Here is a 57671-nt window from a genome sequence, read left to right on the forward strand (position 1 = left end):
GCTGACATCGCCCAACCGGTTGGGCTCGTTGAGGTTGAGAATGATGTCCGCGGCTGCATAAAGCGCCGGCGCGTCCTCGCCGATCAGGATGGTCCGCCATGGCGTTTCGAAGGGCGCCTCCCGCCGCACCTTCCAAGGCTGCGAGGATGGAGCGAGGCGGGTGCGGAAGCGTTGGTGGTCGATGCGTTGCAGCCAGAAGGCCGAATAATCGATCAGCGACGCTTCGTGGAGCGCGATGTGAAGGCCGTCCGAGCGGCGGAAAGTGATCGGGGAATGGGCCGTGCCGACCTGATTGGCCGGGGTGTGATTGTAGAGATATTCGTAACGATTCCATTCACCTGCGGGGATCCACCATGCTTCCGCATCGCCGGCAATCGCGAACTCGGTAAGCTCTTCATCGATCATCACATCGGTGAGCTGAGGCTGATCGGGAAAGGCGAAGCGGAAGCCCAGACCGTCGTCGAACACCCTGATAGTCATGTCAATCGAGCGTTTGATCTTGCCCTGTTCGGTCAGCCGAACACGCATTTCATTGTGTTTATCGACGACCAACCGGCTTTCGCCCCAAGGCTGTTCCCAGGTTTCGTCCGCACTGGAGCGCACCGGATCGCCGAGCGTGATGCCGCTGCCCCACTTGCCCGCGCCGCGAAGCAGGAAACCCAGTTGCGAGGCATCGATGACCGGCGCCCCGTCCCGGTCGACGGAATAGGTCGGCGCGCCGTCCACTGTGGTCAGCGCAAAGCAGAGCCGCCCATTGGGCGAGCACTGCCGATGCGACACATCGTCCTGCGCGGCCAGGCCGCCTGCTGGAACGAACACGAGGAACAAAGCGCCCAAGGCCGCCCGTCCGCCACGATTGCGCAAATATGACCCGATCATCTCTACCTCCTGAAACGAGGGCTAGGCGTTCGCACGGCGCGGGGCCAGAAATTTCGTGCAACCGGTTACATTTTTGGTTATCCCATAGCGGATAAGGCCCGTCGGACAGGGCACACCTGGGAGGAATGTAGAGATGGCACTGGCCCCTGATGTTGCAGCGAGCACGGATCCTGCGGCGGTTGTCGAGGATGGCGAAGGGATCAAGGCGCCGGGTCTCAACTATTTCGTCTTCGGCCTGTTCTTCATCTTCGGCGGCATCACGTCCCTGAACGATGTGATCATCCCCAAGCTGAAGGAGCTGTTCACGCTCAACTACACGCAGGCCATGCTGGTGCAGTTCTGCTTCTTCGCCGCCTATCTCGTGATCGGTATCCCGGGTGCCAAGCTGGTCAAGAAGCTGGGCTACATGCGCGGCGCAGTGGCCGGCCTTTTGACCATGATGGTCGGCTGCCTGATGTTCATTCCCGCCAGCCAGAACGCCACCTACTGGGTGTTCCTGCTTGCCCTGTTCGTCCTCGCCAGCGGCGTGGTGATCGTCCAGGTCGTCGCCAATCCGCTGATCTCGCTGCTGGGGCCGCAAAGCACGGCCCACAGCCGCCTCACCTTTGCCCAGGCCTTCAACTCGCTGGGCACCTGGGTCTTCCCGCTGATCGGCTCGGTCGTCATTCTGGGCAGCCTTGCCAATATCACTGCGGATCAGCTTTCGGGCGCCGAGCTTACCGCCTATCGCCAGGCGGAAAGCGAAGCGATCTGGCAGGGCTATCTGGGTGTTGCCGCCCTCATCGCGCTGGTCGCGCTGGCCGTCTGGCTGTTCCGCAATCGCCTGCAGGGCGAAAAGCACGAGGCATCGAGCGGCTTTGCCGGGCTCGACCTGCTGAAGCGCAGCCGGTTCGGCTTCGGCGCGCTGTGCATCTTCCTGTATGTCGGCGCGGAAGTGTCGATCGGATCGATCATCATCAACTACCTTGCCGAAGACCGCGTGCTGGGCCAGCCGGAAAGCGTGATCGGCTGGATGATCAGCCTCTACTGGGGCGGTGCGATGGTGGGCCGGTTCATCGGCTCCTACTTCCTGCGCCTCTTCTCGCCCGGCAAGATCCTCGCCTTCAATGCGACCGGTTCGATCCTGCTGATCCTGATCAGCGCCAACAGCTCCGGTACGCTGGCCGCCTACAGCCTCCTTGCCGTGGGCCTGATGAACTCGATCATGTTCCCCACGATCTTCTCGCTCGCCTGCGAAAAGCTCGGCTCGCGCGCGGCGGACGGATCGGGCATCATCAATGTCGCGATCTTCGGCGGCGCGGTCGTCCCGCTGCTGTTCGGCGTTCTCGCCGATACCACCGGCAGCCTCCCCCTCGCCCTCACCCTCCCCGCCATCTGTTACGCCATCATCGCCAGCTTCGGCCTCTTCGCACGAAAACCCGCAATAGCGTGACAGGGAGGGAGCGGCGGTGCGGCGCCCCCTCCGGAAAAACAGGTAGCGCCCGCCTGCCTGGCCGTTAACCAAAGTGAGGCACAGCAGCCGGAATTCTACCGATGGATTTTCCGGAATATGGCCAGACCCAATCGCAATGACCTGATTGCCATCATCGCCGTCGCGTGCCTGTTCGCGATGCTGGCATATCTGGGCATGACGCTGATGCGCGCAAGCGAACGCATCGCGCTGCTGTGGATCCCGAACGCCGTGGTGGCAGCCCTGCTGATCCGCAGCCGGTCGGACAGCCGTGTCTATTTCATCCTGGCCTGCGCCGCGGCGGATCTGGCGGTGAACCGGATGATCGGGGACGGATGGAGCATTGCCATCGCCCTGTCGGTGGCGAATGCCGCGGAGATCGCCGTGATCGTATGGGCAGTGCAGACGTGCTGCGGCAAACATCCCGACGTCAACGATATCAGGACGCATGGCTGGTTGCTGGTATCCGCGCTGAGCGGCGCCGGCGTTTCGGCCACCATTGCCGCGCTGGCATTGTCCGGCGGCGATCCAGCGACGTTCTTCCAGCAATGGGAGAGATGGGTTCTGGCCGACGGGCTGAGCCTGCTGATCATTCTGCCGCTTGCCCTGATCGGGATCGACGCATGGCGTGAACGCCGTTTGCCGCCCAAGCATAGCCCGGCCGAATGGGCTTCGATGATTGCGATCGTCATCTGCGGCAGCATCGTCGTCTTCGCCCAGTCGCAATATCCGTTCCTGTTCCTGGCGTGTCCGCTGGTCCTTTATGCAGCTTTCCGGACCGGGATGAACGGTACGGCCATTGCCGTGCTGATCGTGACCGCAATCGCATCGATTGCCACGTCCCTGGATGCAGGGCCGATCACGCTGGTGCGCGGGTCCATCGAAGACAAGCTGTTCGCTTTCCAGATATTCCTCGCCAGCAATTTTGCGATCGGCCTGCCGGTCGCCGCCATGCTGGAAGGGCGCATCCGCGACCGGGACCTGATCCGCCAGAGCCGGGACGACAAGCAGGAAATCCTCGATCACATCCGCGAAATCATCTTCCGCACGGATGAGAACGGTCGGTGGACCTCGCTCAACCCCGCATGGGAAGCACTGACGGGCTATACCGTCGAGGAGTCGCTGGGCTGGCCCACCACGAAATTGCTGGTACCCGAGGATTTCGCAGCGGCAGGTCAGATCTATCCCGCCCTTGTGAGCGGAGAGCTTCGCGAGACGACCCTGACCCAGCGTTTCATCGATAAATGGGGCGCATGCAGACATATCGAGGTCAGCATCCGGCGGGCAACCGACGAGCGCGGACGATTTTCCGGGACGATCGGAAATATCCGCGATGTGACCGAGCAGATACGTCAGGAAAAGGCCCTGTCGGATAGCGAGAAGCGATTCCGCACCCTTGCCGAATCCGCCCCCATCGGGATTTTCCAGGCGAACGGTCAGGGGCAATTGACGTTCATCAATCCTTCCTGGGCGAACAAGGTCGGTAAAACCGTCGACGAAATGCTTGGGCGTGGATGGGTCGATGCGCTGGCATCGCTCGAGGCGATACAGGCCGACCCGCCGTTCAGGGGTTTCGAACCTGGCATGGTCCGGCGGCGTACGCTGGAATTTCGGGCGCCGGACGGGTCGAGCCTGTGGATGGATACCTATAATACGGCCGAGTTCGACGAGAATGGTGCCGTGACAGGTTATTACGGCGCGGCAGTCGATATCACCGAGCAGAAACAGGCGAGCGAAAAGCTGGAGGCCAGCGAAAGCCGCTTTCAGGCCCTGGCCAATCTGGCACCCGCAGGCATATTCCGCACGGATACCGAAGGCCGCTGCACCTATGTCAACGCGGCGTGGCTGCGTCTTTCCGGGCTGGGACCCGATGAATGGCAGGGCGACGGCTGGGCCCGTGCAGTACATCCCGAGGATCGCGACAGGGTGCATGCGGAATGGACCGGTGCGGTCGAAAGCCGGACGGAATGCCGTCTGGAGTTCCGCTGGCTTCATGGCGACGGGTCGATCGTGTGGGTCGACACCATCGGACGGCCCGAATTCGACCAGGCCGGACAGGTCACCGGCTTCATCGGCGTGAACATCGACGTGACCGAGCATCATGAAGCCATCGCCGCCCTGGCCCGGCGAGACGAGCAACTGACCCTGATCACCGAAAACATCACCGATGCGGTGGTGCGTCTCAACCTGAAGGGGACCTGCGTTTACGCCTCGCCATCGGCGAGGGATCTGTTCGAACTGCCGCTGAGTGCGCTGATCGGATCCAACCTGCTGACCGGATTCCATCCGGACGACGATGCGAGCGTTCATGACGCTTTCGCCGGATTGGCAGATGGCAGCAGGAAACGTGCACTGATCGCGTTTCGCGCGGCTTCGGTCGACGAGCCCGAGACCTATCGCTGGATGGAAGCCAATTGCGCGCCCGTGCACGATCATCGCAACGGGCGGCCGGTCGAAATCATCGCGTCCATCCGCGATGTATCGCATACCAAGAAGCTGGAAGCCGAACTTCGCGCAGCCAGGTTGGCAGCGGAAGATGCCGCCACGGCCAAATCCGCGTTCCTGGCGAACATGAGCCACGACATTCGCACGCCGATGAACGGCCTGCTTGGCTTCACCGAGCTGCTGAAAAAGACCGATCTGAGCGACCGGCAGACGGATTACGTGCGCCTGATCGACGAATCCGGACGCGGCATGATGCAGCTGCTCAACGACATCCTCGACATATCGAAGATCGAGGCCGGGCTGATGCGCGTGGCGCAGGAACCGGTGGACGTGCGCCACAAGCTGACCGGCGTGGTGCGGCTGATGGAAGCCGTAGCCCGGGAAAAGCAGGTCGCACTGGAACTGGATATTGCCGACGACCTTCCGAAATGGGTGGTCGGCGACCGCCTCCGCTTGCGGCAGATCGCGCTCAATCTGGTGGGCAATGCGATAAAGTTCACGGCGCACGGTACGGTCAGCGTACGCGTCGCGCCAAGTGCATGCGGTACCAGGTTCGAGCTGTCGGTCGCGGACACCGGCATCGGCATCGCGCCCGATCATCTGGAAACCATCTTCCATCAGTTCACGCAGGCCGATGGATCGACCGCCCGCAAATATGGCGGTTCCGGGCTTGGCCTGTCCATCACCAGCCAGCTTGCCGAACTGCTGGATGGCGAGGTGACGGTGGAAAGCGAAGTGGGCAAAGGCTCCACCTTCCGTGTGACAATGCCGTTGGTGCCATGTGCCGCGCCGCGACACGAAGAGGACGTGCCGGATGAATGCGAAGACCGTACAGATGCGGCGCATTCCCCCATTCGCCTGCTGATCGCCGAGGACAATTCGATCAATCAGGAGCTTATCGCGGCCATGGTGCGACAGGCCGGATACGATGCCACCATTGTCGAGGATGGCAGTATTGCCATCGAACGCGTGATCGCAGCGGCGCAGGACGAGAAGCCATACGACCTGGTTCTGATGGACGTGCAGATGCCGGGAACGGACGGGCTAACTGCAACCCGCGAGTTGCGTAATCGCGGTTATGGCCCGCAGGACCTGCCGATCATCGCGCTGACCGCCAATGCCTATCCCGACGATATCGCCCGGTGCCGGGCAGCCGGAATGCAGGCGCATATCGCAAAGCCGTTCTCGTATCGCGACCTCACCAGCAATGTGGAACGGTTTGCAGACAAGGCGGGGCGGATGGTAGCCGAGCCCGGCGTTTCGATCGATCCCGGCGTCTCGAACACGGCGCGGCTTCGCGATCGCTATATCAAGCGCAAGAACGACCTGCGCGAACTGATAAGCGCCATCGACGACAGCAATGTCGAAGAGCGCTGGCCCGAACTGGCGAGTGCCCTGCACCAGATTGCAGGCGTGGCCGCCTATTTCGGTGATGCGCATTTCGGCTCACTGGCGTCGCAAATCGAGCATGAACTGGGCGAGGCGAGCGAAGCGGAAAGCCGCCTGGTGCTCGTCTCGCGCAGCCTGTCGGTTCTGGACGAAGCGGCCTGAAGATGGGGGGGCAGGCCCGCCCTGCCCCGGAATATCCTGGAATGGGATCAGATGGCGCGGGCGCCAGCCGGCCTTTTTTCGAGTGCCTTGCGATCATGTGCTTCGGTCAACAGCACGTCGACCGTTGCGAGGAGTTTCTTCGGATCGAAGGGCTTGCGCATATATTCGTCGGCCCCGGCATACATGGCGAGGTCTTCATCGGATGCGCTGACGCGCGCGGTGAGCATCAGGGCCGGGATTTCCCAGAGATCATAGTCGATGCGCATCTGGCGAACGATCTGGACCCCGGTCATGCTGGGCAGGCTGCAATCGAGGATGACCATGTCCGGGCGCTTGGCCCGGATGACGTCGAGCGCAGCCGCCCCATCCTGAACCACACCCACGGCGTGTCCAGCCTGAATGAGAGTGTCCCGCACGATCTCGGCGACGATCTCGTCATCTTCAGCGACGATTATCCTGGGCATGCAGCATCTCCTTACTTGCGTAAGCGCTAGCAACAATATGGTATAGCAGATGCTTAGACGCCCTACGGGAATACACGTGCAAGCGCGGTAAAGCTGCGCTCAGCGGACCGGGGCCGGGCGCGAAACGCCTTGAAAACCGGCGCGCATTTTCTATACTCTACGGTATGGAAAAAGTCGCAAGCCGAGGACGTCCCAGAGAATTCGATACCGAGCTGGCCCTTGGCGCGGCGCTGCGCGTGTTCTGGGCCAAGGGGTACGAGGGCGCTTCGCTTTCCGATCTCACCGACGAAATGGGCATAACGCGGCCCAGCCTCTATGCCGCTTTCGGCAACAAGGAAGCGCTGTTTCGGCAGGCGCTCGACCTCTACGAACGCGACAAGCTCACCTATATCGGCGATGCGATCGAGGCGCCGACGGCGCGCGGCGTTGCCGAGCGCCTGTTGATGGGCTCGGTTGATGCTGCAACCACGGGCGATTGCAAGGGCTGCATGGGCGTGATCGCCTCGGTGGCCTGCCAGAGCGTGGAGCCTTCGATCAGGGACGATGTGAACGCACGGGCGGAATCCTCCCGGCGGGCGATCATCGCGCGCATGCAGCAGGCGATCGACGCCGGCGAATTCCGCGTGGCGACCGAAGCGGAGGCGATCACGCGCTATCTGCTGGCCATCATGCAAGGCATCTCGGTCCAGGCCCAATCGGGTGCGAGCCGCGAAGAGCTTTTGCAAGTTGCTGATTCTGCGTTACTTTCCTGGCCGTCTGCCTGACGGACATCCAAATCTGCGAAAATAATATCGGTCGGTACAGAAAAATACCTTGACCTGAACGCAGCATTACATACTTATCGGTACAGATTGTTGGTCGGGCCGACTCCCGTCGGTCACGCGTGATGATATGGGCACGCCCGATCCCGGAATAATTGCGAGTTCAATTTCGAAAGCCGCGCTTTCGAAAGCGATGTCGTGCGGCATAACAAGATCAGGGAACAGCGTATGTTCGATACCCCCTTCGACAGGTACCATGACGAAGCAGCGGCAGAGCGCCGCGAGCAGGAGCAGTTCGACGAGCGCGAACAGGACGGCGGCTACGATCCGGCCGAGGTGACGGCACGCCAGCCGAAATCGCGGTTGATGCGCGTGTGGATGGGCGTGCTGATCGTCCTTGCCGCGATCACCGCTTGGTGGGTCCTTGGCGGCGGCGCACCTGCGCCTGCAGCAGCCCCCCTGCCCGTGGTTACCGTCGCGACACCGCTGCAGAAGGAAATCACCGAATGGGACGAATTCGTCGGCCGCTTCGAAGCGAGCCGCCGCGTGGAGGTCCGCCCGCAGGTGTCGGGGCAGATAACCGCCATCCACTTTACCGACGGCCAGTTCGTCCGGCAGGGTGCGCCGCTGTTCACGATCGATGCGCGAACCTATCGCGCCTCGCTGGCGCAGGCGCAGGCACAGGTCGCTCAAGCCACCACGGCGCTTGCCCTCTCGCGCGACAATCTGGCCCGTGCGCAGCGGCTGGTCGAGGACGACGCGGTTGCCGCCAACGAAATCGACCGGCTGAAAGCGGAGGTGCGCAATAACGAGGCCGGCCTCGCCGCGGCACGTGCGCTGGTATCGGCCCGCGCACTGGACGTGGGATTCACCACGGTCCGCGCGCCGATATCCGGGCGGATTTCCGATCGCCGGGTCGATGCAGGCAATCTGGTGTCGGGCAGCGGCGGTTCGCAGGCCACCCTGCTGACGACCATCAACGCCGTCGATCCGGTCTATTTCGAATTCACCGGATCGGAAGCCTTGTTCCTGAAAGCCCAGCGCGAAGGGCTGGACAAGGGTACGCCCGTGGAAATCCGCCTGCAGGACGAAACCGAATATACCTGGCACGGCAAGCTAGATTTCACCGACAACGGGCTCGACGATGAATCGGGTACGATCCGCGCGCGCGCACTGGTCGACAATCCCGACGGATTCCTGACGCCCGGCCTGTTCGGCCAGATGCGGCTGGCCACTGGCGGCACGCACAAGGCGATGCTGGTTCCAGATACCGCCATCACGACCGACCAGACACGCAAGCTGGTTCTGGTGGTGCAAAACGATGGAAAGGTCGCCGCACGCTCAGTCGAGCTGGGTCCCCAGATCGGCAATCTGCGGGTGATCGAGAGCGGCCTGAAGCCGACCGAGAAGGTGGTGATCAAGGGCGTCCAGATGGCCATGCCCGGTCAGCAGGTGTCCGCGCAGCAGGGGACCATTGCCCCCGCCCGTGCCGAGACACGCATGGCCAAATCGCCACCGGCAAAATTCCGCGCTGCGGCTGCGACCTTCGCCGAATAACCGGCCCGGTTTCCGCCTGACCAATCCGCAATTCACACCCGAGGTGCGTCCATGCGACTGTCACGTTTCTTCATCGATCGACCGATCTTCGCCAGCGTGCTGGCCGTCCTGATCACGCTGGTCGGAGCCATTTCATATTTCTTCCTGCCGATCAGCCAATATCCGGACATCGTCCCGCCAACGGTGACGGTCACAGCCGTCTATCCCGGCGCATCGGCGGAAACGGTTGCCGATACGGTCGCCAATCCGATCGAGCAGGAAATCAACGGCGTCGATGGGATGCTGTACCAGTCCAGCGAATCCACGGGCGATGGACGCATGACGATTACCGTCACCTTCGCGCCCGGAACCGATCTGGATGATGCGCAGGTGCTGGTTCAGAACCGCGTCGCCATTGCCGAGGCCCGGCTACCCGAAGAAGTTCAGCGGCTCGGCATCGTGACCCGCAAGACGACGCCCGACTTCCTCATGGTGGTCAATCTGGTGTCGCCGGACGGGTCGCTCGATCGCGAATATATCTCGAACTACGCCCAGACGCGGATCAAGGATCAGCTCGCCCGGCTCGAAGGGGTCGGCGATGTGCAATTGTTCGGCCAGCGCGAACTGGCGATGCGCGTCTGGATTGACCCGGGCCGCGCCGCCGCCCGCGGACTGACCGGCAGCGACATCGTGCGCGCACTGCGGGCGCAGAACGTGCAGGTCGCAGCCGGCACGCTGGGGCAGCAGCCAAGCCCTGAAAGCGCCTTTCAGCTCAACGTTGAAACGCAAGGCCGCTTCACCGATCCATCGCAGTTCGGTCAGGTCGTCATCCGCACGGATGCGCAAGGACGCCAGATCCGCGTCAGCGATGTCGCCCGCGTCGAAATCGGCGCGACCGACTATGCCACGTCGGCCTATCTGAACGACATGGATTCGGTCATCTTGCCCGTATTCCAGAAGCCGGGTTCCAACGCTTTGGAGGCGGCCGAGGGGGTCAAGGAAACGATGACCCGCCTTTCGGAATCCTTCCCGCAGGGGATGGAATACCGCATTGTCTACAATCCCACCGAGTTCATATCGCAGAGCATCGACGCCGTCCTGCACACATTGCTGGAAGCGATCGTGCTGGTAGTCCTGGTGATTGTGGTGTTCCTGCAGAAGGCCCGCGCATCGATCATTCCGGTGCTGGCGATACCGATATCGCTGGTGGGGACTTTCGCCGTGCTCGCCATGCTGGGCTATTCGCTCAACAATCTGTCGCTTTTCGGACTGGTGCTCGCGATCGGAATTGTCGTCGACGATGCCATCGTCGTGGTCGAGAATGTCGAGCGCAATCTGGAACAGGGGTATTCCCCTCTCGAAGCGGCACGCCGATCCATGGACGAGGTCGGGACCGCCCTGATCGCCATCGTCCTGGTGCTGTGCGCCGTGTTCGTCCCCACCCTGTTCATGGGCGGATTGTCGGGCGAATTCTACAAGCAGTTCGCGGTTACGATTTCGGCTGCGACGGCCATTTCCCTGTTCGTGTCGCTGACCCTCTCGCCTGCCCTTTCGGCCCTGCTGTTGCGTCCACATGAAGATCTGCCCGCCGATGCACCGCGCTGGCGGCAGGGGCTGGACCGTGCCGGACAGCGGTTCAACAATGCATTCGAACGGTTCAGCGACTGGTACGCCCGGCTGACGGCACGTCTGGTCGCCATGCCCCGCAGGATGATGGCGGCCTATGCGCTGCTGATTGGCCTTACCGCCCTAACGCTCAGCGCAACGCCCACCGGCTTCATTCCGCAGCAGGATCAGGGCTATTTCGTGTCCGTCATCCAGCTCCCGCCTGGGTCGTCGACCACGCGAACAGATGCCGTGATGAAGCAGGTGGCCGAGCGCGTCCTGCCGATCGAAGGCATCAAGGGCACCGTCATGCTGTCGGGCTTCGACGGTACGACGCAAACACAGTCCGCAAGTTCGGCGGCGGCCTATTGGGTGCTCGACGAATTCGAGAACCGCAAGGGTAGCGGCAAATCGATCGACGAGCTTATCGCTGCAGCACAAGCCGCCACTGCCGGCATCAACGAAGCACGCCTGATGATCGTCAAACCGCCCGTAATCCAGGGGATCGGTTCGGCGGGGGGCTTTCGCATGATGCTGAAAGCGGATTCCGGCCAGGACTATCGCGACATGCAGCAGGTCGCCAATGAGGTCATTGCCAAGGCGAATGGTCAGGAAGGTCTGGCCGGTGTCTATACATTCTTCGACACGGGCACGCCCCGCGTGAAGACCGATATCGACCGCGACAAGGCCCAGATGCTGGGCGTGGCCCCGGCAGACATTTTCGATACGCTTTCGGTCTATCTCGGCAGCGCCTTCGTCAACGATTTCAACCTGCTGGGCCGCACCTACCGAGTGACCGCACAGGCGGAGGCGGACTATCGCGACGATGTGAGCGACATTGCCGGGCTCCATGCCCGCTCGGCCAATGGATCGATGGTTCCGCTCGGCTCGCTTGCGACGTTTACGGACACCACCGGGCCGTACCGCGTATCGCGCTACAACCTCGCCCCTGCCGTGGCCATCGATGGCGATACGGCGCCGGGCGGATCGACCGGTCATTCGCTGATGACCATGGAAAAGGTCGCGTCGACGACGGTTCCGCAAGGCTATTCGACCGAATGGACGGGCATTGCATATCAGCAGGCCACCACCGGCAATACGGCGGCCTATGTCTTCGGACTGGCGGTCCTGCTCGTCTTCCTGGTGCTGGCCGCACAGTACGAGAGCCTGATCATGCCACTGTCGATCATCCTGATCGTGCCGATGTGTCTGCTGGCGGCAATGGCCGGGGTGAACCTGATGGGCATGGACAACAATGTGCTCACGCAGATCGGCCTTGTCGTCCTGATCGCCCTGTCCGCGAAGAACGCCATCCTGATCGTTGAATTCGCTCGCCAGGGTGAGAAGCTGCACGGCCTTTCTCCCGCGGCTGCCGCAGTGGAAGCGGCGCGCACCCGCCTGCGGCCGATCCTGATGACCAGCTTCGCTTTCATCCTGGGATCCGTCCCGCTGGTAATCGCCACCGGAGCCGGGGCGGAACTGCGCCAGGCGCTGGGTACGGCGGTATGTTTCGGCATGCTCGGCGTCACCGGGTTCGGACTGATTTTCACTCCCACTTTCTATGTGGTCTGCCGCGTATTGGGCGACCGCGTGGCCGAGCTTCGCAGCCGCTGGAGCCGAAAGGCACCCGGCCTGACCGTGCAGCCAGCCGAATAGGACATTTCATCATGGCATATCGCACCTTCATCCTTTCCGCCGTTTCCGCGCTTGCCCTTTCGGGCTGCGCGGTGGGGCCGGATCGCGTCTCTCCCTCCCCCCCGTCCCCGAGCGCGACTTCCGGCCCCTTCCTTTCCGCCCAAACCGATATCGTGACCGCCAATCCGCTGCCGCAGGACTGGTGGCGGCTTTACGAAGACCCCGTGCTGGACGGACTGGTTGCAGATGCGCTGGGCGCGAATACCGACATCCGCCAGGCGGTAGCGCGGATGGACCGCGCCCGTGCTGCCCTGCGCGGTGCGCGATCGGACCGACTGCCGACCGTCGGTCTGACCGCGTCAGCCGCCTATTCCAGAACACCGGAATTCGAGACGCCCCCCGGAGCCGATCGGACGGGTACCGGCATTTCGCTAGGTGCTGATGTGTCTTATGAAGTCGATCTGTTCGGGCGGGTCAGCGGACAGATAAGCGCGTCTCGTAACGATCTGGCTGCGGCGCAAGCGGACGCCGATGCGGTGCGGGTCATGGTCGTAGCGGATACGACGCTGGCCTATGCCAATGCTGCCAGCGCTGCCGCGCGGATCGACGTGGCGCGATCGATCGTCGCCCTGCTCGACGACAGCCTTCGCCTGACGCGGCGACGCCACGAGGTGGGCATGGCAGACGGGCTGGCAGTCGCCCGTATCCAGAGCCTTCGCGACCAGCGGGCCGCCACCATCCCGGAAATCGAGGCGCAGCGCAGCGCCGCCCTGTTCGCGCTGGCGACGCTTACCGGACGCACGCCTGCGGAATTGCCCGCCATTTCGGGCGAGCGCTCGATTCCGCTCGAGATAGCTGCCCCCTTGCCCGTTGGCGACGGCACACAATTGCTGGCACGCAGGCCAGATGTCCGCGCGGCAGAGCAGCGGTTGCTTGCCGATACCGACAGGATCGGGGTTGCCCGCGCCGATCTCTATCCACGCATAACGCTGGGCGGTTCCGTCGGATCTTCAGCATCCAGCGTGAGCAATTTGTTTTCCGGCGGTCCGCTCGGCTTCATCCTGGGACCCTTGATCGATTGGGTCTTCCCCAACCGGGAACCGGTATTCGCGCGCATCGATGCCGCCAAAGCGGACGCGCGCGGATCGCTCGCAGCATTCGACGGGGCGATCCTCAATGCCTTGCAGGAAACCGAAACCGCCCTGTCCCGATATGCCGGGGCAATCGAGCGGCGGCGGTCTCTGGAGCAGGCGATGCAGGCAGCGACCAAGGCGGCACGCATTACCCGCGCCCAGAACCGCGAAGGCGTTATCGATTCGCTGGATTTGCTCGATGCGGAGCGCACGCTTGCCGAAACGCGGGCCGAACTGGCCGATCAGGACGCGCTCGTCTCGAGCCGCCAGATCGATCTGTTCCGCGCTCTGGGAGGTTCATGGTCGGCCGAGCGGGAGACGGCGTCGTGAACCTGAAGGCATTGCTGCGCCTGCATGCGGACGCTTTTCAGGCAGGCGCCGTGGGTTTCGGGGCGACCACCATCATCCTGCTGGTGACGTTGCTGTAGGTTTAGTGAGCGCCGGGCAAAGGTAATCACTGCTGCCCGGCGATCATTGCCTTGCCCCGATCTGAAAACTAGGTATGCTTGCAGGCGAACGCGCAAAAGTGCGTCGGTTGGGAGTATGTTTGCATGGCCTGGGATTTCGAGACCGATCCTGAATTCCAAGAAAAGCTCGACTGGATGGACGAATTCGTCCGCGAGAAGGTCGAACCGCTGGGCCTGCTGGGCATCCATCCCTATGACGTGAAGAACCCGCGCCGCAACAAGCTGGTCCGCCCTCTTCAGGAAGAGGTGAAGGCCAGGGGACTGTGGGCGTGTCACCTCGGCCCGGAGCTCGGCGGTCAGGGTTATGGTCAGGTCAAGCTGGGCCTGATGAACGAGATCCTCGGCGGTGCGAGTTTCGCCCCGATCGTGTTCGGCTGCCAGGCGCCCGATACCGGCAATGCAGAGATCATCGCCCATTACGGAACGCCCGAACAGAAAACACGGTATCTGCAGCCGCTGCTCGAAAACGAAATCGTTTCCGCATTCTCCATGACCGAACCGCAGGGCGGATCCGATCCGACCAATTTCATCACCAAGGCCGAACTCGACGGCAACCACTGGAAGATTAACGGCGAGAAATGGTTTTCGACCAACGGTCGCTGGGCGGAATTCCTGATCGTCATGGCGGTGACCGATCCCGATGCTCCGCGTCACGAGCGGATGAGCATGTTCATCGTGCCGGTCAATACGCCGGGGGTCGAAATCGTCCGCAACGTCGGCGTCTATGGCCAGGAAGACGGTTCGGAAAGCTATGTGCGCTACACCGACGTGCGTGTGCCGGCGGATCATCTTCTGGGTGAACAGGGCGGTGCTTTCGCCATTTCGCAGACACGCTTGGGCGGTGGGCGCGTGCACCACGCCATGCGCACCGTCGGCAATTGCCGCCGCCTGCTCGATGCGATGAGCCGGCGTGCTGTCAGTCGCAAGACGCGGACCGGCACGATCGCCGATTACCAGGCGGTCCAGATGCAGATTGCCGACAGCTATATCGAGCTTGAACAGTTCAAGCTGTTCGTCCTGAAAACCGCGTGGATGATCGACAAATATCAGGATTACCGCAAGGTCCGCAAAGACATAGCCGCGATCAAGGCGCTGATGCCCAAGGTCTATCACGACATCGCGCACCGCTGCATCCACATCCACGGATCGCTGGGCGTTTCGAATGAAATGCCGTTCGTCGGCAGCCTCATCGGTTCGATGGTCATGGGCATCGCCGATGGGCCGACGGAAGTGCACAAGGTCACCGTCGCCAAGCAACATTTGCGCAAATATCGCGACGTCGCCGATCCGATGTTCCCCGATTATTCGCTCATAGAGCGCCGGGCCAAGGCGCGGGAAATGTACGACCCGCTCGAAGAACTGGTGGAGGCGGCGGAGTAAGCCCGGTGCCGACGCCAGCGATGACGCGCGGACAGCGCCTGAGCTATGGTTTCGGGGCAGTGGCGAACGGCGTCAAGAACGCCGCCTTTTCCACCTATCTGCTGCTGTTCTACAATCAGGTGCTGGGGGTCCCGGCATCCATCGTTTCGACCGCGATCGCGCTGACGTTGCTGGTCGATGCCGTGGCCGATCCCTTCATCGGCCGCTGGTCGGACATGACCCGATCGCGGATCGGCCGCCGGCATCCGTTCATTCTCGGATCTGCGCTTCCGACGGCAGTATTCTTCATCCTGGCATGGTTTCCGCCCGCCGGGCTGACCGACATCCAGATGGGCGTGTGGGTATTTGCCATCGCGGCCCTGACGCGCACCTCGATCAGCGCGTTCGAAATCTCCTCCAGCGCCATGAACCCCGAACTGACCGACGATTACGCCGAGCGCACGAAACTGTTCGGCCTTCGCTACTGGTTCGGATATGTCGGGACCTTCGGCTTCACCGCCTTTTCCCTTGCCGTGTTCTTCGTTGCCACGCCCGAATACGCCCGTGGCCAGCTCAATCCCGAAGGCTATGTGAAGTTCGCATGGCTCGGCGGCGCGCTCATTTTTGCCGCCATTCTGGTGTGCGGCTTTGGAACGCTCAGCCGCGTGCCGCATCTGCGCCAGCGCGACGAACCCGGCGAAGGCGCCACGCCCACGTCCCATTTCAAGGAGATGTTCAGCGCGTTCAGCAATCGCGGCTTCCTCGCGATCTTCGCATTCGGCGTCTGCAAATACACTGCCATCGGGCTCTACGCCGCAACGACGCTGTATTTCGGCACCTATGTCTTCAAACTGGGTGCAGGACAGCTGGCCCTGCTGACGTTCGACAGTCTGGTTGCCGCAACGATCGCTGCGCCGTTCGCCCCGAAATTCTCGCGCTGGCTAGGCAAGCGCAACACATCGATGTTCATGGCTATAGGTGGCATTCTGCTCGGCCTTTCGCCGCTGCTGCTGACTTACCTGGACCTGTTCTTCCAGCCGGGCGATCCGATGCTGCTGCCCACGCTCTTCATCATCGGCGCAGTCTACGGTGCCATGATCGCGACCTCGCTGATCAACACCTCTTCCATGCTGGCGGATGTGGTGGAAGATCACGCCGTGCGCACCGGCCAGCATACCGCCGGCGTGTTCTTCGCCGCGTCCAGTTTCATGCAGCAATGTTCGACCGGGCTCGGCATCATGATGGCAGGGATCGTGCTCGAACTATCCGATTTCCCGACCGGGGTGAACGTCGACCAGGTGACGGTGGCGATGCAGAAGAGCCTGCTGATCCACTACATACCGGCCTCCGGCGGTTTGTGGATCATCGGCGCGCTGTTCCTGCTGCTCTATCCCATCACCGAGGCCAGCCATCGTGAGAACGTCGATCGCCTGAAGTCGCGCGAGGCGCAGGCCCGAGAGCAAGCCATCCGCGATGGCGCATTTGGCTCCCCCGCCAGGTAAGGAAAATAATGATCGCAGATCGCTCAGCCCCCAAACTCGGGCTATCGACCAAACTGTTCTATGGCTTCGGTTCGGTTGGCTACGGCGTCAAGGACGTCGCCTTCCGCTCGTTTCTTCTTCTGTACTACAATCAGGTCATCGGCATCCGGGCCGATCTGGTGTCCTTCGCAATCCTTGTCGCATTGTGCGTCGATGCGATTTCCGATCCGATCGTGGGGCAGTGGTCGGACACGGTCCGGACCAAATGGGGCCGACGCCACCCCTTCATGTTCCTGAGCGCGATCCCGGCCGCGGGCAGCCTGCTATTCCTGTTCTTCCCGCCCGAAGGGATGAGCGAGACGCAGACCTTCTGGTACATCCTCGTGGTCGGCTGCTGCGTCAGGACCTTCATAACCTTCTTCGAAATTCCGAGCAGCGCTCTCGCCCCCGAACTGACCAGCGATTACGACCAGCGCACTTCGATCGCCAGTTTCCGCTATTTCTTCGCCTATCTCGGCGGCGTCGGCATGGCGTTCCTGACCTTGCTGGTCTTCCTCGCGCCGACCGCGGAATATCCGGTCGGCCAGCTCAATCCCGAAGGCTATCGCCTTTTCGCGATTGTCGGTGCGGCCATCATGTTTGCCGCAATCCTCATCTCCAGCCTGGGAACGCTGCACCGGGTCAAATACTTCCGCATGCCGCCTGCGCGTGAGAAGATCGGCCCCATCCGCACTTTGGTGCAGATGAAGAGCACCTTCGCGCACAAGGGGTTTTTGGCGATCGTCGCCTTCGGGGTGCTCAAATACACCTCCGTCGGCATGACCTCTGCGCTGAATATCTATTTCGGCACCTACCTGTGGGGGCTCAATTCGGCCCAACTGGCCGTGCTGACCATAGATTCGCTCACCGGGGCATTCCTTGCCCTGTTCATCGCGCCATGGGCTTCGCGTAAAATCGGCAAGCGGAACGCGGCGTTCGGCCTCGCCATCATTGCCGTGATATTCGGCAGCGCGCCCTACGTCCTTCGTCTTACCGGCAATTTCTTCGACAATGGCGATCCCCTGCTGGTGCCCGCCCTCTTTGCATTTTCGACCGTGTTTCAGATGTGCGGCGTTTCGTCGGCAGTCCTGACCCACGCAATGGTCGGCGATGTCGTCGAAGAAAGCCAACTGGCGACCGGGCGCCGCAGCGAAGGCCTGTTCTACGCGGCGAACACGCTCATGCAGAAAAGCACGTCCGGGATCGGCGTGTTCGCTGCGGGCATGCTGGTTGCGTTCGTTGGCATCGTACCGGGAATGGAACCGGCCACCATCGATCCTGCCATTCCGCGACTTCTGGCCACCGTCTACGTGCCCACATTGATCGTGCTTTATATCGGCGGGGCCGGGTTCCTGTTCGCCTACCGCATCGACAGGACCACGCACGAAGCCAGCCTGGCCGAACTCGAGAAACGCGACCGCGCCGCTGCGAGCAATGCCGACGACATTCCGGATCCATCGTGAGGGTCGGGCAGATGGCTGGCACAGGCATTTCGCTCCAGGGTGAGTACTGACACTGGACCCGCTGGAAAATCCCGAAGGGCTGGAAGATCTGCGCACCGTGCAGCAGCGCGCGATGGCGGATCACGCGCGGTTCGTAGACGAAAACCTCAAGCGCAATTACCGCGCCAATTTCATTCATGGTGTTCTGGGGATGACCGGCTTCCGCCTGATCTATGCGCCCACCATCATTCCCGCCTATCTGCTGCTGCTCACGGGCAGCACGGCTGCAGTCGGCCTTGGCTCGGCGCTCCTGCAACTGGGCGCCACCATCAGCCCGATCGCCAGCGGCGCCCGGATAGAGCATCGCAGCCACATCCTGCCCTACGCCATCCGCGTCGGTTCCATGATGCGGCTGATGATCCTGGGGCTTGCGCTCACGGGATATTTCCTGACCGGCAATGTCCTGCTCTTCGCGACCTTTGCATGTTTCCTGATGCTGGGCTTTTTCACCGGTGCGCAGCGGGTCGCGTTCCAGATGCTTATGAGCAAGCTCATCCCGATACGGCAACGCGGGCGATTGCAGGGATACCGCAATTTTGCCGGCGGCCTGATCGCCGCCGTTCTCGCCTGGGCGGCAGGCAATTATCTGATCGCCGACGAATGGCTAGGGAATGGCTACGCCACCACCTTCCTGTTTGCCTTCCTGCTGACCAGTGCAGGGCTCATCGTGCTCAAAACCATGATCCGCGAACCTGCCGCGCCCGCCTCGCGCCCGCAGATGCCGATGAGAGAGCGCATCCGGCAGTTCCCGGAACTGTTGCACGACCGCGATTTCGCGTGGTTTCTCGTCGTCCAGTGCTTTGCCACCATGGCCCGTGTCGGCGCACCTTTCTGGACGATCTACGCCGGGACCCAGCTCGGCCTCGATGGGGCGCTGATCGGCGGGCTCAGCTTTGTGTTCCTCGGGTCGGATACGGTATCCAACATCTTCTGGGGGCCGCTGGGCGATCGCTGGGGCTTCAAGATCATCTACGTTTTTGCTCTGGGAAGCTCGATCCTCGGGGTCACCACCCTCATTATCGGCAATTCCGCCGTTCCCATCTATGCGGCCTTCGTCCTCCTCGGCGTTGGCGGGTCGGGCTGGATGCTCGCGTCAACGACGATGGTTCTGGAATTCGGCAATGTCGAAGATATCCCGATGCGGCTCGCATTCGTGACGACGCTGGAAGGCGTAATCGCAGCGACCGGTCCCGTCCTTGCCGGAGTGCTCGTAGCAACCAGCGGCTTCAAGCCCCTGTTCGCCATTGTCCTAGCCGCGGTGATAGCGGCCCTGATATTTCTGATCTGGAAAGTACGGGAGCCCCGCCACCGGGAGCCCGCGATCTAGGCCGCGTCAAAATTGGCGAGGAGCAGACTTTCCATCGCTCTGCGCCCCCGACTTAGTCGGACTGCTCACCTGCTGCATCGTCGGAATTGGTCATTTTCTCGATGATGGACCGTCTTTGTAGCGGACCCGTTGCATCCGTCCGGCTTGTGTAAAGACCGGTAAGATAGGCCCGATCATTATCCGTGAGCAGGAAAGGCTGATCTTCGCGCTCTCGACTGAACATCGAAAGTATCGATGTGTTCGGCCACGCCTCGCCAAGCACCGGATTGCCCAGGGCGACCATGGAAAGGTAATCAGAAATTTCGTTGAGCCCGAATGCACCAATTTCCTGCCCGTCGACCAGAACCAGCATCATGTAGATCGCCGGTCGTTCCGATTTTTTTAGACGCGAGCGTTTTACAGCGCAGCCTTCGAACCCACACGGATCACTCAGGCTTATCCAGCGGACGGGATTTTTTGTCTCGACGAAATCGGTCAGGCGATCCCTGCCTTGCCCACCCAAAAAAACTGTCCGGCTCTTGGCGAGCGCCGCTGCCATAGCCTGCGCGTCGTTGTCGAACATGATCAGCATGCTTGTGCGGCAACCTTTGGCGTAAGCCCGCAATCCGAGTGATTCTGCCACGCGCGCGATATTCTGTTTGATCAGTGCGGCCTGGCCTTCGTCGACACCTACGATGCGGGGACAGATGGCCCTATCCCATCGTGCAAGCTGTCTGGTCCGGTCCGCGTCGGTAAGTGCTTGCACGAATTTCTGGGCTTCAAGTTTGCGGCCCTCGACCACGATGTCTCCATCTGAAGGCGCCGGCGTGGTGGACGAAGGAGCAACGAGAAGGGCGAGTGTGATAGCGAGGCTTTTGAGCATTCCATTAGCATCGCAATTTTTGTCGCAAAAACAACACCCTCGATTCAGAAGCCCGTTCGGCCACGACGAAGTGTGCTATACCTGATCGATTAAGAACCTCCCGCCAGCATCCCTTCGCTGAGCACGGACAGGTAGGTTTTTATCGCCTCCGCTCGATCCTCGAAACGCGATGCCCAGCGGCGCGCCTCATAGGCCCCGTTGAGTGTCGACATGATGATCTGGCTGGCCACCAACGGATCGATCGCCCTGACGGAGCCGTCTTCGAAGCCATCGATAAGGAAGCCCGCGAAGCGCCGGGCCAGACGGTTCGAGCGCATCACCACGTCCGTCTTGTGATCGCTATCCAGCGCCTGAAGCGCAGTCGTTCGCAGCAGCGGCATGGGATCGAAGAATTGAAGGTCCATCAATTCGTTGAGGACACTGCACAGCTTCGTCCAATATGAACCAGGCACGTCGTGACCGGCCATCTGAACCTTCGACAGGCGGTCATAGCTGCGCTGGAAGCAATCCATCACCAGATCGTCCTTCGCATCGTGATGATGGTAGAAACTGCCCTTTGTCACGTTCAGCGCTTCGGCAATCCTGTTTACCGATGCCCCGCGATACCCGCGCTCGTTGATCATCAACGTTGCAACGCGCAGAAATTCATCGTTTTGCGATGGCGCGGCATCTCCATCGCTGCGCCAGCCGCCATCGGGCAGTGAGGACGGTGCCCATTCGCCCTTGCTAGCCGGAATGCCATTGCACAGGATCTCGACAATTTTCTGTTCGACGCGCGGGAAGTCGAGCACGGAATATCGCCGCGACCAGACGGGCCACCACAGCATCGCCTCGATCAGGATGTGCGAACGCGCGGAATAGAGTGCCCGTTCGGCTTCCGTAGCCGGGTCACCGAAGAACATCCTGACATCCTGCACGACATCGCGATATTTCTGGAGGAGTTCGTCCTGCTGTTCCTGATCGAGCGAGCGGATTTCCGACAAGGCCGCGATGAGACCGTGTTCCCCGCGGCGGATGCGGTCCCGAAGCTGCACGTGGAGCTTCACGAACTTGGCGATCCGCTCTCGCGGCGTAGCCTCCGCCAGTGCCTCTTCTGCCGTCGCCTTCATGAGGGCGATGGTTTCGGCATAAACCGCAACGATCAGCTGGTCCTTGCGCGGAAAATAATAGGTAACGCTGGTCGCGTTGAGCCCGATTGCCCGCGCAACTTTGGTGAGGGTGGTCGCCTGGACGCCGGTTTCGTTGATGAGCACAGATGCCGCGTGAACGATCGCGCTGCGTTTTTCGCCAAACTTCTTCGTCACATCGGGCTTCTTTGCCATCCAATTCCCCACCCCAACCGCTTACAGCAGGTACCGCTGCCCGTCCAATGGGGCAGGCGCGGCAATCCTCAGCGAATGTTACCTATGTCTCGAAGAAGCTTGAGAGTTCCTTTTTGAGTATCTTTCCGTTCGCATTGCGAGGCAGCGTGTCAGGCGTAAACGCGATCCTCACCGGGACTTTGAACTTGGCAAGGCGTTCTGCCACCCACTCCTGCAGGTCGGCCTCGCTGGCCTCCATTCCCGGCGCTAGGTGGACGACGGCCGCCGGCTCTTCGCCGAGTTGCTGATGCGGCAGGCCGATCAGGGCCGCGTCGGTCACGGCCGGATGGTCGTAAAGTACATTCTCCACTTCGGATGAGTAGATGTTCTCGCCTCCGCGGATGATCATGTCCTTCGCGCGGTCCGCGATATAGCACCAGCCTTCTTCGTCGAGCCGGGCAAGGTCGCCGGTCTTCACCCAACCGTCGACGAAGGTTTCGGCAGTGGCTTCGGGATTGTTCCAATAGCCTTTGACCACCATCGGACCCCGGGCCCACAATTCGCCGATTTCGCCTGTCGGCAGTTCGCGGGAGCCGTCTTCGCTCATGATCTTCAGATCGGCCACTGCTACCGGCGGGCCGCAGCTGTCCGGGCGGTTGAGATAGTCTTCCGACGAATGGCCGGTCACCGTGGCCATCGTCTCGGTCATGCCCCAGCCATTGCCGGGCAAGGCTCCGAATACTTCCCGGATCTTGCGAACCAGTTCAGGCGCGGCGGGCGCCCCGCCATAGGCGATCGCCTCGATACTGGAGAGGTCGTAATTCTTGCGTTCGGGATGTTCCAGCAATTGCCATGCGATTGTCGGCACACCGCCAGTCGAACTGACTTTCTCGCGTTCGATTATCTTGAACGCTTCGACCGGATCCCACTTGTACATGTAGACCATCGTATTGCCCGCAGCGATATTGCCCATCAGCCCGGCAGAACATGCGGTGACGTGGAACAGCGGAATGACGGTCAGACCGGTCTTTGGCTGCGGTTCGGGCAATGGCTCGCCGCGCCTCAGAACCGCGCAACCGGCATTGTAACCGCTCGACAGGATATTGGTGCAAAGGTTGCGATGCGTACCCAGTGCTCCCTTGGGCCGCCCCGTCGTGCCGCTGGTGTAAAAAATGGTCGCATCGTCTTCAGGCAGGATGTCGACGTCCGGGAGGGTCGCTTCTGGCAGGGAAGCGTATTGCTTGGGTGTCCCGATCACGGATTCCAGCGTGTCTGCCCCGTTCAGTGGGTGTTCGGCACGCGTAACAAACGTATGATTGACACAGGAAAAGTCGTTCCGCCGGTCCTTCAGGCGGTCCCAGCGCTCTTCATCGCACACGAGCAGCTTGGTACCGGAGTTGGAAAGGCCGAAAGCCAGTTCATCACCGGTCCACCAGGCATTCAGAGGCACGCAGATCGCGCCGATCGTTACGGCGGCGAAGAAAACCACCGGCCATTCCGGCAGGTTGCGCATCGCCAGCGCAACCCGATCGCCCTTCTTCACGCCTCTGGCCTGGAATTCGTGCGCCAATCTTGCGACAGCACGAAACCAGGCATCGTATGTCATGCGCTCGTCTTCATAGATGACGAATTCGCGCGCACCATGCGACTGTCCAAGCAGAGCGATCGCGCGCAGATTGGGCGGCGCGTTCTTCCATGTGCGAAGCCGTACGCCGCGGATGTCGACCTCCTCCATCTCGAAGCGCATGCCCGGTGCGGTAAGGATCGCCTTGCATTCAGCCCTGCTGCGCGCTGGCCAGTTCGCCGGTGGAACCCAGCCGATCGCCGACGCGAGGTCCTGTTTTGCTTCCGTCGCCATCACATCACCTCGAACAGGCCGGCTGCGCCCATGCCGCCGCCGACGCACATCGTCACGACGACATATTTGACGCCCCGCCGTTTGCCTTCGATCAGCGCATGGCCGACACAGCGTGCGCCGGTCATGCCGAACGGATGGCCGATCGAGATCGACCCGCCATTCACATTGAGCCGATCGTCCGGAATGCCAAGCTTGTCGCGGCAGTAGAGCACCTGCACGGCGAAGGCCTCGTTGAGCTCCCACAGGCCGATATCCTCGATCGACAGATCGAAGCGTTTCAGCAGCTTGGGGATCGCGAAGACCGGGCCGATGCCCATCTCATCGGGCTTCGTACCGGCTACCGCCATGCCGACATACCGCCCCATGGGCGTGAGCCCCCTCGCCTTGGCGACTTCCGCTTCCATCAGCACACTCGCAGCGGAACCGTCGGCAAGCTGGCTCGCATTGCCAGCCGTGATCGAATAGCCCTCGCCCATGACGGGGTCGAGCTTTGCCAACCCTTCGATGGTGGTGTTGGGGCGGTTGCAATCGTCCATCGCAATGGTGACGTCCTGTCGCGACACCTCACCCGTTTCGCGGTCCTTCACGTCCATCGTAGTCGACACTTCGATGATCTCGTCGCTGAACTTGCCCGAAGTCTGCGCCGCCGCCGTCCGCTGTTGGGATTGCAGAGAATAGGCATCCTGATCCTCACGCGAGATGCCATATCTTTTGGCAACCACTTCGGCAGTGCCGATCATCGGCATGAAAATATCCGGATGCATGCGCAGCAGCTCTTCATCGCGCGCTGGCTTGGCGGTGTTGTTCCGTATGGCGGTGATCGATTCAATACCGCCGGCAACGCAGACATCCATTCGGTCCACGATGATCTGCTTTGCTGCGGTAGCAATTGCCATCAAGCCGCTGGAGCATTGGCGATCGATCGTCATACCCGCGACATCGACCGGAAGGCCCGCGCGAAGGGCAATCTGGCGTCCGATGTTGAACCCCTGCGCCCCACCCTGGCTGGCCGCTCCCATGACTACGTCTTCGATCTCTTCGCCATCGATCCCCGCGCGCGCGACCGCGGCCTCCACGCTCCAGGCACCGAGCTGGACCGGATGGGTTGCGTTGAAGGCACCGCGGATGGATTTTGCAAGAGGAGTACGTGCGGTAGACACAATGACAGCATCGCGCATTTTTCAGATTCCTTTCCCGTTATAGCCATGAGGCAATTTTCAAACGGGATAGCCGCATTTACCCGCCGGACGCAAGCGCACACCGCCAATGTCTAAAATATTGGTATGGGCTCTTTTGAACCAAGTGCCTGAGGCGCGATCTTAACGGTAGAATATGTGGTACGCATTGAAGTTTGAGCATTTGCCTAGACACGATGGCCAACAGCCTGCCTTCCGGCTCCACCAAATAAAAAGGGGCGGACAGCCTCAAGGCCACCCACCCCTTTCCGAATTTTCGCTTCTGGGAGAGAAGGATCAGAAGCGAACTTTTGTCCCAAGCCTGAATGTGCGTCCGATCGCGGATCCGATGAATGGATCGTATCCGTATTCCAGACGCGCGCCTGCGGGATCGCGATCGAAGACGTTCTCGATGCCCCCGTTGAGCGTGACGTCCAGGCCGCCAAGGTCGAGTTCAACCGATGCGAGCAGATCGTGCTGCATGAAGCTGCCGATGCGACGGCCGAAGTTGGTGCCCCCGAACTCTGTGACAGCACAGGGATCGATCAGCGCACCCGTATCCCGGTTATAGCAGCGGTTATCGTCGACACCGCTGATATAATTCACATTGTATGTCAGGGTGACCGGTTCGAAACCGAGCGAGGCAAAAGCGTTGCCGCGCCATTTCGAGACCGTCCCGGGGTCGCGGCCGTAATTGGCCCAGCCGGATGCCTCGTAACCGTTATCGAACTGCAATCCGTTGAACTCGAATGCGTCGAACTTGTATTCGAGCACATAAGTCGCGTTCGCGCCGAAATTGAATACAACGTCCCCGAAATACCGCTGATAGTTCAGCGTGAAATCCAGACCGCGGGTCGTCACATCGGGCCCATTGACCGTTTGCGTGCGGATTCGGGCGATATCCCGAGCAATGGTCACGCCCTGGGTGCACTGACCGCCCTGGAACGTAATATATTGAGTGAACGGGCTTGAGCAATCGACCAGCTGAGTGCCCGACGTACCGGGCGCGACCGCATTGGCAATCTGCTGGAACGGCAGATCGGCGAACTGGCCCTCGAACTCGTAAGTCCAGAAGTCGACGCTGAAAGTCAGGTCTCCGGCCGACAACACGGCTCCGATGTTATATGTGAGTGCTGTTTCCGGGTCGAGGTCCGGATTGCCGCCGGAATCGGTTGCGCGATATTCGTTATTGATCGCGTTAATACCGGTAACAAAGCTTGCTCCCGATGGGCTCAGATCTCCAGGCAACGGCCCACGGAAGGTCGTTCCGATAGAACCGCGGAATGCGAGAAAATCGGTTGCCTGCACCCTTGCGGAGAATTTTGGATTGATGGTCGATCCAACCGGATTGCCGTAATCTTCAAACCGCACCGCACCGACAAGTTCGATGTCGGGCGTGGGGTTGACCTTCACTTCCGCAAATAGCGCGTTGATCGATTGCGTCAGATTGGCGGACGGATAATTGCCTAGGAACGAGAATGCGCCAACGGGCACCAGATTGTCCGTCGGATCGTCGAGGCAGCTGCGATCCCCGTCGACAGCGCAGGGATAGGCATCCGGGTCGCTGAAACGATTGATCGGCTGCGAAACGAAGGTGCTCTGCCTGTGCTGGCCGCCGAATGCGTAACCGACATCCATACCGCCAATCTGGGTCTCACCGCTTACGACAAGGTCAGCAGTCCAGAGTTCCTCGAACCCGTTGGTTCCATTTCTCTGACGCACCCAGTTGATCAGTTCTTCGCTGTTTTCCGATCCGGGAACATAGGCTGGGTTATTCAAGCCAAGCGCAGCGTTGCCTGGCGACTGGCTGATAAAAGGGTTCCAATATTGGCAGCCGTTCGTACCCGGTGTGAGGGTGTTGCAGTTGGGCCCGCCGAGACCGTTGAGGGCACGCTGCAGACGGTCGCTGACAAAGTCCATGGAATAGGCGGTTCGATTGCTACGCAGGAACAACCCGTTGAGGTTGACCCTCATATTATCGGACAGTTCCTTTTCGAAACCACCCGAAATGCGCCACGCATCGTTGAATGCGCCGCCTTCTCCGGCACCGCGTGGGTCCAGCGGGTTGCCGCCCGATCCGAACGGGCGCCACAGCACGATTACCGAATAAGCGGATGCGAGATCCGGCAGCGAACCGGGGCCAAATGTCGTATCGATGAAATTCTGATAATTCGGATTGCTGCGCGGTACGATGAAACGTGAACTCGTGCCCGGCCCACGTGGACTCTGCGTTACCGGATAGCTTGGCGAATAACCGAGTTCAGGTAATTCGGTATGCGAATACAGAGCGTCTGCGCGGAAGCTCAACGTGTCCGAAAGATCGACAGTAAGCTGTCCGAAGACCTGATACCGGTCTTCCTTCTCGATCAGGTTCACGAATGGGATGTAGGAATACCGGCAGGTCTGGAAGGACGAAATCGGCACCTCGATACCGCCAAGACTGTTGCAGGCATCCAGCAAATTACCGTCAATCCCAGGCTGTGCCAGCGAAATTCCAGTGGCCGTCTGCGGCAGATACACGCCCGGATTGTTCAGCGGTGACCAGCCTGACGGGTTCACCTCATAGGGACGCTGGGTGAAATCGCGTTCGGTCGCTGGAAGTTCGGATCGGTGCTGATATCCGGCACCCACCATGATGTTGGCCGATCCAAAATTCTTGCCGACCAGAATGCTGGCCTGGTAATTATCGTCTGACCCGTCGACGAACTGCCAGTTTCCGGCAACTTCGACCCCTTCGAAATTAGTGCGGGTGATGAAGTTGGCCACGCCCGCAATGGCATCCGAACCATAGGTGGATGCGGCGCCATCCTTCAGCACTTCCACGCGCTGGAGGGCGAACATCGGGATGAGATTGGTATCGGCAGCGCCGTCGCCTGGTTCAGGGAAGAAACGCTGCCCATTCATCAGGACGAGTGTGCGTTCACGGCCAAGGCTGCGCAGGTTGATCGAGCCGACGCCCTGGCTGCCGCCGGCGGCATACTGGTTCGAATCGCCGAGCACCGGACCGACCGAAGGCAGGGTCTTAATGAATTCGAGCGGACTGTCGATGCCCCGCTGACTGAGTTCATCGACGCCGAAAACGTCGACCGGGAGAACACCTTCCTCGGACGTACCGCGGATGAAGGACCCGGTCACCACGATCGTGCTGGCGTCCTGCGTCGCGGCGGGCTGATCCGCCTCTGCCGGCACCGCGGCATCCTGCGCGCTGACCACGTTTGCCGCAAGCAAGGCCGGGACCGCCAAAGTGGTTCCCAACAGGTATCGTGTCTTCCGATTCATCGTTCTCTCCCAATCGCTTTTTGTTTGATCTTATTCTGTTTTTCCCGGCCCATCCGGCAATGCGTCGGCCGGAGCCATGCGGAGCCCGTCCGTTTCGATGAGGGCTGCCTGTCCACCCTTTTCGTATGGCTCCCAGACGAAACCGTCGGCACATTCGAAGCTTTGCGCGCCGGCGGGCATCTTGATGAAGGCCACCCAGCAGCCGTTGACCTTCTTCGCCAGCTCGCGGTCGGCGGCGTCGGCCCGCTCCCCGCCCCAGCTCGACTGATCGATGGAATCGAATGCGAACATGAGCTCCGCCGAATGCACCGGGCCGTTGGTCCATTCCTGTGCGCGGAAGGCGGGCGTATGGTCGAAGTGGTACAAGAAGGCCGGCGCGCCCTCATCGCCTGCCAGTGTCGCAAAGCTGCGCGCAGCGCCAAAGCCGCCCTCGCCCCTGTTCGTCCCCACCAGCAGGGGCACATCGGTTTCTTCTCCCGCGCGCAAAGCATCGATCGCCGCTTTCGGCTTGAATTTCGCGTCGGGTGTGAAGAAGAAGCCGGCCCGCAGATCGTTGGACGCGGCAAAGGTCTGAGCAGAGACACTGCGCAGCTCGTCAGCGGTAGCATCCGCCCCGATGCCGATGCCAGCCAGGGCATCCACGGCCATTTCCTCCGCCTTTTCGCGCGGACGGCCGGGAAGCAGCAGGCTGCCCGATTCCACGATGGCCTTGTCGAACAGACCCTTGGCGGATGGCAGGGCGAGCAGATTGGTGACGATGCCGCCACCTGCCGACTGCCCGGCAATCGTCACGCGGGAAGCATCGCCGCCGAACGCAGCGATGTTGTTCTTCACCCATTCGAGCGCCGCGACGCTGTCCTGAAGGGCATAATTACCCTGAGGCTCATCCGAATGCTGGGCCGCAAGCGCCGGGTGAACGAAATTCGCCAGCGCGCCCAACCGGTAATTTACGCTCACGGTGATCACACCCTGCCGCGCATTCGCCGTCCCGTCATACGATCCAAGGCTGCCCGCACCCAGGAAGAAGGCCCCGCCGTGAAACCAGACCAGCACCGGCGCTCCGCTGGCATTCTCCGGCGCAGTGATCGTCAGATACAGGCAGTCCTCCGACTGCGCGCCGTTGACCCCGCCGAAATTGGCGACGGTCGTGTCGAGATCGACAGGCTGCGTGCAGGCCGGTTCGTGCGCAGTGGCCGAACGTACGCCCGACCATGGCTTGACCGGCTGCGGCGGACGCCAGCGATATTCCCCGGTTGGCGGGCTGGCATAAGGCACGCCTCGAAAAACCAGTACGCCATTTTCGCGTGACCCCTGCAGGGCTCCGGCGGTCACATCGACAGTAACCGCATCGATCGGTTCGGGCATTTGCGCGTGAATTGCAGGTGCTTGGAATGCCGTTATCAGCATTACACCCACGAGCGCAGCCGGAGTCCCCCGCATGTCTCTCTCCCATTTCCTCACCATCTGCTTAGCGCGATATTTACGATCTAACAACAAAGATTTTAGAAGATCGGGTACGAAATGAAAACTGGCTGCTGAAACCACGGTCCCGGCGGTAGACAGACCGACCGGATCGGGCGTATCTTTCTCTCATGGAAGTCACTCGCGCAGAGCTGTTCAACTCGGTCTGGTCGGAACCGTTGGGGAATGTGGCATCGCGTTACGGCCTGACCGGGAATGGGCTCGCGAAGATTTGCGATCGGCTGGCCATTCCGCGTCCGCCCAGATCACACTGGACCAGGAGCGTCGAAGCACGCGATGCCCAGCCCCCTTTGCCCCCGGCACCGCTTGGCCTGAGCGACACATTCGCTTTGGGCAGCCGCCAGCCTCGCCAGTCGCCCGGCACCCGCACGCGAATGTCTGCGGAAGCCCGGCGGCAGCAATTGCTCGATGCCGCCGGGAAGATCGCCGTTCGCAACGGAATATCGGCGGTCACCATGCGCTCGGTCGCCGGCAGTGTCGGGATCAGCGAAACCCAGGTTCACAACTGCTTTGGCGGACGGACGGATCTGCTGGCAGCCCTCGCGCGCCGGGAAATCGATGCGCAGGAAAGCCATCGACGCAGGAATATATCGCGCGGATCGTCGCATCACACCCGGGTGATGCTGTCGACGATCGGCTATCTCCATGAAGCCCATCGCCGCGGGCCGCTGATGCAGATGCTTCTGCACCTGCCGGAGGTGCGCGAAGCATTGAAGCACGAACGCGCCTCCAAGGGCGAAGCGGCTCGTGAGCCCATCCTGAAGCAACTCGTCGCGAGTGGCGGCATGGATCTTGCCAGCGCGAAGGCGTCAACGGCCGCCCTGACCGCGGTCTCGTTGAAGGCCGGTGGTATCGTTGCCAGTCGCCGGGCACCCTTTGCGACGGTAGAAGCGATTTGCCTTCACATCGTTATGGCGGGTACCGAGAGCGACGAAAGGATAGCGTCCGGCAAAGCCGGTTAGTGCGTCGGCCTTAGGGCGAAGGATTGCAGCGATGCCGCTATCAGTCGCTCGCAGGTCTGTGCGGCAGTTTCTTGATCGATCTCTCCACTGCGCACGAGACGGGCCAGCGCTTCCGGGATGGCCCCATTCAGCTCTATGAGGACGAATGCTTCGCGCGGCTCCAGTGCGAGCGCATGGCAGGTTTGAGTGGCCAATGAACGCGCCAGGCGCATGAACCGTTTGCGGCTTTCCTGTCCCAGCGGGCTATCCTGATTGCGTTCCCTCAGGATCAGCTGGAGCACCGGCCCTGCTTCCACCAGATAGTGAAAATATGCCAGATTGGCGCCGATCGCCCTGCGCTCGAAGGCCTCGCCATCATCACCTTGCAGGGGCAGGTGTTCTTCCAGCCGGCCAAGATGAATCTGGAAGATCGCATCGAGTATGGCGGGAACCCCGTCGTAATAGACGTACAGAAGGCTGCGGCTCACTCCGATACGGTCGGCAATATCATTTAGCGTCAGGCTGACCGATCGCGTTTCGAGCATGATCGCCTCGGCCACCTCCAGCACCTGACCGGCCCGATCGCCCCCATCCTCGAATTCCGTCATGCGGAGGGTGTGAAACCAGCGGCCATCGAAGGCAAGGACCTTTCTCCAATCGTGCCGGAAATCCTTATTGGTTTGACTGTCAGGCGACCCTGGGGCACCCTCGTTGCCGAACAAGATGGGAGAAAACCGTGGCGCTGGATTTCACGAGAAGAGGTTTGATGAAGACCGGGTATGTTGCAGCCACGGTATTGGCGACCAAGGCATCGATTGTCAGCGCACAGTCCGACGAGGGCCAGAAAACGATGGAATCTCCCGGTGATAGTGGCTGGCTGGACATCACGCCGGACCTGACGAACTACATTTCAGGCGCGGCGACACACACCGTTCCTGCGGCCATTCGGGAGCGCGCAAGACTGCACATTCTCGATACGCTGGCCTCGATCATTGCCTGCAATTCTCTGGAAGCGGCAACGCTGGGCCGCGCTTATGCCGCTGCAATGTCTCCCGATGGACAGAGCCCCATCCTCGGCTCGCGTCAGGCGGCTTCGCCCGTCGATGCAGTCTTTGCGTCCGCCATGACTGCGCACGCAGCAGAAATAAACGACTTCATTCCTTCCGCCTATGTGCAGCCGGGCCCGGCGATCGTACCTGTTTCGATCGAAGCAGCACGCGCAAACGGTCGAACCGGTTCGGATCTGGTCGGCGCGGTGATTGCCGGATACGAGATCGCCGGTCGCCTGCCCAAGGCTATCGGGACCCGCAATCTCTACCTTGCCGGGCTCGCCAATCATGGCATCGCGCCAACCTTTGGCGCAGCATCTGCCGCGGCAAGCCTGATGGCCCTGTCACCGGAACAGGTCGATCACATGCTCGCCTACTGCTCGCAGCAGGCGTCGGGCTCCTGGCAATGGCTGCTCGATGTTCGCCACATCGAAAAAGCCTTCGTTTTCGGCGGCATGGGAGCGCGCAACGGATTGCAGGCCGCTTATATGGCGCAGCTAGGCTTTACCGGAGTGCCCGAAAGCTTCGACAATGAAAACGCATGGTTCCGCTGGCGCGCATTTCAGGGCGAAGGCAAGGACCATGCATCGCTGGTCGATGGTTTGCATGAACGGTACGAACTCTCGCTCGCAGCGATGAAACGCTATCCGGTGGGCGGCCCCACGCAGCCCGCCGTGCGCGCGCTGCTCGATCTGCGCGAAACCATCGCTCCCGATCAGGTGGAAAAGATCGTGGTCGCCATGCCGGGTGAAGCGGCCACTTTCGAACGCGCGAACATGCCCGCGCTCAATATCCCCTATCTCGCTGCGATCATCATGCTCGATGGCCGCCTCGATTTCGTAGACGCGCAGTCCCTGAGCAGGCAGGAAACGGTCGAGCAGGCCAGAGCTTTTGCCCGCAAGGTTACCGTGGTCCGCGATGAAGCGCAGGAAATGGGCGAAGGCGAGGACCGGACGGAAAGCGCGCGCGTAACCGTCACCCTCAAGGATGGCAGAACGGAAGAACGTTATGTGGCTTATGTCCCCGGCTTCCCCACGCATCCGCTCGGCAAGGCAGAGGTAGAGGAAAAGGCCATCGAATTGATCGAGCCGGTGCTGGGCCGGTCGAAAGCAGATCGGCTGGTCGCTCTGTGCGACGGTCTCGACGATGCGCCGAGCATCGAACCGATCATCGATCTTATGCGCTTCGACGGAGATGCCGCCCGCAGTTGAGGCGGATTAAATAAAGGGGGCATCTTCCGATGCCCCCTGAATTCACATTCCACTCTGTTCGTGGTTACTCGGCTGCTTCGGCGAGCGGCTGGCTCTCACGAAACATCATGTGATCGTAATTCGTCCGGTAAAACATGTCCTTCACGTCCTCGTCGAACCCTTCGAGCGACGTCTCGAACTTCCCGTAGGGATCGCGCGTTCCTTCGGGGTGCGGATAGTCGCTCGAGAACATGTAAAGCTCCGGCGAACTGTCGCGTATCATACGTCCGACATCTTCGTTCGGGAACGGCGTGAACCGGACGGCGCGCTTGAGATATTCCGACGGCATCAGATCCATATCCTTCAGGTACTGATCCGTCTTGCTGAAGGAATGCCATCCGTGGTCGAGCATGCGGAGAAACTCCGGAACCCAGCCGGCCCCGCTTTCGATAACCCCGCCGCGCAGTTCCGGGAAGCGCATGAATACGCCGTCATAGACCATGGCCGTCAGGAATTCCTGCGGTGCGAACCACAGGCACAGGAAATCCGGGAAGCGGAGGTTCTCGCCGCCGCCGTGGAGATCTGCCGCTCGGTCACGTCCATTGTTCTTGAACTTGGGCGGCTGGGTTTTCGTGCCGGGCCCGATATGCAGCATGAACGGGATACGGCTATCCTGCAGGAACTGCCAGAACGGGTCCAGATCTGGATGGCCCGGGCTTTTGTCGCCCGCCGGACCCGCACTGAACATTACGGCCTTAGCGCCAGCGCCGACCGCCCGCTTTGCTTCCGCCAGGGCCCGATCGGGATCGTCAAGCGGCGCGAAGGCGACACAGTCCATCCTGGCATCGGCATTGCAGAAATCCTGCTGCGCCTTGTTGAGGGCGGTTGCCGCGGCATATCGCTGATCGTCATCCGTGGCCTTGGTGATCGCTCCCAGGCCGAATGTAGGAAATACGAGCTGGCTGTTGAACCCGAGCCAGTCGAGCGCCTCGACACGCTCATCCTTGTCGAAACCGCCGTAACCCAGCCAGCCCTTGGCTCCTTCGATGGGATTTTCCAGCGCCTTTGCCCGCGCTTCGGGATCGTTCTTTCGGGCTTTGGCCGCATCGATCATCTTGACGATGCGGTCGCCGCCTTCCCGCTTGGAATATACCTGCGAATACATCTCCTTGTACTCGCCTTCCAGATAGGGGGCCAGCCAGTCCTGGGTTTCCATGGTGTGGGCATCGGCGTCGTTGACGATTCGTCCGGCGGTGTACGTCATGCTTGTCTCCTGAACATCTGGCACGCTTATCTCACACTATTTGTTAGTTCGTCAAACGCATTGTGGAAATTGATGTCACGGAGGAGTTCGAAGGTGCCCGGCGAATTCCGAGCTTGAAGGTCGGACATTGTTCGAATATCGGGTATGCAGAGGACGGGAGAGGTCTAATTATTCACCTACCGACGATACTTGGCGTCGAGCACATTGCTTCCGACACCTATGAAGGCGGGGTCGGACCCGCCATCGGGCCGCGCCTTTTCGGCGGACAGGCTATCGCCCAAGGCCTGCTCGCGGCGTGCGAAGCGGAAAGCGAAGGGCGTCTTCCCCACTCGCTCCACGCCTATTTTCTGAAAGCCGGGTCGAGCGCGCATCCCGTTCGTTATCGCGTCACCACGCTATCGGAAGGCCGCAGCTTCGCAACGCGCCGCGTGGAAGGATCGCAGGGCGACACGCTGATTTTCTCGATGATCGCGTCCTTCCATGTGACCGAACAGGGGTTCACCCATTCCGCCTCTGCCCCCGCCGACATGGATGTATCCGCAGCGCTCGACGCGCTGGAAAGCTGGCGCCGGCATAATAGCGAAGCCAGCAGTTCGCCGATCATAGACCGTTTGCAGAACCGACCGATCGAAATCGTCCCGCTCGATCCGGGCTCGCTCTTCGGTTCGCGTTCGCGCGAACCAAAAACGGGCGTGTGGATGCGCCTGCGCGATGCGGCGGACACCGATCCGCTGCTGCAACGCGCTCTGCTCGCCTATGCCTCCGACATGATGTTCCTGCGCAACGCCATGCTGCCCCATGCCGTGCGTCCGGGAAGCCCCTCGGTTCAGGCGGCCTCTCTCGACCACGCGATCTGGTTCCACGAAACGCCGGACTTCAATCAGTGGCATCTCTTCGCGACCGACAGCCCCTGGGCGGGCCACGCACGCGGCTTGAACCACGGTCATTTCTTCGATGAAAGCGGCCGCATGGTGGCAACGGTCAGCCAGGAAAGCCTGATGCGCCCCAAGGGGGAAATGCTCGACCGACTTCGGGAAGGCGAAACCCCATGAGCAATGACGACACCGTCCCCGATTTCGATGTCACCGCGCTGGAGCGATGGATGGCGCAGAACGTCCCCGCGCCCGCCCCCGTCGAGCGGATCGAGAAATTCCCCGGCGGGCAATCCAACCCCACCTATCGCGTGCGCACGCGCGGAGGCCAGATGGTCCTGCGCCGCAAGCCCTTTGGCGAACTGCTTCCTTCCGCCCATGCGGTGGACCGGGAATATCGCCTCATCGAGGCCCTGCACCCGACCCCGGTGCCCGTCGCGCGCCCCATCGCTCTGTGCGAGGATCCCGCCATCATCGGCGCCCCCTTCTACCTGATGGAAATGGTGGAGGGCCGCACCTTCTGGAAGGGCGAGCTTCCCGACTGCGATCCGCAGGAACGGCGCGCCATCTACAATGCCATGATCGATGCCCTCGCCGCGCTGCATGCGGTCGACCATCAGGCTGTGGGCCTCGGTGATTACGGCGCGCCGGGCAATTACTTCGCCCGCCAGGTCGGCCGCTGGACGAAACAGTACCGCGCCGCGCAGACCGACGACATCCCCGAGGTCGAACGGCTGATCGAATGGCTGCCCCGCACCCTGCCGCAACAGGATCGCACCTCGATCATCCATGGCGATTACCGCATCGACAACATGATCTACGCGCCCGACCGGCCCGCCATCCTGGCGATCATCGACTGGGAACTGTCCACCCTCGGCGATCCCCTGGCCGATTTCGCCTATCTGGCGATGAATTGGGCGATGCCGCATGGCGGGCGCGGCGCGCAGCTTGGCGGGCTCGACCTGCCCGCGCTCGGCATTCCCACGCTGGAGGAGATGACCCAGCGCTATTGCGCCGCCACCGGTCGCGACAGCGTTCCCGATCTCAACTGGTTCTTCGCCTACAATCTGTTCCGCCTCGTCGGCATCATCCAGGGTATCAAGAAACGCACGCTCGACGGCAATGCGTCCAGCGCCAATGCCGAGGCGGCAACCGCCCGCATCGTTCCGCTGGCGCAGCAGGCCTGGGCGTTCGCACAGCAGGCACAACACTGACATGCAAGGGAGAGCACCATGTCGCTATTCGATCTGACCGGAAAGGTCGCCATCATCACCGGCTCCAGCCGCGGCATCGGCAAGGCTATCGCCCAGCAGCTTGCCGCGCACGGCGCAAAGGTCGTCATTTCCAGCCGCAAGCAGGAAGCCTGCGACGAAGTGGCCGCCGCCATCAATGCCGAACACGGCGAAGGCAGCGCCATCGCCATCGCGGCGAGCATTTCGGAAAAGGCACAGCTACAGGACCTTTTCGCGCGCACGAAGGAACAGCTCGGCGCCGTCGACATCCTCGTCTGCAACGCCGCGTCCAACCCCTATTACGGATCGATGGACGGGATCGAGGACGAACAGTTCCGCAAGGTTCTCGATAACAACATCCTCTCCAACCACTGGCTCATCCAGCTGGCCCTTCCCGACATGCGCGAAAAGCAGGACGGGGCGATCATCGTGATCAGTTCGATCGGCGGCCTGCGCGGGTCGACCACCATCGGCGCCTACAATGTGTCCAAGGCGGCGGATTTCCAGCTGGTGCGCAATTATGCCGTCGAAAACGGCCAGCACGGCGTGCGCATCAATGCGATCGCGCCGGGGCTGGTGAAGACCGATTTCGCCAAGGCACTATGGGAAAATCCCACGGCGCGCGAACGTGTGGAAAGCCAGCTTCCCATGCGCCGTATCGGCGAACCGGAAGATATCGCCGGGGGCGCGGTCTATCTCGCCTCTCCCGCCGCCAGATGGACCACCGGCCAGATGGTCGTGATCGACGGCGGCGCCACGATATGAGCGGCCGGCTCGAAGGCAGGGTCGCCGCCATCACCGGCGCGGGTTCGGGCATCGGCCGGGCCAGCGCACGGCTCTTCGCTGCCGAAGGCGCCCGCCTCGTCCTGTTCGACAAGACCGACGCGGTGGAAGAAACCGCAGCCATGGTCGAATCCGCGGGCGGACATGCGCTGGCGATGGTCGGCGATGCCGGCGAGGAAAGCGATGTCGCAGCGCTCGTCGCCAGGGCAACCGACAGCTTCGGCGCCCTGCACGTCATGTTCGCCAATGCCGGTATCACCGGCGGCGTGCGCGGCGGCTTTTTCGATGCCACACCGGAAGTCTGGGCGGAAGTGCTCCGCGTCAATCTTATCGGGCCCTTCCTCGCGGTGAAACACGCCGCGCCCGTCATTCGCGATTGCGGCGGCGGATCGATCGTGTGCACCGCTTCGGTCGCCGGCCTGCGCAGCGGTGCCGGTCCGGCGCAATATTCCGCCAGCAAGGCGGGCGTCGTGAACATGGTCCAGACCGCGGCGCAACAGCTTGCGGGCACCAATGTCCGGGTCAACGCGGTGCTGCCCGGCCTTACCGAAACCGGCATGACCCAGCCGATGTTCGACGGCGCGCGCGCTGCGGGCAAGGAACACAAGATCGGCCAGCTCAACCCGCTGCTGCGCGGTGGCCGCCCGGAAGAGATCGCGCATGCCGCACTGTTCCTCGCCAGCGACGAGGCAAGCTATGTCAACGGTCAGGCGCTGGCCGTGGATGGCGGCCTGTCCAGCTCGCATCCGACCTCGCGCCCGCCGGGCGATCCCGCCCGCCCCACTTCTTGAAGGACAAATCCTTGGACGACACCGATCCCGCCCTCTTCTCTTTCGTCAAGCTGACCGTATCCGATATCGATGCGGCGAGCCGCTTCTTCGTCGATGCATTCGGCATGACCCATGTCGATACGGTCGATACCCCAGCGTTCCGCGAACACATGATGACGGGCCGGAAAGGTTCGGCAACCATCGTGCTGTTCCACTGGAAGGATGGGCGCGCCATCGAAACCGGCAATGGCTATGGCCCGGTCGGCATGCTGACCCGCGACCTCGATGCCGATCTGGCGCGCGCGGTGAAGGCTGGGGCGAAACAGAAGGGCGAAACCGTCAGCTTCGGCCCCGCCCGGATCGCCTTCGTCCTCACGCCCGACGGGCATGAAATCGAAATGATGCAGATGGCGGCAAAAGCCGCCGCCTGATCGCTCGGTAAGTCGCCGTCCCGGATTATTGCCGGGACGGCGTCGATCCAGGGGACCTAAAGCGAACGTCCTTCAGGCAGCAGGCGCTGAAGCAATTCGCGCTCGGCGCTGTCCGGGTCGTTCACCACTTCGGGGTCGACATCGAAGATCATCGTCGCGCGTTGCTGGACATTGTAGGCCGGCCATTGCGGCAATGCGGCCGTGTTCGGATTGCCCGTACGCGCAAAGGCGATCCAGGCATCCGCCATCAGATCCGCCATGCGCTTCGTTTGCGCGGTTTCCGGTCCGGTATAGCTCAGCGAACGCGCCACATTGTCGAATACGAACGCGATATCCAGCGCGTGGGGCGTTTCCAGCCGGCCGCCTTCCACCGGCGTCTTCCAGTCCAGCCGGTACATGTAGACCGGCGCCGCCTGCGCGCTCTTGCGCTCCGCCTGGCGCAGCGCCGTGTTCCGGTAATTGCGGAACGTGGCCACCTGGAAGAACACGTCGCTCGCATCGTAATCGGGGTGGGCCTTGCGCATCCCGGCGATGATTTCGCCGACATCGGCATCGTCCACGAATGGGGTCAGTTTCGCGGGCAATTGCTCCCATGTCAGGGCGAAGTTTTCCGGACTGCCCAGCCCGCCCTGCAACCGCATCTCGTTATTGTTCGTCCCCACCAGCAGCGGGATGTCCGCCGAAACCGGGTTGGCGTCGGGCGCATAGGGCTGCCGAGTCAACGACCGTCCATCGACCACCGGGCGATAGAAGGCCGCCTTGCTGCGCGATTTCATCATCGCTGCCACGAAATCATCGATCGGCATGGCCGCAAGTTCTTCCACGCTCGACACGCCGGCCGTGGCCATCAGATCCTTTGCCAGCGGCGTGGCCAGACGCGGCGTGAAACCGGCCAGCGACATCGAACCCGATTGGGCGATGGCGCGCTGGAACAGCCCCCTGGCCTGCTCCATACCCATCAGGGTCGATACCTTGGCTGCCCCGCCGCTCTCGCCGAAAATGGTCACGTTCCCGGCATCGCCGCCGATCTCGTCCGCATGATCGCGCACCCATTCCAGCGCCTTCACGATGTCCAGGCTACCAAGATTGCCGCTATCGGCATATTTCGGATCGTCCGACAGGCCGGCCAAATAGCTGTATCCCAGCCCGTTCAGGCGGTGGTTCAGCGTGACGACAACCACATCTCCGCGCTCGGCAAGGCGCGATCCGTCATAACCATTGCTGGATCCCGATCCGGTGACGTAACCGCCGCCGTGCAGCCAGACCATGATCGGGCGTTTCTTCCCGTCGCTCAGGCCGCGCGTCCACACGTTCAGGAACAGGCAGTCTTCGCTCGTCCCAACCGAATTTTCCCATGATTTGAACACCGGCACATCGCCCGATGGACGCTGCGGGCATTCGCTGCCGAACTCCGTCGCGGGGCGCGCACTCGTCCACGGTTCCGGATCGGCGGCCAGCTGGAAGCGCCGCCCTTCGGTCGTGGCCGCATAACGGATACCGCGAAATACGTTTACATCGTTCGATGCGCCTTCGCGCGATCCCATCACCGCTCCGTATGCGGTTTGCAGTTGCGGCACATTGCCGGCCGATGCCGTTGCCCCTGCCCCGTCCATGGTGGTGCAGGCGGAAACGCTCAGTGCAGCGGCAGCCACGCCGATCATTGCAGCACGTAATCTCATGTTTCTCCCCTTCGATTCATTGTTCGGAATAATATGGCAGATCGCTCAGATCGCTGGCCCGCACACCGCGTGCCCATGCGGCCCTGCCGACCACGAATTGTTCTTCCGGCGCCTCGGTGGGCTCCAGTCCGGATGCGATGAAGGCTGCGCGCATGCCTTCGCGTGCTCTGGCGTCCAGCACCGGGATCGCACCCTCGGGTGCGTGGCTGTCCCGCGGCAGCAGGCCGCCGTTTCCGCCTGCCAGCCATTGGTAATAGCGATTGTGCTGCCAGGGATGTGCGCCCTTCCTTATCACCGGGGCCTGCACGGCGAAGAAATGCGACAACGCGGGCTCGATCTGCTGTGCCAGCGCATCGATCTGCGCCGCCTCGCCTGCGGCACAGGCCTCCAGCAGCCGATTGCCAAGCTGTTGCTGCGGGGTCTGCACCGCCTCCGCGTTCCACTGACCGCTCCAGCCGATCCGGAAATGGCGCGCCAGCAGCGGCAGGAAATCGAGATTGACCGGCCCCATCGACAGCCGATCGCCCAATCGCTCGCACAGCTGCATGGTCGATGTCAGCGATACCGGCTGCGAAATTTTCACCGCCACGACATTCTCGAGATCGGCGATGCGGTCGTAAACGTCCAGCGGCTGGCCAGCCGGGCCGAGATGGGGAAACGCACGCCTGCCCGTTGCCGCATACAGCATGACGGGCAGCGCAGTTGCCGAAATGCGCTGCGCCATCAGATCGTATAACTGATCAGCGCTGCTATCCGCGGGATAGGTCGATGCCAGCAGCACAAGGCTGGTCCCGATCTCTTCCAGCTTCTCCAGCAGCGCCTTGTCGTTTTCCACCTCCCGGCTGGCGATAATGCCATGGACAGGAAGATCGGTGCCCGCCTCGTCGATGACGATGCGATAGAATTCGCGCCAGTTGGGATCGCCGGGAAGCGTCCAGTTGATCATCGGCATGGTGCCGGAAAACCCCTGCGCGATCGCATGGCGGACATCGTGACGGATCGCTTCTTCGTCCAGCGTCCGTCCGTCTTCGCGAAATGTCGGCAGGAACAGGTTCATCAGTCCACGAAGATGGCTCTGCCCCCAGACCCGCTGGCTGGAATTGGCAGCGGGCGCGATCCGGTCGGCAACCGGGATACGGGCCGCAAGTCCAGGCGCCGCCATCAGCGCGGCACCCCCGCAAAGCGCCGCTCGGCGCGAAAAGCCCAAACCCTGCAAATTTCCGCTCTCCCGCTTTGTCCGGCACGCTCGACGACCGAACCTGCCTTTCAGAGATATAGCTTCATATCCTTGGCTTTGGATCTTTCACCCATACTCGAAATACGAAAAAGGCTTAACACGCACCCACAATTGGTTCTAGTGTCAATCGGCAGGACAAGGGAGAATTTGACATGATGACTCGGCGGCAGACTTTGGGATCGGCTTTGGCTCTTGGCGCAGCGGTAATGGCCAAACCCGCTCTGGGGGCCACGATGTTCCCGGTGGTCGAAACGGCCCGCGGCAAGCTTCGCGGTCTGGAATCGGGTGGCGTCTCGATCTTCCGCGGGGTCAGCTATGCGGCCGATACGTCGGGCAAGAACCGCTTCATGCCGCCGCAACCGGTCGAACCGTGGTCGGGTGTTCGCGATGCGCTCCACTGGACCGATGTCGCCCCGCAGATCCCGGGCGACCGGCGCCATGTCTATGCCGATCTCATCATGGTCGATCGCAATCCTTCGGGAATGGGGGAAGACAATCTCTCGCTCAATCTGTGGACACCAAAGATCGATCCTAATGCGAAAAAGCCGGTCATCGTGGTCCTTCACGGCGGCGGCTTCTATTCGGGGTCGGGCAATTCGGTCGGCATGGACGGCGAACAGATGGCGCGCTTCTCCGACAGCGTGGTCATCGCCATCAACCATCGCCTCGGCGCGTTCGGCTTCCTCCATCTGGCCGAATTCGGCGGGGATGACTTTGCCACCTCTGGCACGGTGGGCATGCAGGATATCGTCGCCGCCCTCGGCTGGGTGCGCGAAAATGTCGCGGCCTTCGGCGGCGATCCGGATCGCGTCCTCGTCTACGGCCAGTCGGGGGGCGGCGCCAAGACCAGCGTGCTGATGGCGATGCCGGGCGGCAAGGGGCTGTTCCAGCGCGCCGGCGTCATGAGCGGGTCTGCGCTAAAGATGATGCCGCCCGAAATGGCATCTGCCACGGCAAAGCGGCTGCTCGACGCGCTGGAAATCGCGCCCGGCGACGTGCGCAAGCTGCAACAGGTGCCCTGGACCACCCTGCTCGAAACGCAGGCCGGGCTCGAAGCGGCCGACCGTGCGCGCGGGGAAGCGCCTCGCAGCTTCGCTCCCGTCGTGGACGGCATTACCCTGCCGCGCCATCCGTGGGACCCGGACGCGCCCTCCATCTCGGCCGACGTGCCGATGATCGTCTCCTCCGTGCTGGACGAACGCTCCTATCGGATGGGGGATTTCGCGATGGACGAAGCGGGCCTCCTCGCCTTCGCGAAGGAACGCCTTGGCGAACGGGCGGCAGAAGCGGTCGCCGCCTACCGGGCGGAAGATCCCGATGCCAAGCCCTTCCTCCTCGCCGCGCGCATGGATTCCGATCTCACCTTCCGCAAGGGCGCTTTCGCGCAGGCCGAACTCAAGGCCCGGCAGGGCGGTGGCTCGGTCTGGACCTATCTGTGGACCGAACCCAGCCCCGCGGTCGATGGCCGGTTCGGCGCGGTGCACGGCATCGATGTCGCGCCCAGCCTCTACAACACGCGCGGCGCTCTCAACGGGTCCAGCCCGTCCGCCAACGAACTGGCGGCCGCCATCGCCGGAAGCTGGGCCGCCTTTGCCGCCAATGGCGATCCCAACAACGAACGCGTGCCCGAATGGAAACCCTATTCCGCGCCCCGGCGCACGACCATGATCTTCGATCAGGACCTGCGGGTCGAAGATGATCCGCGCGCCGAATTCCGTAAATACTGGCGCTGAACGCAAGATCCCGAAATCTGCCGGACACTGCCGTTTCAGCGGTGTTCGGCAGCCTGATCATACGTATGATTGACATGCTTTCGGGGTGTTTCTTGCTCGCCCCCCGGACCCTTCGCGCGCGACCGCAGTTAGGTCAGCAAGGAGGCCTTTGTGAGCAAAACCATCACCGTCAACGGAACCGAGCGTCCGATCCCCAGCGACCCTCGCGTGTCCCTTCTCGATTTTCTCCGCGAAAATGAAGGGCTTACCGGCACCAAGAAAGGCTGCGACCATGGCCAGTGTGGGGCCTGCACCGTCATCGTCAACGGCATGCGGATCAATAGCTGCCTGACCCTCGCCGCCATGCACGATGGCGACAGCGTCACCACCATCGAAGGCCTCGGCACCCCCACCTCCCCCTCCCCCCTGCAGGTCGCATTCGTCGAACATGATGGATTTCAATGCGGCTATTGCACACCGGGCCAGATCTGTTCCGCCACCGCGATGCTCGATGAAATCGCCGCGGGCTTCGCCAGCGATGCGAGCGAGGACCTGCTCGGCGAAATGCAGGCGAGCCCCGAAGAAATCCGTGAACGCATGAGCGGCAACCTTTGCCGCTGCGGCGCCTACGCCAACATCGTGACGGCTATCCGCGAAATCGCGCAGGGAGACGCCTGATGAGACCATTCGCCTTCCAGCGTCCCGATAGTCTTGCCCACGCGCATGAACTCACCGTGCCCGAAGACGCCACCGCCGTAGCCGGAGGGACGAACCTTCTCGACCTGATGAAGCTCCAGGTCGAAACGCCCGAAAGGCTGGTCGACATCAATCGCCTAGGCATGACCGAGATACAGGAAACCGCTGACGGCGGGCTGCGCATCGGCGCGCTGGCGACCAATACCGCGACCGCCAATGATGACCGGGTCCGCGCGGACTATCCGGTCCTTGCCCGCGCTATTCTGGCTGGTGCAACCCAGCAGTTGCGCAACCGCGCGACGACAGGCGGTAATCTGTGTCAGCGCACGCGCTGTTACTATTTCACCAATATCGATCAGCCCTGCAACAAGCGCGAGCCGGGATCGGGTTGCGGCGCCATCGACGGTATCGCCCATCTGCATGCCGTTCTGGGCACGAGTCCAAGCTGCATCGCGACCTATCCGGGTGACATGGCTGTGGCCCTGAGCGCGCTCGATGCGACAGTGGAGATCGCGAGCCCAGATAGCGATGAGCGCTCCGTTCCCGTCCGCGACTTCCACCTTCTGCCTGGCGACACCCCATGCCGCGATAACGTACTCGAACGCGGCGAGATCATCACGGCGGTTACCCTTCCTCGTCCAGTCAAGGCCAAACACCTCTACCGCAAGGTACGTGAGAGATCGTCCTACGCCTTCGCCTTGGTGTCGGTCGCCGCCATCGTGGCTGTCGAGGACGGCGTCATCGCCCGAGCCGATCTTGCCTTTGGCGGGCTGGCGCACAAGCCCTGGCACGACGCTCGTCTGTCCGAACTTCTGGTCGGCGAGGCGCCATCTGCTGCGCTGTTCGACAAAGCGGGCGACCTGCTGCTCGAAGGCGCGCGCGGATACGGCGAGAATGACTTCAAGATACCGCTTGCCCGCCGCACCCTTGCCGCGGTGATGGCAGAAGCGACGGAGACCGAGATATGAGCGCGCATCTGAAGCAGGATGAACCTGTCACGTCGAACCGGCTGGATGGGATGAAGCAGGGTATCGTCGGCCAACCCCTTTCCCGTGTCGACGGTCTGGCCAAGGTTACCGGCACCGCCCCGTATGCGGCAGAATACAAGATCGATAATGTGGCCGAAGGTGTTCTGGTCACTGCGCCGATAACCCGCGGTGAAGTCACATCCATCGACAAGGACAGCGTCCTTTCGATGCCCGGCGTCCTGGCGGTCCTAGACGATGAGCGCCTTACAACTCGCGCAGCGCAAGGCACGGCTAACGAGGCGCCGAAACAAGACCCGGCAACGGTTTGCTATTGGGGTCAGCCGATCGCGGTAGTGGTTGCAGAAACGTTCGAACAGGCGCGCGATGCGGCGAAGCATCTCAAGGTGGAATACCGCGTCCACGAAGGAGCGCCGCTCGATCCCCATCAGGTTGCGCCAGAAGAGCAGGAAGATGAGACCGTAAACCAGGGCGATCTCGATGCCGCCATGGCTCGGGCCGCGCATACGGTCGATGTGGAAATTGCGACCGAGGGGCATGCGTCCGCAGCCATGGAGCCACACGCAGCCATCGCGGAATGGAGAGACGATAAGCTCACTGTATATGCATCGCTGCAGATGCCAAATTACAATATCGCCGAACTGGCCGACAGTCTGGGGATGGAAGAAAGCAATATCCGCCTCGTATCCCGGTATGTCGGTGGAGGCTTCGGCTCGAAACTCGGCATTAGCGAGGAGACCGTTGCCGCAGCGATCGCTGCACGCGAGCTCGGCCAGCCGGTCCGCGTGGTAATGAGCCGCCAGCAGGTATTTCAATGCATCATGCGCCGCTCCGAAACGACGCAGAAGTTGCGATTGGCAAGTGACGAGGAAGGGAAACTCGACGGCTTTGCGCATCATGCGCTTGTGTCCAATCTCCCGGGCGAGGAATTTGCCGAGCCCGTGCTTCAGTCATCGCACTTTCTTTACGGCGGCGAGAACCGGCAACTGAAGCTCGAAGTTGCCCGCATTCATCGAATGACTGCTGGCTCGGTCCGTGCACCGGGCGAAGCTGTTGGCATGCCTGCACTTGAAGTGGCAATGGACATGCTTGCCGAAAAGTCGGGTGTGGACCCGGTCGAACTGCGGCTGCGCAATATTCCGGATCGCAACCCGGAAGAAGATCTGCCCTTTTCATCGCATAAGCTGGCCGATTGTTTGCGGCAGGGAGCAGAAAAATTCGGGTGGGATAGCGGTCCCAGAAAACCGCGTCAGCAGCGCGAAGGCGAATGGTGGATCGGCACGGGCATGGCGAGCGCGGCGCGCGTTCATAATGTCGGCGAAGCAAAGGCACATGTCACCCTAAAGAGCGATGGGACTGCCGTGGTCCAGAGCGATATGACCGATATCGGTACGGGTACCTATACGATCGTGGCGCAGATTGCTGGCGAGATGCTCGGCATCCCGATCGAAAAAGTATTGGTAGAACTCGGCGATACGAAACATCCCCGAGGCCCGGGTTCCGGTGGTAGCTGGGGCGCGGCGTCGATCGGATCGGCCGTATACGTCGCCTGCGAAGCGCTGCGCGAAAAGCTCGCCCATAGAGCCGGAACAAGCGAAACCGAGCTGGACCTGCGCGACGGCTCTGTCGTCGGAGGCAATTCGCTTGTTGAACTGCTGGATGGCGAAGACATCTCCGAAGTCGGTCATTACGAACCCGGCGAGATTGCGGACAGCCACACCGCGTCCGGCTTCGGCGCATTCTTCGCGAAGGTTCGGGTGAACCGCTTTACCGGAGAAACGCGCGTCGATCATATGCTCGGCGCTTTTGGCTTCGGCCGCGTACTCAACGAAAAAACGGCGAGGTCCCAGTGCCTGGGCGGCATCACCTGGAGCATCGGAGTCGCATTGACGGAAGCCCTGCTGTTCGATCCTGTCGACGGACATCTCGTCAACTGCGATCTGGCCGAATACCACGTACCCGTAAATCGAGATGTGCAAGATGTAGATGTCATGATGATGGAGGAACGCGATCCCGTTGCCAGCCCCATTCAGGCCAAAGGCATCGGCGAACTTGGAATGTGCGGGGGCGCGGCGGCAATCGCCAATGCAATATATAATGCATGTGGCGCGCGGCTCTTCCAATATCCCATGACACCGGATCGCGTATTGGCTGCCTTGCCGGATTGAATTGCTAACGATTGGAGTAGCCAAGGTCCTCGACCGGCACTGTCACTGCCGACCGTGCTTATTCCCAGCAATCCCAGAGCCTGACTACACTGCACAGGAGAAATTTACGCGATTGATCAACGGTTTCGGCGCCAGTGCCAGGGATCGCCTTCTACCGGCGCCAGAAAACGTCCGTCACTTCGCACCCTGATTGCAGCCTTTGCCAGCAAAGTGTCGAGATCGATCGGTTCGAACGCATGGATTGCAAAGCGGCGATGCGCCGTACGCACCACCTCACCGCGAATGGAAAGACTGCGATGCCGGATCTCAACGCAATCGCCCAAGGCCGGCGTGATCTCGGCCTTCAGCAACAAGCCGCTTTCCGACACGTTCACAATCAGAATATCCTGCCATTCATCACCGGATCGCATCTTGACTGGCATGGACACCATCTTGCGCTGGGACCTCTCGGTCTCTTTCGGAGTGCGATCCCAAAGCCAAGCCATGATTGCCCTGTAATCTTGGCTGGTTAGGCGCGGCCTAGCGGTAGCCTAAGCAATTATGCCTACCTTCTGGCATTAGATGCTCCCAGTTCTGGGCGCCAACTCCGCCGCGAACTGTTTGATTGGAACTTAACCAACTTCCCAATCGCTCTTCAGCTAGAGAGCAATCGGAGAAAGGAAAGATCATGGGCGAGTATGAACCCAACGATTCCCGCAATGTGACACAGACGAAATCGAATGTGCCGGGCGAGCCCGAACGAACGGGCCCGCGCGAAGGCGAAACGCGGGATCCACGCAAGGACGCGGACGAGGGCCAGATTCAGCGGAGCGGACACACGCCGGGCGGCAAGGACCTGTCACGAGGGTCGGAGCCGGCGACCGGCGCTGCCAGCAGACACCGCCGTTGACGAGCGACATTGAGCGGGCGCCCTGATGGGTGCCCGCTTTACCGTTGAAGGTAGATAGACAAGGCGGAGAGCAAAGCATGGGTCAGGATAATCGCAAGCATCCCGATGAGGGTGGCGCAAAAGAACGACATCCCAAACATGAAAAGAGTGACAAGAATCCGGCACTGAAAGAGGAAGACCGGCAAGCTCTAAAGAACCAGAGCAAGGCTGATCCGGAAGATTATCCGGACAGAGGCGTCAAACCAGCCTGACACGATATCGGCCTGCACCGGCCGAAGACCTTCGGGTGCCAAACAAGAGTGGCAGAAATGGACAAGGGTGCATGTTCAATTGGCGCGCCCGGCAGGACTCGAACCTGCAACTCCAAGCTTAGAAGGCTCGTGCTCTATCCAGTTGAACTACGGGCGCGCTCGCGGTTCCCCATAACGTCACTTTCGCGCCGGGCCAATCGGCACTAATCGTCTTTCATGGAAAAAACGCGATCGGCCTCGTCCCAGACGCAGTTCCGCTATTACGACCTCGTGATGGCGGCATTCGTTACGATCCTGCTGCTGTCGAACCTCATCGGCGCCTCGAAGCCGAGTTATGTGACGCTGCCCTTTATTGGCGAATGGTCGTTCGGCGCCGGCGTACTGTTTTTTCCGGTCAGCTATATCATCGGCGACGTGCTCACCGAGGTGTACGGATATGCCCGCGCCCGCAGGGTCATCTGGACAGGTTTTGCAGCGCTAGTGTTCATGGCCTTCATGGCCTGGGTCGTTGTGCAATTGCCGCCTGCTGCTGGCTGGCCGGGGCAGGCGGCATATGAATTCGTGTTTGGCAACAGTTGGCGGATCGTACTCGCATCCATGATCGCTTTTTGGGCTGGCGAGTTCGCAAACAGCTATGTGCTCGCGAAAATGAAGATCTGGACGCGCGGTCGCCACCTGTGGATGCGCACGATCGGCTCGACCGTAGTCGGCCAGGGGCTCGACAGTCTGATCTTCTATCCCTTGGCTTTCTGGGGTCTGGCGGGCTGGCCCGTTGAACTGCTGTGGCAGGTTGTCATGTCCCAATGGGCCATCAAGACAGCGTGGGAAGCCCTGCTTACTCCCGTGACCTATGCAGTTGTCGGTTCTCTCAAAAAAGCAGAGGGCGTGGAAGTCTTCGATACCGATACCGATTTTTCTCCGTTCTCTGCTTCAAGGAACTGATAGCGACGAAAAAGGGGCGACCCGCAGGCCGCCCCTCCCCTCTCCCCCAATTTATGGGTGGTCTTAGAACTTCGCGCCGACTGCGATGCCGTAGCGCCGCGGATCAAGCGTAAAGATGTTGGTGAAATTACCCGATGAAGCATCCGTCACATACAGCCCGGTGACGGAATTGCTGTTGAAGATGTTCTGGACGAAGCCGCGAACGAACCAGCCATTATCGCTTCCATTCAATTGGATCGATGCATTCGACTGGACGAATGGTTTGATGCGGTTGACCCGACCGTTGAACACATTGCCAAACTGCTCGCCGGTAAGCGCGAGGTCGAACCGCGGCACGAGCGACATGCCGTCCCCGAATTCAGCAGTATATTGAACCCCGACCGACGCCTTGTATTCGGGCGCCTGCGGCAATCTGTTTCCACGCAGATTAACCTCTACGCCCGGGCTGAGGACATTGATGGGTCCGAGCGCCGCGAAGGCTGGATTTGCAGCCTGAGCGCTCAACACTTCGCAGATGCTGAACGCGCCGTTGGACGCGATGCCCCCATCTGCCGGAAATGGTCCAGGCCCCTGAAGGCCGAGCCCGCCATTGACCAGGCCGACGAACGTATTGGCACCAGCACCCGTTACGGCACACAGGGAGCCGTTCGAGATGTCCTTGATGATGACGGCCAGCGGATCGCCGCCCCCTGGATCGCGGGGATTGCTGAAGAACTGGTCACCGGCCACCTTCGCATTCAGGTAGCTGAGGTTCATGTTGATCACCCAGTTGTAACTCGGGCGCAAAATGCTTTCGAGTTCGAGGCCCCAGATGTTGGCATCGATCGTATCATTGACGGACGTCCGAGCGACAATGCGGCTGAGCTGCAGGTTCTTGTATTTATAATAGAAGCCCGTGAGATTGATCTGCGCTGCTCCATCGAGGAAGGTGTTCTTCGAGCCGATTTCGAAAGCGTCGATCTTTTCCGAGCCGAAGCTCTCGGACACGGCGAAGACCGGCGACAGCGGCGGATTGATACCTCCCGATTTATATCCCCGCGAATAAGAGAAATAGAGGCTGTTGTCGGGCGAGATCGCATAATCGAGCACCGCGCGTCCGGTAATCGCATCGAAACTGACGTCGCGCTGTTGCAGTAACTGGTTACCGTCCATCCCGGCATCGGCATCGAAGCTTCCGACGAAGGGCGAGGTAAACGGATCACCATTCCCGAACGGATTCAGGAAGTTTGCAAGAGTTGTGCGTGCCGATACCGACTTCGTATCGTCATTATAACGAATACCTCCGGTAAGGGTCAGGCTGTCGGTTATGTCGAAATAGACTTCACCAAAGATCCCGAAGCTCTTCAGTTTGAAGTCGGTCGTATTGTTCCGATACATCGACGTGGCTAGGTAGGACGGCGGGGCACCTGCCGCGAAGGCGGAAAACGTCCCGAGTATCCCGGTCGCATAATCGAGACCGAAGGAGTTTACGTAATAACTGTTCTCGCTGACATCGGTCTGCGCATAAATCCCGCCAACAAGGAAGTTGAACGGCCCGTCGAAGTCGCTCGACAGGATCGCTTCGCCGGACCACGCCGTCTGGTACTGGACTGACCGGTCGAATGCCAAAGGCGCATCAGAGCAAATCGAATTGCCTTCGTAAGCTCCCAGATTACCATCGTCATTGTCCGACGTGCACAGCTGACCATTGGGACCATTTGGAATAAGGGCTGCGGCGATTGGCGCAAAATAAGCGCTCGATCCGGGAATGAAAGCAGGGGCCGGCGCCGGCAGGCCAGTCGGCAGACCATTGGCAGCGAAGAACGCCAGCGTATTGAGCCCGGTAGCATAACCCGACCGGTCGAGAACGCCGAGGTTGTAATCCTGGCGCGAGTCTACGGTCGTTTCCTGATAGATGCCGGTCAGCGACAGGTTCATCGAGCCGAAGCCTTGGCTAAGATGGCCCTGCAACTGCAGTTCATCGGCAAAGTATTCAGGATCGAAGGATGTATTCACGGTACGAACGTCATTCGGTTCGTCGAAGTTCGCATAACCATCGGTGCCGTATACGCTGCCGAGGGCAAGCGCTTCCGGAATGCCCTGAATGCGGAAGAGTTCGACCGACGACAATACGGTTGCAAGCGTTGAGTTCGCGTTAGTCTTGTCGAAATCGAGGCGATTGTTGAGGCAGCCCAGCACACCTGTCGGATCGCGTTGGCAAGCCTGCTTCTGGATCCGCAGACGGTCGTCCTTTTCACGGAAATAGAACGCCATCAGATCGAGAGTGGTCGACGCGGTCGGTTCGAAGCGCAATGAACCGCGAACCGCGTACATGTCGCGCCCATCGATATCGCTGTTATCGTAAAGGTTGGTCGTATAACCGTCCCGGTTCAGATAGAACCCGGCAGCTCGCAGTGCGAGCGTGTCGCCGATCGGCACGTTGATCATGCCACGGGTTTTGATGCTGTTGTAATTTCCGTATTCGAAGTCGCCCGCCGCGGCGAACGTGCCGAGTTCCGGCTTGGCGGTGACTACGTTTACGACGCCCGAAGTGGCATTGCGGCCGAACAGTGTACCCTGCGGTCCGCGAAGCACCTCAACCCGCTCAAGATCGAAATATTCGGTTTCGAAGAGTCGGGTACCGAAGAGCGGCGAGCCATTGGTGTGAATGGCTGTCGCGCTGTCACAGGTAACGCCAACGCAAAGGTCGCCAATACCGCGAATGGTAAAACTTGAACTGGTGAAGTTCGATTTCGTGAAAGAGACGTTGGGCAGCGTAAGCTGCAAGTCGCTCGCGTTCTCGATCTGCTGGGCTTCCAGAGCTTCGGCATCGAAGGCGCTGACGGCGATGGGGACTTCTTGTAGCGACTGGTTTTGGCGCTGGGCGGTTACGATAATGACATTCGGACCGATACGGCGGCTATCAAGATCGTCATCTGGTGTTTCCTGTGCGAAAGCCGGAAACGAAATCGCGCTCGCGCAAATTCCCACGAGCAGGGAAGCCCTTACCCTCATAAACCCTCTCCTCTCCACATGGCCGTCTATTGCGGCCTATGGCCCCATAGTTATCACACATTCGTATGCACGCAAGCGATTGCGCACGATTGTTGCGCACATGCCCACATATTTTTGTCGAGTGTTGTTTTGGAGATCAGGCGTGGCGATACGCTTACGTTACGGAATGCTTGATTCCGAACGGTGCCAACAGCCGATTTTTCAGACCAGCGTCGCGCTCTCGGCTATCTGGGTGATACCGCGCCTGCCGGCTTCGTCGCGACCGAGCTGCACGAATACGTCGATCACGCTTGCCGAATAGGCGATCGTATCGCTTCGAGTGAGGCCGATTCCCGTCTGCATGACCATCAGCGACAATTGCTCCAGCGCGCCGCGCAGACTGTTCGCGTGAATGGTCGAAAAGCTTCCCGGGTGCCCCGTGTTGATCGCTCGCAGGAAGCTGACGCTCTCGGCACCGCGAAGTTCGCCCAGAACGATGCGGTCGGGACGAAGGCGCAGCGCAGCCTGAAGCAGTTCGTTGGCAGTCACCTTGGCTTCGCCCAGATCACCCTTCACGGCCACCAGACCGATACCGTTCTTGCCCGGCAATTTGAGCTCCGGGGTATCCTCCACGAGTACCACGCGCTCGTGTTTCGGGATCTCGCCCAGCATGGCGTTGAGGAATGTGGTCTTGCCGGTGCTCGTGCCACCCGAAACCAGAATGGTACGGCGCTGCCGGATCGCTTCGCGCAGAAAGGCTATCGGTTCGGCCTGCGCATCGGGCATGGGCCCCCGCTGCGACGGTGCGAGCGGCCCCGTGTCGTAGGCATCGAGAGGCAGGTCGAGGCGGCGGTGGCGGCGGATCGCCATCGCCCAGTGCTTGCGCGCCGCGGGCGGGCCGCAGAACTGGACACGCGCGCCGCCGGGCAGAGTCGCACCGAGCAAAGGGTGTTCGCGGTTGATCCCTTGGTGACTGACGCGGGCGACCTGTTCGGCAAGGCGCTGGATCAGCCGGTCGTCGATTTCGGGGCGAACGATGCGCTGCATGCCCCCGACACTGGCATCTTCCACCCAAACCTCGCCCGGGCCGTTCACCAGGATTTCGGTTACCGTATCCCGTTCAAGCCATTCCCGGAACGGCGCAAGGTAAGCGTCGAGATAGACGCTCCGTTCCCCGTGCAGATCGACGGGTGGCGCGTCGTCTTCCGGGTTGTCGTCCGGATGGAAGGGATGGATATCGGCGCTCACGATCGTGTCCGGCTCAGCTTACTGCCGAGAAGTCCAGATCACGCGCTGTGAAGATACGAATGGGTTCGCCCTGCCGGACGCGCACAGTCGGCCCACGCTGTCCGTCCTGCTGTGCCGCTGTTGCCGCTGCGGAGGAACTTGCGCCGCCGATCAGGACGCCTGCAGCACCGCCGGTGGCCAGCGATCCCACGCCCCCCACGACGGACAGCAACATTGCCGAACCGAAGCGTTTGAAAAAACTGGCGCCCGAAACCTTACCGGCGAGGCCGGTGGTTCCGTCGAAGCCTACAGCCGGCGAGGCGAGATTGACCGATGCCCCGTCGGGACGGATCAATCGTGTCCAGATGACATAGGCGCGCCTCTGGCCGTTCTGCAGTCCCGATTGATACTGCCCGATCAATCGGCTGGATCGCGGTACGAGCACTTTGGTGCCATCGAAGCTGCGCACATCCTGGCTGACAACCGCCCGGACATATCCCGGCACATTCGTGTCGATCGCGGTTTCGAGGATAGCGGGGATTAGCGTACCCTGCGTGACGGTTGTCGTTGGACTGACCATGGCCCTCGCTTGGGCCGGTGCGCCGCCCACGCCGCCGATCCGGCTGGCGAAATCGTTTGCCGAACCGCCGGAGGTCCCCGCAGCCGCCGTTTCACCGGCGACGGCCGGCTCCGCGGCCGCCAGCGTAGCGGGGGAGTTGCCCGCATCGTAGACAACCGTCGGATTGGAATACGGATTGCTGGCAAGACCGGGTTCGGGCTGCGCTGCCAGCACAGGTTGAGGTGCCGGGTCGGGCCGCGGTGTGGCAGCAAGCTGCTCGTTCGGCTGATTTGTCGCTGCGGCAGGGGCTGCTGCGGGCGGAGGCGGCGCTTGCACGGCCGCTGCCTGACCGCCTATCCCTTCCGATGGGGCAACACGGGCGGAATTCATACTCCACAGCGTGACAAGGCCAAGGCCCGCGACCACTGCAATACCTGCAACGAGACCGAGCGCATCGGATTTGCCCGCTGGCCGGGCGACTGCAGGAAACGAATTGCGCTGCGCAAGATCGATGATCTCTGCATCGGTGTCGTCCCGAGGATCGACATCGTTGGCAATATTTTCATTGCCCGGCTTCTTTTCGGGCAGTCGCATGGCAAGGCGCATCGGTTACTTCCCTTTCGAAGCGAGGGCCGGGTTAACACTCGCTGTGGCTGCAGGCCGTTCGGGCCCGGTATTCGTGAGCTGGGCACTATCTTCGCCCGCTCGCAGAACGAGCGTGCGCGGAACACCGTCGACAACGATGGTATCGCCGCGAACGGTAAAGTTGACGGGGCCTTCGACACCCTTGCTGTTGACGACCAGAATTGCCGGAACGTCTTTTCCAACCGGCCAGGTCAGGAATGTCGCTGTGCCGTCGTCATAGGTGTTCTCGGGAAGGAGCTCGGGATCGCCCGAAGCACGCCAGGCGAAATTGAGATCTGCCGGATCAACCACAGCATATGGGTCATTCGCCGCCTGCTGCTCCACGGCATTCGGGGCTGCGGCCAGTTGCACTTGCTCTTCCACGGGCTCGTCCGGATAAGCGAAGCGCATGAGGTAGAGCGGCTTTGCGTTAGGGGTGGCAACAAGGTCGAAAAGATAGGTTCGTTTGCTCGTCACGACCGTGAGATTGGTCGAGGCACGCGGTTCGAGCGGTTTCACAAACAGGATGTTGGCCCGCTTGTTCGGGGTTACTTGCCATGTCGCACTGTCGCCAATGGCGACATTCTCGATGACCTCGTCATCGTTGAACATGATGCTCGCCTGCACCGATACGCGGCCATCGATCCGAACCACTTTTGCTTCGTCATACATCACTTCGACGAGGCGGGAATCCTGCGCCGCAACGGGCGCGGCGATCAGGGCGAGAGAGAGCGCGGGAATAATCGCGCGGGTCATGCGTGTTTCTCCATCGAACGGTCGAGGGCTTTTGGTGTGGCGGATTTGAACCTGCTGCCGATGCCGGAACCGCGCGCACGGGCCTTGCTGGCGATCGATTGCTGACCGGATCCTGAAGACGTCGCGTAAACTTTGGTAACGCGAGAACCTCCGCTGCCACCGGACGCCCCGCTATCGTTCGCCGCATAGGCAGTGGGGACGGCGGACACGTCTATCCTCCGGGCCTGCGAACTGGCCTGATTGGCAGCCTGTGCCTGGGCAAGTGCGGCAGCGCTCGGTGCGGCTGCTTGTGAATGCTGGGCGACCGAAGGTTTATCGTCCTTTTCGGATACCAGCCCGAAAACGGTCCAGCCGGACACCATCGCCCCCGCGACCTTCAGCACCAGTATCATCAACGCTACGTGGACAGCGCCGATCATGAAGAAGCCCATGGCTGCCTGTGGATCGACTTGCCCGGGTGTGGCCGTCAACGCACCGAGGATGGGAACAGCCAGTTCGAGCATGACGCTCCCGCCCAGCACCGCAAAAAGCGGGGCCAGCGCGCACATCGTGAGCCCTTTTATCCAGCCCGTGAAGAGACCGCGGGTGCCATTGAACAGCGCCATCACGACGAAAAGCGGCCCCAAGGCGACGAGGACACCGAGTGCAATCTTGGTCGTTACCAGCAGGCCGACCGTACCCAGCATGAACAACATCGCACCGAGCCACATCATCCCTTCGGGCGAGAATGCGGAGAAGTCCTCGTTACCCCCACTTGCTTCCTGAATGGCGATGAACACCACATCGATCTTCTGGGCGAACACATCGGTGGCAGAGCCACTGGTTCCGGTAAGAAGGCCTGCGAGATAGTCCGGTGTCAGCACCGCGAGGTTCCAGACTACGCTCTGGTACGCAATCCAGCTGGTTGCGAAGGTCAGCACAAGGCCGAGCGTCATCATGCGGGGGACGAGCGAGCGCACGCCGATATTGGCGCGCCCGGTGAGCAGGGCGAATGCGAAGAGCGCAATGAAGAGGGTAAGGACGAGCGTCAGCACCATGCTGAGCTGTCCACCGGAAGCGAACAATCGGTTGAACGCAGCGGCACTTGCCTCGCCCGCCACGCAATCCACACCGCGCAGCGCGGCGGCTACGCCATTGCCGACCTGTTCGGCAGCCTGCTGGCAATTGGCGCTCATTCCGCGGCCAGACCGAGGGCTTCGATCCCGGCATCTCCATGATCATTCGCCCCGCCCGGCCATTTCGTGCCGGTCAGTGCAGGGAACCATTCGCGCGGCGCATCGCCCAGCGCTTCGCGCAGCAGATCTAGCCGGCGGACGGAACTCTCGCGGCCTGAAAGCAGTGTCAGCACTTCGGGCGCGCCCGACAGGTCGAGCCGGACCACCACACTCGCATCGGGCTGGCGAACGAGGAAGCAGCGGCTGTGTGCCGGCAACGTACGGATCAGGGCAAGCTCGTGTTCGGTCAGGCCGAAGCCATCGCAATAATCCTCTGGCCGCGCGCGGCTATTGGGCATGAACACCATGGTCGCGGTCTGCTCGACCAATGCGGTGGAAATGCGGCTTTCCAGCGCGTCCCGGGCCGATTGGGTGGCGAAACCGACCAGCGCGTTGCGTTTGCGCAACGTCTTGAGCCAGTCTCGGATGCGTGCCGCAAAGACTTCGTCATCGAGCGCTTTCCAGCCTTCGTCGATGAGGATCATGGTCGGCTTGCCGTCCAGCCGCTCCTCGATCCGGTGGAACAGGTACATCATGGTGGGCGTGCGCAGGCGCGGATTTTCGAGCAGCGCCGTCATGTCGAAGCCAAGAACGCGAGCGGTCAAATCCAGCCGGTCTTCGGCATTGTCGAACATCCAGGCATGCTCACCTTCGCCGATCCAGGCTCCCAGCCGATCCGCCAGATCGCCCGGTTGCGGGCGACGACTGCCGGAAAGCAGTTCCTTGAAATGACGCAAGCGGCGCAGCGACGCATCGTTGGCATAGGTGGCATCCACCGCTGCGGCGATGGTCTGTTCCTCTTCGGGACCTTCGGCCTTAAGCAGTACGCCAAGCCAATCGCGCAGGAAAGCCTTGTTGCCTGCCGTGTCAGGCAGAGCGAGAGGATTGAAGCCGGTCGGTTCGCCGGCACGGATGCTGTCGTACCGGCCCCCAATACCGCGCACGAACAGCTCGGCGCCGCGATCCTTGTCGAACAGGATCGTGCGCGGGCTGAATTTCTGCGCCTGCGCAGCGAGGAAATTCATGACCACCGTCTTGCCCGACCCCGAAGGACCGATGACCGAAAAATTCCCCAGATCGCCGTGGTGGAAGTTGAAGAAGAACGGCGTCGCGCTGGTCGTTTCCAGCAGCGTTACGGCTTCGCCCCAATGGTTGCCCTGCGCCTGACCGAGAGCAAAGCCATGCATGCTGCCAAAGCTCGCCATATTGGCGCTGGATATAAGCGCGCGGCGCACCAGATAGCTCTCGTTGCCCGGGAACTGCCCCCAGAAGGCGGGTTCGAGATTGGTGTCCTCGCGTACGGCTATCGCACCGGTATCGGCAAGAGCCGCGGCGCAGGCTGCCATGGCATCGTCCAGTCGAACGAGATCGCGTTCCTTGACCATGACGGTGAGGTGATGGTCGCCAAACCCGACCGCGCCATTGCCAAGCGCATCGCGCGCAGCCAGCATATCGGCTCGTTCCGCAGCCGCTTCTTCATCCGCACTCTTCAATCGGCGAATAGCCAGATCCATGCGTTCGCGGGCAGTCTGCCGTTCGGTCGGGGCATAGCTTTCACTCACCACCATTTCGAACGGCAAGCGCAACAGGCTGTCGAGCAAGCCCGGGCTCGTCGCTTCGGGATAATCCTTGAGC

The 57671-nt window shown here is 61.4% G+C and carries 43 protein-coding genes and 1 tRNA gene (2 of these 44 only partly in view); 24 read left to right on the forward strand and 20 right to left on the reverse strand.

Annotated elements, in window-relative coordinates:
* Positions 1 to 879 carry the beginning of a glycoside hydrolase family 97 protein gene (locus tag KYK83_RS08205; protein ID WP_222827865.1) on the reverse strand. 1176 nt of this gene lie to the left of the window's left edge, so 879 of the gene's 2055 nt are visible here — the first part of the coding sequence; it begins with the start codon at positions 877 to 879; its stop codon lies beyond the left edge, outside the window.
* Positions 880 to 1012: 133 nt separating this feature from the next.
* Between KYK83_RS08205 and KYK83_RS08210 the strand changes: the two genes are divergently transcribed.
* The gene (locus KYK83_RS08210; RefSeq protein ID WP_222827866.1) at positions 1013 to 2311 is read left to right on the forward strand and encodes a sugar MFS transporter; all 1299 of its coding nucleotides are present in this window, start codon (positions 1013 to 1015) and stop codon (positions 2309 to 2311) included.
* A 117-nt stretch (positions 2312 to 2428) separates the two neighbouring features.
* Positions 2429 to 6325 carry a PAS domain S-box protein gene (locus KYK83_RS08215; protein WP_222827867.1) on the forward strand — a complete coding sequence of 1299 codons (3897 nt, stop codon included), beginning with the start codon at positions 2429 to 2431 and terminating at the stop codon, positions 6323 to 6325.
* Between the two features lie 47 nt (positions 6326 to 6372).
* On the opposite strand, the gene KYK83_RS08220 is transcribed toward KYK83_RS08215, so the two are convergent.
* Entirely contained in the window at positions 6373 to 6789 is a 417-nt protein-coding gene (locus KYK83_RS08220) for a response regulator transcription factor (protein ID WP_103024199.1), read from the reverse strand.
* A 164-nt stretch (positions 6790 to 6953) separates the two neighbouring features.
* On the opposite strand from KYK83_RS08220, the gene KYK83_RS08225 reads away from it, so the two are divergent.
* The 8 genes from KYK83_RS08225 (at position 6954) to KYK83_RS08260 (ending at position 19634) form a co-directional block, all read left to right on the forward strand.
* Positions 6954 to 7553, forward strand: a complete 600-nt coding sequence (locus tag KYK83_RS08225) for a TetR/AcrR family transcriptional regulator (protein ID WP_103024198.1) — start codon at positions 6954 to 6956, stop codon at positions 7551 to 7553.
* A 225-nt stretch (positions 7554 to 7778) separates the two neighbouring features.
* Positions 7779 to 9107 carry an efflux RND transporter periplasmic adaptor subunit gene (locus tag KYK83_RS08230; RefSeq protein ID WP_248284338.1) on the forward strand — a complete coding sequence of 443 codons (1329 nt, stop codon included), beginning with the start codon at positions 7779 to 7781 and terminating at the stop codon, positions 9105 to 9107.
* Positions 9108 to 9158: 51 nt separating this feature from the next.
* Positions 9159 to 12347: an efflux RND transporter permease subunit gene (locus tag KYK83_RS08235; protein ID WP_222827868.1), complete on the forward strand. Its 3189-nt coding sequence runs from the start codon at positions 9159 to 9161 to the stop codon at positions 12345 to 12347.
* 11 nt (positions 12348 to 12358) lie between these two features.
* Complete coding sequence (locus tag KYK83_RS08240; protein WP_222827869.1) at positions 12359 to 13789, forward strand: efflux transporter outer membrane subunit; 1431 nt, start codon at positions 12359 to 12361, stop codon at positions 13787 to 13789.
* A 221-nt stretch (positions 13790 to 14010) separates the two neighbouring features.
* Complete coding sequence (locus tag KYK83_RS08245) at positions 14011 to 15306, forward strand: acyl-CoA dehydrogenase family protein (protein WP_222827870.1); 1296 nt, start codon at positions 14011 to 14013, stop codon at positions 15304 to 15306.
* A 5-nt stretch (positions 15307 to 15311) separates the two neighbouring features.
* Positions 15312 to 16787 carry an MFS transporter gene (locus KYK83_RS08250; protein ID WP_346729438.1) on the forward strand — a complete coding sequence of 492 codons (1476 nt, stop codon included), beginning with the start codon at positions 15312 to 15314 and terminating at the stop codon, positions 16785 to 16787.
* Positions 16788 to 16795: 8 nt separating this feature from the next.
* A complete protein-coding gene (locus tag KYK83_RS08255) occupies positions 16796 to 18268 on the forward strand; it encodes an MFS transporter (RefSeq protein ID WP_222827871.1) in 1473 nt (490 codons plus the stop codon).
* A 112-nt stretch (positions 18269 to 18380) separates the two neighbouring features.
* Positions 18381 to 19634, forward strand: coding sequence for an MFS transporter (locus tag KYK83_RS08260; protein WP_248284339.1), 1254 nt, complete (start codon positions 18381 to 18383; stop codon positions 19632 to 19634).
* A gap of 52 nt (positions 19635 to 19686) precedes the next feature.
* On the opposite strand, the gene KYK83_RS08265 is transcribed toward KYK83_RS08260, so the two are convergent.
* The 6 genes from KYK83_RS08265 to KYK83_RS08290 form a co-directional block, all read right to left on the reverse strand.
* The gene (locus KYK83_RS08265; RefSeq protein WP_222827872.1) at positions 19687 to 20496 is read right to left on the reverse strand and encodes a hypothetical protein; all 810 of its coding nucleotides are present in this window, start codon (positions 20494 to 20496) and stop codon (positions 19687 to 19689) included.
* A gap of 89 nt (positions 20497 to 20585) precedes the next feature.
* The gene (locus tag KYK83_RS08270; protein ID WP_222827873.1) at positions 20586 to 21818 is read right to left on the reverse strand and encodes a TetR/AcrR family transcriptional regulator; all 1233 of its coding nucleotides are present in this window, start codon (positions 21816 to 21818) and stop codon (positions 20586 to 20588) included.
* An 82-nt stretch (positions 21819 to 21900) separates the two neighbouring features.
* Entirely contained in the window at positions 21901 to 23655 is a 1755-nt protein-coding gene (locus tag KYK83_RS08275) for a class I adenylate-forming enzyme family protein (protein WP_222827874.1), read from the reverse strand.
* Complete coding sequence (locus tag KYK83_RS08280; protein WP_222827875.1) at positions 23655 to 24833, reverse strand: acetyl-CoA C-acyltransferase; 1179 nt, start codon at positions 24831 to 24833, stop codon at positions 23655 to 23657. Before KYK83_RS08280 ends, KYK83_RS08275 begins: the two co-directional genes overlap by 1 nt.
* 294 nt (positions 24834 to 25127) lie before the next feature.
* A complete protein-coding gene (locus KYK83_RS08285; RefSeq protein ID WP_248284340.1) occupies positions 25128 to 28109 on the reverse strand; it encodes a TonB-dependent receptor domain-containing protein in 2982 nt (993 codons plus the stop codon).
* A gap of 30 nt (positions 28110 to 28139) precedes the next feature.
* Positions 28140 to 29549 (reverse strand): carboxylesterase/lipase family protein, encoded by a 1410-nt coding sequence (locus tag KYK83_RS08290; protein ID WP_248284341.1) that lies wholly within the window; start codon positions 29547 to 29549, stop codon positions 28140 to 28142.
* Between the two features lie 152 nt (positions 29550 to 29701).
* Between KYK83_RS08290 and KYK83_RS08295 the strand changes: the two genes are divergently transcribed.
* Complete coding sequence (locus KYK83_RS08295) at positions 29702 to 30553, forward strand: TetR/AcrR family transcriptional regulator (protein WP_222827876.1); 852 nt, start codon at positions 29702 to 29704, stop codon at positions 30551 to 30553.
* On the opposite strand, the gene KYK83_RS08300 is transcribed toward KYK83_RS08295, so the two are convergent.
* Complete coding sequence (locus KYK83_RS08300) at positions 30550 to 31140, reverse strand: TetR/AcrR family transcriptional regulator (RefSeq protein ID WP_196847856.1); 591 nt, start codon at positions 31138 to 31140, stop codon at positions 30550 to 30552. The two genes, KYK83_RS08295 and KYK83_RS08300, sit on opposite strands and share 4 nt — an antisense overlap.
* Positions 31141 to 31298: 158 nt before the next feature.
* Here KYK83_RS08300 and KYK83_RS08305 point away from each other — a divergent pair, with 158 nt between their 5' ends.
* A complete protein-coding gene (locus tag KYK83_RS08305) occupies positions 31299 to 32792 on the forward strand; it encodes an MmgE/PrpD family protein (protein ID WP_222827877.1) in 1494 nt (497 codons plus the stop codon).
* Between the two features lie 64 nt (positions 32793 to 32856).
* Here KYK83_RS08305 and KYK83_RS08310 read toward each other — a convergent pair whose 3' ends face one another.
* The gene (locus KYK83_RS08310) at positions 32857 to 34035 is read right to left on the reverse strand and encodes an amidohydrolase family protein (RefSeq protein WP_222827878.1); all 1179 of its coding nucleotides are present in this window, start codon (positions 34033 to 34035) and stop codon (positions 32857 to 32859) included.
* A gap of 62 nt (positions 34036 to 34097) precedes the next feature.
* On the opposite strand from KYK83_RS08310, the gene KYK83_RS08315 reads away from it, so the two are divergent.
* Genes KYK83_RS08315 through KYK83_RS08335 form a run of 5 tightly spaced genes read left to right on the forward strand, consistent with a single transcriptional unit; the run spans position 34098 to position 38123 of the window.
* Positions 34098 to 35087, forward strand: coding sequence for an acyl-CoA thioesterase (locus KYK83_RS08315; RefSeq protein WP_346729439.1), 990 nt, complete (start codon positions 34098 to 34100; stop codon positions 35085 to 35087).
* A complete protein-coding gene (locus tag KYK83_RS08320) occupies positions 35084 to 36121 on the forward strand; it encodes a phosphotransferase family protein (RefSeq protein WP_222827879.1) in 1038 nt (345 codons plus the stop codon). The genes KYK83_RS08315 and KYK83_RS08320 overlap by 4 nt, the downstream gene beginning before the upstream one ends.
* An 18-nt stretch (positions 36122 to 36139) precedes the next feature.
* On the forward strand, positions 36140 to 36904 hold the full coding sequence (locus KYK83_RS08325; RefSeq protein WP_222827880.1) for an SDR family NAD(P)-dependent oxidoreductase: 765 nt from the start codon (positions 36140 to 36142) through the stop codon (positions 36902 to 36904).
* A complete protein-coding gene (locus KYK83_RS08330) occupies positions 36901 to 37713 on the forward strand; it encodes an SDR family NAD(P)-dependent oxidoreductase (protein WP_222827881.1) in 813 nt (270 codons plus the stop codon). The genes KYK83_RS08325 and KYK83_RS08330 overlap by 4 nt, the downstream gene beginning before the upstream one ends.
* Before the next feature lie 11 nt (positions 37714 to 37724).
* Positions 37725 to 38123 (forward strand): VOC family protein, encoded by a 399-nt coding sequence (locus KYK83_RS08335; RefSeq protein WP_222827882.1) that lies wholly within the window; start codon positions 37725 to 37727, stop codon positions 38121 to 38123.
* Positions 38124 to 38179: 56 nt separating this feature from the next.
* On the opposite strand, the gene KYK83_RS08340 is transcribed toward KYK83_RS08335, so the two are convergent.
* Together KYK83_RS08340 and KYK83_RS08345 are read right to left on the reverse strand one after the other, a co-directional pair.
* Positions 38180 to 39802 carry a carboxylesterase/lipase family protein gene (locus tag KYK83_RS08340; RefSeq protein WP_222827883.1) on the reverse strand — a complete coding sequence of 541 codons (1623 nt, stop codon included), beginning with the start codon at positions 39800 to 39802 and terminating at the stop codon, positions 38180 to 38182.
* A gap of 16 nt (positions 39803 to 39818) precedes the next feature.
* Positions 39819 to 40964, reverse strand: coding sequence for a dihydrodipicolinate synthase family protein (locus tag KYK83_RS08345; RefSeq protein ID WP_248284342.1), 1146 nt, complete (start codon positions 40962 to 40964; stop codon positions 39819 to 39821).
* A gap of 227 nt (positions 40965 to 41191) precedes the next feature.
* Here KYK83_RS08345 and KYK83_RS08350 point away from each other — a divergent pair, with 227 nt between their 5' ends.
* The 4 genes from KYK83_RS08350 (at position 41192) to KYK83_RS08365 (ending at position 46601) form a co-directional block, all read left to right on the forward strand.
* Positions 41192 to 42772, forward strand: a complete 1581-nt coding sequence (locus KYK83_RS08350; protein WP_222827884.1) for a carboxylesterase/lipase family protein — start codon at positions 41192 to 41194, stop codon at positions 42770 to 42772.
* A gap of 150 nt (positions 42773 to 42922) precedes the next feature.
* Positions 42923 to 43429, forward strand: a complete 507-nt coding sequence (locus KYK83_RS08355; protein ID WP_222827885.1) for a 2Fe-2S iron-sulfur cluster-binding protein — start codon at positions 42923 to 42925, stop codon at positions 43427 to 43429.
* Positions 43429 to 44415 (forward strand): FAD binding domain-containing protein, encoded by a 987-nt coding sequence (locus KYK83_RS08360; RefSeq protein WP_222827886.1) that lies wholly within the window; start codon positions 43429 to 43431, stop codon positions 44413 to 44415. Before KYK83_RS08355 ends, KYK83_RS08360 begins: the two co-directional genes overlap by 1 nt.
* Positions 44412 to 46601: a xanthine dehydrogenase family protein molybdopterin-binding subunit gene (locus tag KYK83_RS08365; protein WP_222827887.1), complete on the forward strand. Its 2190-nt coding sequence runs from the start codon at positions 44412 to 44414 to the stop codon at positions 46599 to 46601. The genes KYK83_RS08360 and KYK83_RS08365 overlap by 4 nt, the downstream gene beginning before the upstream one ends.
* A 116-nt stretch (positions 46602 to 46717) precedes the next feature.
* Here KYK83_RS08365 and KYK83_RS08370 read toward each other — a convergent pair whose 3' ends face one another.
* Positions 46718 to 47086 carry a PilZ domain-containing protein gene (locus KYK83_RS08370; RefSeq protein WP_283249929.1) on the reverse strand — a complete coding sequence of 123 codons (369 nt, stop codon included), beginning with the start codon at positions 47084 to 47086 and terminating at the stop codon, positions 46718 to 46720.
* A 182-nt stretch (positions 47087 to 47268) separates the two neighbouring features.
* Between KYK83_RS08370 and KYK83_RS08375 the strand changes: the two genes are divergently transcribed.
* Positions 47269 to 47490, forward strand: a complete 222-nt coding sequence (locus tag KYK83_RS08375; protein ID WP_222827889.1) for a hypothetical protein — start codon at positions 47269 to 47271, stop codon at positions 47488 to 47490.
* 77 nt (positions 47491 to 47567) lie between these two features.
* Positions 47568 to 47741, forward strand: coding sequence for a hypothetical protein (locus KYK83_RS08380; protein ID WP_222827890.1), 174 nt, complete (start codon positions 47568 to 47570; stop codon positions 47739 to 47741).
* Between the two features lie 80 nt (positions 47742 to 47821).
* Here KYK83_RS08380 and KYK83_RS08385 read toward each other — a convergent pair.
* A tRNA-Arg gene (locus KYK83_RS08385) sits at positions 47822 to 47898 on the reverse strand.
* Positions 47899 to 47957: 59 nt separating this feature from the next.
* Here KYK83_RS08385 and KYK83_RS08390 point away from each other — a divergent pair.
* Entirely contained in the window at positions 47958 to 48683 is a 726-nt protein-coding gene (locus KYK83_RS08390) for a queuosine precursor transporter (RefSeq protein ID WP_222827891.1), read from the forward strand.
* A gap of 63 nt (positions 48684 to 48746) precedes the next feature.
* On the opposite strand, the gene KYK83_RS08395 is transcribed toward KYK83_RS08390, so the two are convergent.
* The 6 genes from KYK83_RS08395 to KYK83_RS08420 all read right to left on the reverse strand — a co-directional run.
* The gene (locus KYK83_RS08395; RefSeq protein WP_222827892.1) at positions 48747 to 51677 is read right to left on the reverse strand and encodes a TonB-dependent receptor; all 2931 of its coding nucleotides are present in this window, start codon (positions 51675 to 51677) and stop codon (positions 48747 to 48749) included.
* Between the two features lie 201 nt (positions 51678 to 51878).
* Positions 51879 to 52904 carry a P-type DNA transfer ATPase VirB11 gene (gene virB11, locus KYK83_RS08400; protein ID WP_222827893.1) on the reverse strand — a complete coding sequence of 342 codons (1026 nt, stop codon included), beginning with the start codon at positions 52902 to 52904 and terminating at the stop codon, positions 51879 to 51881.
* A gap of 13 nt (positions 52905 to 52917) precedes the next feature.
* The gene (locus tag KYK83_RS08405) at positions 52918 to 54036 is read right to left on the reverse strand and encodes a TrbI/VirB10 family protein (RefSeq protein ID WP_222827894.1); all 1119 of its coding nucleotides are present in this window, start codon (positions 54034 to 54036) and stop codon (positions 52918 to 52920) included.
* Positions 54037 to 54051: 15 nt separating this feature from the next.
* Positions 54052 to 54822, reverse strand: a complete 771-nt coding sequence (locus KYK83_RS08410) for a TrbG/VirB9 family P-type conjugative transfer protein (protein WP_222827895.1) — start codon at positions 54820 to 54822, stop codon at positions 54052 to 54054.
* Positions 54819 to 55997, reverse strand: coding sequence for a TrbL/VirB6 family protein (locus KYK83_RS08415; RefSeq protein ID WP_222827896.1), 1179 nt, complete (start codon positions 55995 to 55997; stop codon positions 54819 to 54821). The genes KYK83_RS08410 and KYK83_RS08415 overlap by 4 nt, the downstream gene beginning before the upstream one ends.
* On the reverse strand, positions 55994 to 57671 hold the 3' portion of the coding sequence (locus KYK83_RS08420) for a VirB4 family type IV secretion/conjugal transfer ATPase (protein WP_222827897.1). It continues 761 nt past the right edge of the window; 1678 of the gene's 2439 nt are visible here — the last part of the coding sequence; its start codon lies beyond the right edge, outside the window; the stop codon is at positions 55994 to 55996. The genes KYK83_RS08415 and KYK83_RS08420 overlap by 4 nt, the downstream gene beginning before the upstream one ends.

Source organism: Qipengyuania pacifica, from assembly GCF_019857205.1.
GTDB classification, from domain to species: domain Bacteria; phylum Pseudomonadota; class Alphaproteobacteria; order Sphingomonadales; family Sphingomonadaceae; genus Qipengyuania; species Qipengyuania pacifica.

Coding starts and splice junctions, on each gene's coding strand:
- KYK83_RS08210 (WP_222827866.1), top strand. CDS start 1,013: ATGGCACTGGCCCCTGATGTTGCAGCGAGCACGGATCCTGCGGCGGTT.
- KYK83_RS08215 (WP_222827867.1), top strand. CDS start 2,429: ATGGCCAGACCCAATCGCAATGACCTGATTGCCATCATCGCCGTCGCG.
- KYK83_RS08220 (WP_103024199.1), bottom strand. CDS start 6,789: ATGCCCAGGATAATCGTCGCTGAAGATGACGAGATCGTCGCCGAGATC.
- KYK83_RS08225 (WP_103024198.1), top strand. CDS start 6,954: ATGGAAAAAGTCGCAAGCCGAGGACGTCCCAGAGAATTCGATACCGAG.
- KYK83_RS08230 (WP_248284338.1), top strand. CDS start 7,779: ATGTTCGATACCCCCTTCGACAGGTACCATGACGAAGCAGCGGCAGAG.
- KYK83_RS08235 (WP_222827868.1), top strand. CDS start 9,159: ATGCGACTGTCACGTTTCTTCATCGATCGACCGATCTTCGCCAGCGTG.
- KYK83_RS08240 (WP_222827869.1), top strand. CDS start 12,359: ATGGCATATCGCACCTTCATCCTTTCCGCCGTTTCCGCGCTTGCCCTT.
- KYK83_RS08245 (WP_222827870.1), top strand. CDS start 14,011: ATGGCCTGGGATTTCGAGACCGATCCTGAATTCCAAGAAAAGCTCGAC.
- KYK83_RS08255 (WP_222827871.1), top strand. CDS start 16,796: ATGATCGCAGATCGCTCAGCCCCCAAACTCGGGCTATCGACCAAACTG.
- KYK83_RS08260 (WP_248284339.1), top strand. CDS start 18,381: ATGGCGGATCACGCGCGGTTCGTAGACGAAAACCTCAAGCGCAATTAC.
- KYK83_RS08265 (WP_222827872.1), bottom strand. CDS start 20,496: ATGCTCAAAAGCCTCGCTATCACACTCGCCCTTCTCGTTGCTCCTTCG.
- KYK83_RS08270 (WP_222827873.1), bottom strand. CDS start 21,818: ATGGCAAAGAAGCCCGATGTGACGAAGAAGTTTGGCGAAAAACGCAGC.
- KYK83_RS08275 (WP_222827874.1), bottom strand. CDS start 23,655: ATGGCGACGGAAGCAAAACAGGACCTCGCGTCGGCGATCGGCTGGGTT.
- KYK83_RS08280 (WP_222827875.1), bottom strand. CDS start 24,833: ATGCGCGATGCTGTCATTGTGTCTACCGCACGTACTCCTCTTGCAAAA.
- KYK83_RS08285 (WP_248284340.1), bottom strand. CDS start 28,109: ATGAATCGGAAGACACGATACCTGTTGGGAACCACTTTGGCGGTCCCG.
- KYK83_RS08290 (WP_248284341.1), bottom strand. CDS start 29,549: ATGCGGGGGACTCCGGCTGCGCTCGTGGGTGTAATGCTGATAACGGCA.
- KYK83_RS08295 (WP_222827876.1), top strand. CDS start 29,702: ATGGAAGTCACTCGCGCAGAGCTGTTCAACTCGGTCTGGTCGGAACCG.
- KYK83_RS08300 (WP_196847856.1), bottom strand. CDS start 31,140: ATGACGGAATTCGAGGATGGGGGCGATCGGGCCGGTCAGGTGCTGGAG.
- KYK83_RS08305 (WP_222827877.1), top strand. CDS start 31,299: ATGAAGACCGGGTATGTTGCAGCCACGGTATTGGCGACCAAGGCATCG.
- KYK83_RS08310 (WP_222827878.1), bottom strand. CDS start 34,035: ATGACGTACACCGCCGGACGAATCGTCAACGACGCCGATGCCCACACC.
- KYK83_RS08320 (WP_222827879.1), top strand. CDS start 35,084: ATGAGCAATGACGACACCGTCCCCGATTTCGATGTCACCGCGCTGGAG.
- KYK83_RS08325 (WP_222827880.1), top strand. CDS start 36,140: ATGTCGCTATTCGATCTGACCGGAAAGGTCGCCATCATCACCGGCTCC.
- KYK83_RS08330 (WP_222827881.1), top strand. CDS start 36,901: ATGAGCGGCCGGCTCGAAGGCAGGGTCGCCGCCATCACCGGCGCGGGT.
- KYK83_RS08340 (WP_222827883.1), bottom strand. CDS start 39,802: ATGAGATTACGTGCTGCAATGATCGGCGTGGCTGCCGCTGCACTGAGC.
- KYK83_RS08345 (WP_248284342.1), bottom strand. CDS start 40,964: ATGGCGGCGCCTGGACTTGCGGCCCGTATCCCGGTTGCCGACCGGATC.
- KYK83_RS08350 (WP_222827884.1), top strand. CDS start 41,192: ATGATGACTCGGCGGCAGACTTTGGGATCGGCTTTGGCTCTTGGCGCA.
- KYK83_RS08360 (WP_222827886.1), top strand. CDS start 43,429: ATGAGACCATTCGCCTTCCAGCGTCCCGATAGTCTTGCCCACGCGCAT.
- KYK83_RS08365 (WP_222827887.1), top strand. CDS start 44,412: ATGAGCGCGCATCTGAAGCAGGATGAACCTGTCACGTCGAACCGGCTG.
- KYK83_RS08370 (WP_283249929.1), bottom strand. CDS start 47,086: ATGGCTTGGCTTTGGGATCGCACTCCGAAAGAGACCGAGAGGTCCCAG.
- KYK83_RS08375 (WP_222827889.1), top strand. CDS start 47,269: ATGGGCGAGTATGAACCCAACGATTCCCGCAATGTGACACAGACGAAA.
- KYK83_RS08380 (WP_222827890.1), top strand. CDS start 47,568: ATGGGTCAGGATAATCGCAAGCATCCCGATGAGGGTGGCGCAAAAGAA.
- KYK83_RS08390 (WP_222827891.1), top strand. CDS start 47,958: ATGGAAAAAACGCGATCGGCCTCGTCCCAGACGCAGTTCCGCTATTAC.
- KYK83_RS08395 (WP_222827892.1), bottom strand. CDS start 51,677: ATGAGGGTAAGGGCTTCCCTGCTCGTGGGAATTTGCGCGAGCGCGATT.
- KYK83_RS08405 (WP_222827894.1), bottom strand. CDS start 54,036: ATGCGACTGCCCGAAAAGAAGCCGGGCAATGAAAATATTGCCAACGAT.
- KYK83_RS08410 (WP_222827895.1), bottom strand. CDS start 54,822: ATGACCCGCGCGATTATTCCCGCGCTCTCTCTCGCCCTGATCGCCGCG.
- KYK83_RS08415 (WP_222827896.1), bottom strand. CDS start 55,997: ATGAGCGCCAATTGCCAGCAGGCTGCCGAACAGGTCGGCAATGGCGTA.